The sequence below is a fragment of the Paraburkholderia fungorum genome (assembly GCF_902833645.1).
Lineage (GTDB): Bacteria > Pseudomonadota > Gammaproteobacteria > Burkholderiales > Burkholderiaceae > Paraburkholderia > Paraburkholderia fungorum.
The window spans coordinates 1,781-57,768 of record NZ_CADFGE010000019.1 but is presented as its reverse complement, the minus strand read 5'-3'; the positions used below and the strand labels follow the sequence as shown (position 1 = coordinate 57,768).

Below are 55,988 nucleotides of genomic sequence, written 5' to 3'. Positions count from 1 at the left end.
ATGTTCCTCGGCATCCTGAGCTTTTTCGCCTGGCGACTGAACGCCGCGTACTGGAAAGATATCAAATAATCACGCCGTTATCCGGCGTGGGGCCGGCGCCAGGAAAGACCTGTTGAACGGTTTTTCCGCGCGCTGGCCTTTCAGCTTTTTGAGGAAACGTAAATATGATGGTTCTGTATTCCGGCACAACTTGCCCGTTCTCCCAGCGCTGCCGGCTGGTGTTGTTCGAAAAGGGCATGGACTTCGAGATCCGCGACGTCGACCTGTTTAACAAGCCGGAAGACATCGCTGTGATGAATCCGTATGGTCAGGTGCCGATTCTCGTTGAACGGGACCTGATTCTGTACGAATCGAACATCATCAACGAGTACATCGACGAGCGTTTTCCGCATCCGCAACTGATGCCGGCCGATCCGGTTCAGCGCGCCCGCGCCCGTCTGTTCCTGCTCAATTTCGAGAAGGAACTGTTTGTTCACGTCGGCACCCTCGAAAACGAAAAGGGTAAGGCGGCTGAGAAGAATCACGAGAAGGCGCGTCTTGCCATCCGCGATCGTCTGACACAACTCGCACCGATCTTCCTGAAGAACAAGTACATGCTCGGCGAAGAGTTCTCGATGCTGGACGTCGCGATCGCGCCGTTGCTGTGGCGTCTGGACCACTATGGCATCGAGTTGTCGAAGAACGCTGCACCGCTGATGAAGTACGCTGAGCGCATTTTCAGCCGCCCGGCCTATATCGAAGCGCTGACGCCTTCGGAAAAGGTGATGCGTCGTTGAGTTTGGCTTTGGGGTGAGGGCGCCGCGTCTCGATCGTTTTCCGTGCGCGCCCAAACCCGGTAAGAGGACTGTTGATGCAAGAGATTTCCACCAAACCGTATCTGCTGCGCGCGCTGTACGAGTGGTGCACGGATAACGGCTATACGCCGCATATCGCGGTTCGGGTCGACAATCAGACGCGCGTGCCGCGTCAGTTTGTGCGTGACAACGAGATCGTACTGAACATCAGCTTCGAGGCGACCAGCCAGTTGCAGATGGGCAACGAATGGATCGAGTTCAGCGCGCGCTTCTCCGGCAAGTCGCACAAGATCGAAGTGCCGATCACCAATATTCTCGCGATCTACGCGCGCGAAAATGGCCAGGGCATGGCATTCCCGGTCGAATCGGCAGGTGGCGAAGCGCAGGATTCCGGCGCCGATGCGGAACTGGCGGACGAACCCGAATCGCCGGCTGCGCCTATCGGCGCGGGGCCTCGCGCGGCCGAAACGTCGTCTTCTGCTGCTGATACCACCTCCGCGAGGACGGATGGCGCGACCGGCGATCCGCAACCTGACGATGACGGTACGAAAGGTGGCGGAAGGGCTCGCCTCAAGATCGTGAAATGAAGTAGAATCACGGCCTCATGCCGGCTTAGCTCATCAGGTAGAGCGCTTGACTTGTAATCATGAGGTGGCGGGTTCGAGTCCTGCAGCCGGCACCAGTAGCATGGAAACGGGTTTCTGAAGAATTTCAGAAACCCGTTTTTTATTTGGGGCTGAATCGGACGCACGGAATCAGCTTGCGCCCGGCGGCCCTTGCCGCGCGGGGTAGGAGCGCGCAGGCTTGCCGATTGCCGGTGATGGGTGAGCACGGAAAAGGGCTCATTTTCACCATATCTCATTCACCTTGTCGATTGTGGACACTTCAGTCTACGATGGTGTCGTTATTTGCTCTTAGACCAGGCCGGACGGGCGTGGCATCAAGCTCTGCCGGGCGACCTCCTACAGATACCGTCCCGCGGACCCGGCTGAGAGAGTTACTATTCGGGCGTCAGTCGGCACGATCAGTCACTCCGGCGGGCGACGCCCCCCGAGACGCGAGATTTCCCCGCGTCACTTCCGCAACACAGACCCCACCTTCATCATGACCAGCCCCGCAACCATTTCCTGGCCCGAAGCCGACGGCCCCCGCTCCGCGCGTTGGCGCTCTGAAGCCGCGGTTCCGCCGCCCAGGCGCGTCGTCGTCGCGGACGATCGCACGACCGCCGACTCGGCCTATCGGCTCGCGTGCGAAGGCACGGCGTTGCTGTGGAACGGCGACTTTCAGAACGCCCGCCAACTGCTGCAGGCGGTCACGCGCCGGCTGGAACGCAAACCGCGCAAACAGGGTGAAACGCCGATCGACGCGTTCAATCTGCATCGTCAGGCACAGTCGCAACGTGCCCGCACGCTCGGCATGATTCTGATCCCGCTCGACGCCGCGTATGGCATCCCGCTGCGCCGCGCGCCTGAAGTGCAACAGGCCTGCATCGAAACCTACGGACCGTCGAACGACGAGCCCTCGGTCGTGTCGCTGCGCGAATTGCTCGGCCTGATCGGTGCGCATGAATGGCGCAAGAAGGGTGTCGAAATCCCGGCGCTCGGCGAGCGCATTCATCCGCACTACGGCGTGTTTTCGCCGGTGCGCGGCGAGTATGTGGATCTGGTTGCGCGCACACCGTTGCCGTCGCTGAACAAGGCGTTCGATATCGGCACCGGCACAGGTGTGCTGGCCGCGCTGCTCGCCAAACGCGGCGTGAAGAAAATCGTTGCGACCGATCAGGATCCGCGCGCGCTTGCGTGCGCGCGCGAGAACCTCACGCGGCTTGGCTACGATCAGCAAGTGGAGATCGTGCAGGCCGATCTGTTTCCGGAAGGCCGCGCACCGCTAGTGGTCTGCAATCCGCCGTGGGTGCCGGCGCGACCCGCGTCGCCGATCGAATACGCCATCTACGATGCGGAAAGCCGCATGTTGCTCGGCTTTCTGAACGGCTTGACGGAGCATTTGTCGCCGGGTGGCGAAGGCTGGCTGATCATGTCGGATTTTGCCGAGCATCTGGGTCTGCGTACTCGCGAGTGGCTGCTTGCCGCGATCGAAACCGCCGGGCTGACCGTGGTTGGCCGCGAGGATATTCGTCCGCGGCACCCGAAGTCGACCGACGAAACCGATGCGCTGCACACGGCGCGTGTGGCTGAAGTGACGTCGCTCTGGCGTCTGAAGGCGCGCTAAACGACGGTGCCCGACATGCTGAAGCGAGATCGAGCGCGGTCACGCACGCAGCAATAGGGCGCCGCTGACACGCGGCGTGGACATGTCAGAGCGGCACGCCGCGCGCCGCGAGATACGCCAATGCGCCGCGTCCGGCCACAAGTCCGCTGGCGAAGCAGGCGGTGAGTAGATAACCGCCGGTCGGCGCTTCCCAGTCGAGCATTTCGCCCGCGCAAAACGCGCCGGGCAGCCGCTCGATCATCAGATGCTCGTCCAGCGCTTCGAACGAAACCCCGCCGGCGGTGCTGATCGCTTCCGCGATAGGCCGGGCGCGAGTGAGCCGGACCGGAAGCGCCTTGATCGCATGCGCGAGTCCATGTGCATCGGCGAACGCTTCCTTCGACAGAATCTCGTGCAGCAAGGCCAGTTTTACGCCGCTTATACCGATTCTGCCGTGCAGGTGAGTGGACATGGAGCGCGAGCCTCGTGGTCGCGTGACTTCGCCGACGACACGCTCCAACGTCAAGCCTGGCGCCAGATCCAGTGAAATCGTCACATCGCCGTCGGCGAGAATTCGCTCCCGGATAGTGGCCGACAGCGCATAAATCAGGCTCCCTTCAAGGCCGGTTTCGGTCAGAAGTATTTCACCTTGTCGATTGTGGACTTTATTGTCTATATCGGTGAGTGTGATGGCCACGGATTTCACTGGCTGACCGGCGAAACGTTCGCGCAGATAGGGGCTCCAGTCCGCATCGAAGCCGCAGTTCGCCGGCTGCAATGGCGCCACCGCCACCTCGCGCGCGCTCAGTAGCGGTACCCAGGCGGCGTCCGAACCGAGCCTCGGCCAGCTTGCCCCGCCGAGCGCGAACACCACGGCGTCATAGCTCGCGTGTTGCTCACCGTCGGGTGTGGCGAAGCGAAGTGTGTGGGCGGCGATGTTGTCACCGCTATCGCCGTCCCAGCCGGTCCACTTGTGGCGCATGTGGAAGCGCACACCGGCTTCCCGCAAGCGATGCAACCACGCACGCAACATCGGCGCCGCTTTCATGTCGGTGGGGAAAACCCGTCCCGAACTGCCGACGAACGTCTCGATGCCAAGTCCCTGCAGCCATGCCCGCAAAGCGTCGGGACCGAACGCGTCGAGCAGCGGCGCGATCTGTTCACGGCGCGCGCCGTAGCGGCCGAGAAACGGCGCGAGTGGCTCGGAATGCGTGATATTCATGCCGCCTTTACCCGCCATCAGGAATTTGCGGCCGACTGACGGCATCGCGTCGTAGACGTCGACCTGCACGCCGTGCAGGGCAAGCGCCTCGGCGGCCATCAAGCCGGCGGGGCCGCCGCCGATCACGGCAACGCGGGCGGAATCGAGGGAGGATGACATGCGGTCCTGCGGATGAGCGGAAGGTCGGCGCGCCGATTGATCCGTTCCGGCGATCGGGCGGCGCGAAGGGCGCTATTTTCACACCGTGGGCAGCGCAGGGCAAACGGGAACCTCGGTGCCGGAGCAGGCGGCCGAAAAAACCTGGGTTCGGGCCGTTTCGACTTTGCCCGGTCTGCGCTCACTGCTTTTCAATCCCCGCACGCGAACTATACTTTTCAAACACCTTCCATCGGACGCGACCCGCGTCGTCTCCGCGTCAACCGATCCCGCCATTTCCATTGCGCCCGACGCCGCCCACGCTGCCGTGTTGCCACTGAGGACGTGGAGGCGGCCCGCGCCCCTGCTGCCCCTTGGGGGTGTTTCGTCTTTCGATCAAGGAGATTGCCATGACTCGCAAATACATCGACTGTCGCGAGTTTCCGAGCGAAATGAATTGCACCGTTGCCCTGTCCGCCGACAGCGAGAGCGAACTGCTGGACGCGGCCGTCCAACACGCCGTGACAGTGCACAAGCATGCGGACTCGCCGGAATTGCGCTCACAACTCAAGACGCTATTTCATGAAGGCACGCCACCCGTCGAAGCCCCGCGCGCGTAATGCACGGTCGCGCGCGCCGCGAACAGCATGCGCGTGATCAGTTCGAGCGGCGCCGAGCCGCTCGAACTGAGCGTGACTTTGTGCGGGCGTCCTAGCCGGGGTAAGCCTCGTCCACCTTCAGGCCGGCCAGTTTGAAAATGACCCGCAGCGTTTGCGGTTTGATGTCGCGACGCGAAGCGAGTGTCGTCATCACGAAGTCGAGCACTTTCGCGTACTTGAGCATCGTCAGGCACGTTTCCATGTCGACGCTGCCGTCGCGCATGATTTCGGCCAGTCGCAGCATTTCGGTGGAAATATCGCGTGCCATCTCCAGTTCGAGCTGCTGCTTTTCCGACCACGCCGGCGCGGCGGTGAGCTTAGCCAGCATTTCCTGAAATTTCTGTTCGACGTTTCCGTTGGGTACCGTGTCCATCGCTGCCTCTTCTAATTTCCAGGCGCGCGTCCGTTTGATATCGCGGCGCGCTGCTGGTTACGTAACGTTCGGCCCGTGTTCCGGGACCGTCCTCCCCACATGCATTCGGTTCGCGTGATCGACGCCACGGCCGGCAGCCTCTTGTTATGCGCGACACGGCTTACGCCATCGGGTGAGCCGGCCCGCAAGATGCTTTCTGGCCACGTTGGAAACGTCCCGCGCAGTGCGTTTTATGCAGGAAGTGTTCCAGGTTTGTGGCGTTTCTTGCGTTGTCGACACGGCTCTCCAGGTGGGCGGCGCGCGCTTTGGGTAAACTGGCAGTAACTTTTCCTTTTTTCCGTCATCTGTCGCACGTTCGCGCGCAATTGATGCCGGTCCCCCGAGATGTCCAGCAAAACTCACGAAATTCGTCCCAACCAATCCGTCGAACTGCTGAAGGAGCTTCATATCCTGACGCGCGACGGCAAGATGAACCAGGACAGCCGCCGTAAGCTGAAGCAGGTCTATCACCTGTTCCAGTTCATCGAGCCGCTACTGAAAGATCTCAAGGATCAGCAGGGCGCGGTGACGCTCGTCGACCACGGCGCGGGTAAGTCATATCTAGGTTTTATCCTGTATGACCTTTTCTTCAAGGAGTTTCAGGATGCCGCAGGTGGTGCGTCGCACATTTATGGCATTGAGACGCGCGAGGAACTCGTCAAGAAATCCGAGGAACTGGCCGCCCGGCTAGGCTTCAAGGGAATGTCGTTTCTGAATTTGTCGGTGGCGGAGTCGATTACGTCGGAGCGTTTGCCGGCGCAAATCGATATCGTCACGGCGCTGCATGCATGCAATACCGCGACAGACGACGCGCTCCGCTTTGCGCTGGAAAAGCGCGCGAAATACATTGTGGTGGTGCCGTGCTGCCAGGCCGAAGTGGCAGGTGTTTTACGGCAGAACAAGAGTAAATCGCTGGGCAATGCGTTGACCGAGATTTGGCGGCATCCGTTACATACCCGGGAATTCGGCAGCCAGATTACTAACGTATTGCGCTGCTTGCAGCTTGAAGCGCACGGTTATCAGGTGAGCGTGACGGAGTTGGTCGGATGGGAACATTCGATGAAGAATGAACTGATTATTGCCCATTTCAACGATCTGCCGAGGCGCCGGCCGGCCGAGCGACTCAATGAAGTAATGGAAACGCTCGGGATCGAAGAGTTGAAAGAAAGATTCTTTGTCGCCGGCTGATCTGTTTGCGCTGCGTGGCGGCTGCGTGGTAGGCAGGCGGCGGCCTTTTGCCGGCCGCCGCGCGAACTACATTTTCATCAGATCATTCCAGCCTTTAAGACCGATTCGCCGAAGCGTTTCCTGATTCCGTTCATAAATCGCTTCCGGATCGGGGAACGCCTGAACTGCGCGTTCAATGCTGTCCTCGCGAAGCAGGTGAAAAATCGGATAAGGCGCACGATTCGTGTAATTTTCAATGTCGTCGGGCTCGCTTCCTTCAAACTGATAATGAGGGTGAAAGCTCGCAATCTGGATAACGCCTTCCAGCCGAAGTTGCTTGATCATTCTTTCCGCGAAGAACAGACAATCGTTGTAATCGAGAAAATCGCCGAGCGCCCGCGGTAAAACCAGTAGCGTGGTATCCACCGTTTCAGGACTTGCCGCGACCAGAGCCTGAATCTCGGCTTCGAGATCGGTTAAAACGCCTTCCATATTCTCAGCGTTGCTCACGGCATAGCGAATCTGACCTTTCACATGCACGGCTTTGGCAAAAGGACAGAGATTGAGGCCAATCACGGCCTCTGTCAGCCAATGACGAACGGCGGCTATAACGGCATCGTGAGATTCGACAGGCGACGACATGGCAAGCAACGAAAGGGGAAACCGTCATTCTAATGGCGCGCAACGTTGCCTATCCGCGCGCTGCCGCAATAGAACGGCAAAAACCTTAACGCGCCGGCGACCCGCCGCACGCCGCGGCGATCAACTGCGCCGCCACCTTCGGGGCGGCAAGAATCGGCCCGCAGCCCGGGCCGTACGTCTGGCTGGCCGCGTACACGCCTTCGATCAGCAAACCCAGCCCGTTGGCTAACGCCACAGGATCGTCAGCGCCTGCTGCGGTGCTGAGCTCCAGAAGCCGCGCCATCAACCGCGCCTTGTTGCGAAACACGAATCGCCGCGCCGGATGCGCCGTGTCAGGAAACTCTACCGAGACATTCACAAACGGACAGCCACGATACTCGTCGATCGATGCACGCACCGCCAGGTCGTCGAAATATTGCTGAAGCTGCTTCGCCGGCTCACCGGGATGCTTCGCGAAACTCTTTTCCACGTAACCGAAAAACTGCTCGTCCTTGCGCTCAAGATACGCCAGCACCAGCTCGTCCTTCGACGAAAACTGGCGGTACAGACTCATCTTGTTCACGCCCGCGCGCTCGACCACCGCGTCGACGCCGACCGTGCGCACTCCCTCGCGATAAAACAACTCGTCCGCGGCGCGCAATAGATGCTGCTGCGCTTCCGGGCCGGCCGTCTGCGTGCCGCGTGCTCGCCTTGCACTGGCCGGCCTGGAGGTTTCACTGTCGGACATGGCATACCACCTGAATTGAATTGACGCCTTGACATGTTACCGACCAGTAACTAATATCGCAACACTCATTGTGACCGATCTGTCACAAGTCCTTCACCTAAGGCGTAACAATGCGAGCGGAGCGGCCTGCGGGCAAGCGCCGACTGGAGAACCGATGAACTGGGCAGCGAGACTGATTGGCGGACGTTTCCACTACGGCTGGTTGACCGTGGCGGTGGTGTTTCTGGTGTTGCTGGCGGCCGCGGGCACCCGCGCTACGCCCAGCGTGATGATGGTGCCGCTGGAGCATCAATTCGGCTGGAGCCGCGCGACGATTTCGCTCGCGATCTCCGTGAATATTGCGCTCTACGGCCTGATGGGGCCGTTCGCGGCTGCGGCGATGCAGCGCTTCGGTGTGCGTCCCACGTTGCTGATCGCGCTCGGCACGATGGCGGCGGGCGTGGCATTGTCGTCGCTGATGACGCATCCGTGGCAGATGGTCCTGATCTGGGGCGTGATGGTCGGCGGCTCGACCGGGGTGGCGGCGCTGTCGTTGTCGGCGACGGTGGTGACGCGCTGGTTCACGACGCATCGTGGCCTCGTCATGGGGATTCTCACCGCGAGTTCGGCGACCGGCCAACTGGTGTTCCTGCCGATGCTCGCGGCCATCGCCGAGCATTACGGGTGGCGTCAGGTGGTGTGGGTGGTGGCGGGCGCTGCCGCAGTCGTTTTGCCGCTGGTCGCGTTTCTGTTGCCGGAGCGGCCCGCTGATATGAAGCTGCGCCCATTCGGCGAGCCGGCCGACGCGCTGATCTCCGCCACGGTGACCAAGCAGAATCCGCTGGCCATCGCCTTCGGCACACTCGCGATGGCGAGCAAGACGCGCGATTTCTGGCTGCTGTTCTTCAGCTTCTTTATCTGCGGCGCGAGCACCAATGGTTATGTCGGCACTCACCTGATTGCGATGTGCGGCGACTACGGCATGAGCGAAGTGCAGGGCGCATCCTTGCTCGCTGCCATGGGTATCTTCGATCTGTTCGGCACGACACTGTCGGGCTGGCTGTCGGATCGCTTCAATAGTCGCGTTTTGCTGTTCTGGTACTACGGTTTGCGCGGTTTGTCGCTGATGTACCTGCCGCACGCGTTCGGTATCGATTTCTTCGGCTTGCCGCTGTTCGCGGTGTTCTACGGGCTCGACTGGATCGCGACCGTGCCGCCCACCGTGCGTCTTGCGACCGATGTCTTCGGCAAGGAATCGGCGCCGGTCGTATTCGGCTGGGTGGTCGCCGGTCACCAACTGGGCGCGGCCTTCGCGGCGCTCGGTGCGGGCATGCTGCGCGCGAGCCTCGGCACGTACACGGTCGCATCGATGATTTCTGGCGGATTGTGCCTGGTGGCCGCCGTGATCGTGCTGCGGATCAACCGGCCGGCCAAGGTGCCGGAGCCGCAAGCGGTATGAAACTGCGGCCGCCCGCCCCTCGTGCACTTTAAAAAACGCGAACCCGCGCAAACGGCCTTTCTCTTATATGAGGCCGTTTGCCATTGCAGCCGATCTGAAAAACTAACTGTGCACTTGTTGGAGCACGAGCGGCTCAGCCCGGTTATGCTATGAAACCCCGGGCAGCCGCCCGTCGATCATGAATTTCGACCGAGAGAAGCGCATGACCAACAAACCCGCCCCTACCGCAGTTGCCATTCACGAGTTGATTGCAGGTCGCTGGAGCCCGCGCGCGTATTCGAGCGAGCCGGTGAGCCGCGAGCACCTGCAGTCGGTGCTCGAAGCGGCACGCTGGGCGCCGTCTTCGTATAACGCACAACCGTGGCGTTTTCTCGTATTTGACCGCAGCGTCGATGAAGTCTCGTTCAAGCAGGCCTTTGCTACGCTCGTGCCGTTCAATCAGGGCTGGAATGCACCGGCGCCGGTGCTGATCGCGGTGACCACGCACACGCTCACCAGCAAGGGCGAAGCGAATCGCTGCGCAGCGTACGACGCGGGTGCCGCGGCAATGGCGCTGGTGTTGCAGGCACATGCGCTCGGCCTCGCCGCGCATCAGATGAGCGGCTTCGATCCGAACGCGTTCCGCGCGGCATTCAAGTTGCCGACCGACGTCGACGTGATCGCGATCATTTCGCTCGGCCACTACGGCGACGTGGACAAACTCGACCCGGTGCTGCGCGAGCGCGAAAAATCGGTGCGTCAGCGTTTGCCGCTTGCCGAGATCGCTTATGGCGGTGCCTGGAAGAAGGCGTTCTGAACGTCCGGCAGCTTTGATGGTAATAAAGACGCGCAGCACTGACTGCGCGTTTTTTCGTTCTGTGTTTGCTGCGATGCATTGAGGCGCATGGTGCGGTTGGTGGCCGCCGCGACGTGTCAGGGTGTGTGGTCCGGTCCGCGCCTTTGCGACGTCTTGGAGCGCATGCTTTATCCCGCGTCGTCCACGACGCTCGAAAGCGGCGCCGCCACACTCTCGAGCGATTTGCGCTCCGCATCCACGCCCCAGATCGCGGCGATCACCGCCGCGGCGAGCATCAGCGCCGAGCCGACCAGATAGCCCGAAAACACTTCGCTGCGCTGATGCGTGTCGATCAGCCGGCCGAAGAACGCTGGGCCGATGACGCCGCCCAACGCCGTGCCGAACGCGTAGAACACCGCGATCGCCAGCGCGCGGATTTCCAGCGGAAACGATTCGCTGACAGTCAGATACGCCGAGCTCGCCGCTGCCGAGGCGAAGAAGAAAACTACCATCCACGCGATGGTCTGGGTCGTGACGGTGAGCATCTGCTGTTCGAACAGATAGCCGCTTACCGTCAGCAGGATGCCGGACAGCGCGTAAGTCGCAGCAATCATCTTGCGTCGCCCGATTACGTCGAAGAGCCGGCCGAGCACCAGTGGCCCAAGGAAGTTGCCGAGCGCGAACGGCAGCAGATACCAACCGATATGGTCGCCCGGCACGCCGTAGAAATCGGTCAGCACCAGCGCGTAGGTAAAGAAGATCGCGTTGTAGAAGAAGGCCTGCGCAGTCATCAGCGAGAGGCCGACCAGCGCGCGTCGACGGTGCACGTTGAACAGCGTGTGAAACACCTCGCGCAGCGGCGTATGTCCGCGCGCTCTCAGCTTGAGGCGTGTGAGGCCATCGTCGGCAAGCGTGTGGCCTTCGTCGCGAAAACGCATTTCGATGCCCTCGACGATCGAGCGCGCATCGCCTTCATCGCCGTGCGTGAGTAACCAGCGCGGACTTTCAGGCACCCAGATGCGCATCGGCAAAATCGCCAGCGCCAGCACCGCGCCGATGAAGAAACACGCGCGCCAGCCCCAGTCGCCGGGCAGCAGATTTGGATCGAGCAGGATCAGCGAGCCCGCCGCGCCGAGTCCGGCGCCGACCCAGAAGGTGCCGTTGATGCCGAGATCCGTCCAGCCGCGCACCCGCGCCGGTGTGAACTCCTGAATGGTCGAATTGATCGCGGTGTATTCGCCGCCGATGCCGGCGCCGGTGAGAAAGCGAAACAGCAGGAAACTGGCGAGATTCCACGACAAAGCGGTTGCCGCGGTGGCCGCGAGGTAAAGCGCGAGCGTGATGAAAAACAGCTTGCGACGGCCGAGCCGGTCCGTCAGCCAGCCGAATCCGAGTGCACCGAGCACGGCGCCGGCAATGTAAGCGCTGCCGGCGAGGCCCACGTCGGCGTTGGTAAAGCGCAACGATGGACTGGACTTCAACGCGCTCGCTACCGCACCCGCCAGCGTGACTTCGAGACCGTCCAGCAGCCACGTTACGCCCAGCGCGACAACGATCAACGAATGAAAGCGTCCCCAGGGCAAGCGGTCGAGCCGCGAGGGCAAATTCGTTTCAATCACTGCGGCGTTTTTCTCATGCACAACGGCGGTAGGCGGCGCGCTCATTGCTGCAAGTCTCCTGATTACTGAAATTTGGCGGCGTATCCTGTCGAATTGAGCAATTTTTGTTCCGTCGGGCGGACTTTGCGGCTTGTTGCCGAGGTACCGGAAAGCGTCAGTTGATGCTGATTGGCCTTTCGTGTTACAAAGCCGCTCCCCTTTCTGTCCGCGCCAGCCGTGAGCGGCGATTCCTGCCATGAACTATTGCGCGATTGACTTCGGTACTTCCAATTCGGCCGTAGCCGTCCCTGACGGCGCTGCGCTTAAGCTTGCGCCGGTCGAGGGCGCCTATACGACGCTACCAACCGCCGTCTTTTTCAACACCGACGAAAACACCCGCGAGTTCGGGCGTGCGGCGTTGGCGCAGTACATAGACGGTTTTGACGGCCGTTTGATGCGCTCGATGAAAAGTATTCTCGGCTCGCCGCTTGCCGAGAATTCGACCGATCTCGGCGATGGTTCGGCGATCAAGTACACGGACATCATTGCGCTTTTCGTCGACCATCTGAAGCGCTCGGCCGAGAAGAGCGCGGGTGGCCCGATCAGCCGCGCCGTGCTGGGCCGCCCGGTGTTCTTCGTCGACGACGATCCGCGTGCCGACCAGATGGCGCAGCAGCAGCTCGAAGCGGCGGCGCGTTCGGTCGGTTTGCGGGAGATTCACTTTCAGTATGAGCCGATCGCAGCCGCGTTCGACTACGAATCGCATCTGACGGAAGAGGGGCTCGTGCTGGTGGCCGACATCGGCGGCGGTACGTCGGACTTTTCGCTGGTGCGGGTGGGGCCGGAGCGGATGAAGCGCGTGGAGCGTAAAGACGACGTGCTGGCTCACCACGGTGTGCACGTTGCGGGCACCGATTTCGACCGCCGTGTCGAACTGGTGACGATCCTGCGTGAACTCGGCTATCAGACGCTCGACCCCGAAGGTCGTGAGATTCCGAACCGCATCTATTTCGATCTGGCCACCTGGCACTTGATCAACACGGTCTACGCCCCGAAGCGCGTCAGCGAACTCGCGCTCATGCGGCACCTGTTCCTCCAGACCAAACATCACGATCGCCTGATGCGTGTCGTGGAGCGCCGTTTGGGCCATGCGCTGGCGGCGCATGCGGAAGAGGCGAAGATCGGCGTGGCGGCGGGCGGCGAGACGGTGATCGACCTCGACGAGGTGGAAGACGACCTGCGCCTCGCATTCGACGAAGCGCAACTCATCAAGGCCGGGCACGACGAGACGCAGCGCATCGTGCAGGCGGCGCGCGACACGGTGCAGGCGGCCGGCGTCGCTCCGCGCGACGTCAACGCTATTTACTTTACGGGTGGCTCGACCGGTTTGGCATTTCTATCGGGCGCATTGGCGGCGGCATTTCCCGATGCCAAAGCAGTATTCGGCGACCGTCTTGCCAGCGTTGCGACAGGTCTCGGTATTCATGCGCGGCGTGTGTTTGGATAAACAGACTTACCAATCGCATACTGCGAAGATAATCACCGTATGCAGTTACAGCGAATATAAAAAAACCCCGCCAAGGCGGGGTTTTTTGCGTCCAGAAGGAAGCGTGCCTGCTTACACCGGCTTGATGTTAGCAGCTTGCTTGCCCTTCGGGCCCGTCTTCACTTCAAACGTAACCTTTTGGTTTTCTTGCAGCGTCTTGAAGCCTTCCGTGCGGATTTCCGAGAAATGCGCGAACAGATCTTCGCCGCCGCCGTCCGGCGTGATGAAGCCAAAGCCCTTTGCGTCATTGAACCACTTGACGGTACCGGTTTCCATATTACTTGTTCCTAAAGATGGTAAATAAGGCCGAAGCCCAATGGGTGCGCATGAAAATCAAGGAAGGGGGTAATGGGACCAACCGGAGTACCGTTGATGGGCGAACTACGAAAGACCAATTCACTCGCCGCTTGAAATCCTGCCCGAACGTTATACGGCGATTTCGGGAGAAGGTCAACACTCTCGTCCCAATTTTGCAAGATTTTGACGGATTGGCGTAGAAATTGCTTACAAATCTTGCTGTCGGCTCGAAAATTTTGCCAGGGAGAACCCTTAGTTCCGCTGCAACGGCGGGGTGCAACCGTTAAACTACGCGCCGCGCGTCGGTTGCACCTGATTAGAATGAACCGGCGCGTATGCATGCGCGTTACCCGTTCACAGCGTCACAAGCGATGTCACGTGGTGCCGGCATGCGGCAAACTTGCATAGGGTCGGAGTAAGCGCTAAAGCATGAGCTCCGGCCGACACACGGTGTATGGGACCGGAGTAAGTGCTACAGCGCCAGCTCCGGTCGACACAGGAGAAGATGTGAAAAGTTCTATACAACGGAACATCGGCCCGGTCGCGCTGCTGCTGACCGGCTTGGGTTCGATCATCGGATCGGGCTGGCTGTTCGGCGCCTGGAAGGCTGCAAAAATTGCCGGGCCGGCTGCCATTTGTGCATGGGTAATCGGCGCGGTGGTGATTCTCGCGATTGCCTTGACCTATGCTGAACTCGGCGCGATGTTCCCGGAGTCGGGCGGCATGGTGCGTTACGCACGCTATTCGCACGGCGCGCTGGTCGGTTTCATCAGCGCATGGGCCAACTGGATCGCGATTGTCTCGGTGATTCCAATCGAGGCGGAAGCATCCATTCAATATATGAGCACGTGGCCGTATCCATGGGCGCACGCGCTATTCGTGAACGGGTCATTAACTACCAATGGGCTATTGCTATCCGCCGCATTGGTGATCGTTTACTTCCTGCTGAACTATTGGGGCGTCAAGCTGTTCGCGCGCGCCAATTCGGCAATCACGATCTTCAAGTTCCTGATTCCGGGCGCGACGATCGCGGGTCTCATGCTGACGGGCTTCCACAAGGAAAACTTCGGCGAAGTGAGCACCTTCGCGCCGTACGGCTGGTCGGCCGTGCTGACCGCCGTGGCGACGAGCGGCATCGTGTTCGCGTTCAACGGTTTCCAGAGCCCGATCAACCTTGCCGGTGAAGCGCGCAATCCGGCCAAGAGCGTGCCGTTTGCGGTGATCGGCTCGATCCTGCTGGCGCTGGTGATCTACGTGCTGCTGCAGATCGCGTATATCGGCGCGGTGAGCCCGAGCGACGTGATGAAGGGTTGGAGCCACTTCAACTTCGCGTCGCCGTTCGCCGAACTGGCGATTGCGCTGAACCTGAACTGGCTAGCCATCCTGCTGTACGTCGACGCGTTCGTCAGCCCGAGCGGCACTGGCACGACCTACATGGCGACCACCACCCGCATGATCTACGCGATGGAACGCAACAACACGATGCCGAAGATGTTCGGTAACGTGCACCCGTTCTACGGCGTGCCGCGTCAGGCGATGTGGTTCAACCTGCTGGTGTCGTTCATTTTCCTGTTCTTCTTCCGCGGCTGGAGCTCGTTGGCGGCGGTGATCTCGGTCGCGACCGTGATCTCGTACCTGACCGGCCCGATCAGCCTGATGGCACTGCGCCGCGCGGCGACGGACCTGGAGCGCCCGCTGCACATTCCCGGCATGAAGATCATTGCGCCGTTCGCTTTCGTGTGCGCGTCGCTGATCCTGTATTGGGCGAAGTGGCCGCTGACCGGCGAAATCATTCTGCTGATGATCGTTGCGTTGCCGGTGTACTTCTACTTTCAGGCGAAGTCGGGTTTCAGCGGCTGGGGGCGTGATCTGAAGGCCGCCTGGTGGCTGGTGGCCTACCTGCCGGTGATGGCGCTCCTGTCGCTGATCGGCAGCAAGGAGTTCGGTGGCCGTGGCGTTCTGCCGTATGGCTGGGACATGCTGGTGGTGATCGCGTTTTCGCTGGTGTTCTACTACTGGGGCGTGCATAGCGGCTATCGTTCGGAATACCTCGAAGAGCGTCAGACGCACGACGAAGTGCTCGAAGGCATGGGCGCGCATTAAATTGCCACGTTGAGTTTTGCGCCGGACCGCGCTGGTCCGGCACAGTATGAAAAAAGCCCGCCTGAGTTGTCAGGCGGGCTTTTCTGTTTGTGGCGCTTTATTGCGTCTGGCGTGTTTCAGGCGGTGCCGAACACGTAATTCGTCATGGCGAGCGAGCGCTGATAAGTCCCAAGCGACTGAATTGCCAGCGAATAGTCGTCGTCCGCCGCGCCTAGCGCCGCGAATACCGGCAGCAGGTGTTCGTCGGTCGGATGCATCAGCACCGCGTGCGGCGCCTGGCGACGATAGTCGAGCAACGCGTCGATGTCATGCGCGGCGAGCCGGGCCTCGAACCAGTCGGTGAATTCGGCCACGCGTGGATCGGCGTCCTCCGGGCGCGCGGAAAAATCCGCTGCGCGCAGGTTGTGCGTGATCTGGCCCGAGCCGATCACCATCACGCCATCGTCTTTCAGCGAGCGCAGCGCGCGGCCCACACGGAAGTGATGGGCTGCGTCCATGTGAGGCTGGATCGACAACTGCGCGACCGGCACGTCCGCTTCCGGGAACATCAGCAGCATCGGCACCCACGCGCCGTGGTCGAGCCCATGCGGCTGGGCGGCGGTGAGAATGCCGTGTTCGCCGAGCAGCGCGGCGGCTCGGCGTGCCACATCGGGTGCACCTGGAGCCGGATATTGAATCTCGTACAACTGACGCGGGAAGCCGTAGAAATCGTGAATGGTTTCCGGTGTCGTGGACGTGCTCGCCACCGGCTGCGCCGTGCCCCAGTGAGCCGACAGCATCAGCACGGCGTCAGGACGTGGCAGTTGCGCCGACAGTTCACCGAATTCAACGGACGGCAGGGACGGATCGATCGGCAGCGTAGGGGCGCCGTGAGAAAGGAAAAGCGACGGTAAGCGATTCATGGCAGCAACGTCGCCGCGGGAGCGCGGCGCGGAAGTGGGGTTGCTATCAATATAGATTCGCACCGATGTTTTATAAACGGGCGGAAATGGAATTGATTGTGTCGCAGGTGTTGTTAATTCGTCTCGCGCAGGCCCTGCCAGGCCAAGGACATGGCGGGTCTCAGCGCGAACAGATCCAGCACGCGCGCCACCGTGTGATCGACCATTTCGTCGATCGTTGCGGGCTGGTTATAGAAAGCGGGCAACGGGGGAAAGATCACGCCGCCCATTTCGGTGACCGCCGTCATGTTGCGCAGATGCGCAAGATTGAACGGCGTTTCGCGCACCAGAAGGACGAGCCGGCGGCGCTCTTTGAGCGTGACGTCGGCGGCGCGGGTGATCAGATTGTCGGAAAAGCCGTGTGCGACGCTTGCCAGCGTCTTCATCGAGCAGGGGGCGACCACCATGCCGTCGGTGGCGAACGAGCCGGATGCAATGCTCGCGCCGACGTCACGTACCGAATGGACGACATCCGCGAGCGGATGCACGTCTTCTTTGCTCAACTGGAGTTCGTGCTGGATATTGAGCCAGCCCGCGCTCGAAATCAGCAGATGGCTCTCGACGCCGCCAAGCTTGCGCAACGTCTCGAGCAACCGGACGCCGTAGATGGCGCCGGTCGCGCCGGTGATCGCGACGATCAGCCGGCGTGGCGCCGCAGCGCGTGTTTCCATGGCTCGCGGCGCCTTATCGATGGACAACGAACGGTCGGGCAGCGGCCGTTCAGGCCGCAGCGAACAATTGTTGCAATTCGCCCGATTCGTACATTTCCATCATGATGTCCGAGCCGCCGACGAACTCGCCCTTCACATAGAGTTGCGGGATGGTCGGCCAGTTCGAGAACTGCTTGATGCCCTGGCGGACTTCGTCGTCTTCCAGCACGTTGACGGTCTTGATTTCGCCGACGCCACATGCCTTCAGAATCTGGATGGCGCGGCCAGAAAAGCCGCACATCGGGAACTGGGCGGTGCCCTTCATGAAGAGCACGACGTTATTTTCGTCGACGATTTGCTTGATGCGTTGTTGCGTATCCATGACTGACCTTGCGGTTCCGTTATGTGTAGGGAATAGGCTGAAATGATAGCGGATTTCGGTGAGACCGGCCGGGGGACGCTTGGCCGCCTTGGGAATTAAGGCGGACAAGCGGACTTAATTAGGCCATTGGCCGCCGCTGATTCGCTCGATGCCGGCAAGATCCTGCTCCGAGCGAACCTGCGCAAAACCTTGCGCGCTCAACAAACCGCGTACGGCTTGCGCCTGATCGTAGCCGTGTTCGATCCACAATACGCCGTTGGCGGCCAACCGTGTGGGCGCGCCGGCGATGATCTTGCGGATCGCGCTGAGCCCATCGGCTTCATCGGTGAGCGCGCCGCGCGGCTCGAACCGTAGATCGCCTTGCGACAGATGTGGGTCGCCGCTCGCGATATACGGCGGATTGCTGACGATCACGTCGAAGTGCAATGATGTATCGAGCGAACCGTACCAGTCGCTCTGCAACAGGGTCACGGCGCCGCCAGGGCGTCCGCCATCCAGCAGACGCGTGGCATTGCGGGTGGCCACCGCTAGCGCTTCGGCGGAACGATCCAGCGCCCAGACTCGCGCGTCGGGACGCAACGACGCAATGGCTACGGCAATCGCGCCTGTGCCGGTGCCCAGATCGAGTACGCGTGGCCGCGAGACGTTTTCCAGCGCCGCCAACGCCGTTTCCACCAGCAACTCGGTTTCGGGACGCGGAATCAGGACGTCCGGCGTCACGTCGAAATCAAGCCCAAAGAATTCGCGCGCGCCGACCAGTTGCGCCACCGGTTCGCCAGCCACGCGCCGCGCTTCCAGTGCCCGATATCGTTCAACGACCGGGCTGTCGAGCGCTTCTTCGCTGCGCGTGATTAATTGCGTGTGCCGCCAGCCGAGCACGTGCGTGAGCAAAATCCGCGCTTCGAGCGGCGGCAGCGGCGAGGCGCGCAACAGCGCAGTGGGCGTGACCGGATCCATCCGCTTTAGTCCGCGTCGCCTAGCGATGCCAGCAACTCGGCCTGATGCTCGCTGACCAGAGCCGCGATCAGTTCGTCGAGATCGCCGTCCATGATCGCGTCGAGGCGATACAGCGTCAGATTGATCCGGTGATCCGTCAGACGCCCTTGCGGGAAATTGTAGGTGCGAATCCGCTCCGAGCGGTCGCCCGAGCCGATCAGGCTCTTGCGGGTTGCGGCTTCCTTCGCCTGCTGCTCGTGCGACTGCTTGTCCTTGATGCGCGCGGCCAGTACCTTCAGCGCACGATCTTTGTTCTTATGCTGCGACCGGTCGTCCTGGCATTCGACGACGATGCCCGTGGGCAAGTGCGTGACACGCACCGCCGAATCGGTCTTGTTGATGTGCTGACCGCCCGCGCCAGACGCGCGGAATGTATCGATGCGCAGATCGGCCGGATTGATCTCGACCTCGCCAATTTCGTCCGCTTCCGGCATGACCGCGACCGTACAGGCCGACGTGTGAATGCGGCCCTGCGTTTCGGTGGCCGGCACGCGCTGCACGCGATGGCCGCCCGACTCGAACTTGAGCTTGGAATACGCCGCTTCGCCGGCGATTCGCACGATCACTTCCTTATAGCCACCGAGGTCCGATTCGCTCGCCGACATCATCTCCACTTGCCAGCGATTGCGCTCTGCAAAGCGCAAGTACATGCGCAGCAAGTCGCCGGCGAACAGCGCGGATTCGTCGCCGCCCGTGCCGGCCCGGATTTCGAGGAAGATGTTGCGATCGTCGTTCGGGTCTTTCGGCAGCAGCATTTTCTGCAATTCCGCGCCGAGTTTTTCCATCCGTTCGCGCGAGGTGCGAATTTCGTCTTCCGCGAAGTCGCGCATCGACGCGTCCGCCAGCAGTTCCTGCGCGGTGGCCGCGTCGGTCATGGCCTGGCGCCACAGCGCGTAATGTTCGACGACCGGTCCAAGCTCGGCGTGTTCACGCGTGAGCTTGCGGTATTGGTCGAGATTCGAGGTAATGTCCTCGCGGCTCAACAGGTCGTTCAGTTCGGCCAGCCGGGTAGTGAGCTGGTCGAGCTTGCGTTGCATGCTCGTTTTCATCGGACGGGTATCGGAGCGGGCTCCGGCAAGGACGACGACTAGGGGAGTGGGCGGATGCCCTGGTCAGAAGCACATCGCGGGCCACTCGGGGCGGCGCGGATGGTGCGGCGGTGGCTGCGCCGCTAACGCTCCGTAGAACCGGAGTGTTTGTAGAAACCGCTCATCAATTCGATGAGCGTGTCACGGTTCTCGCTGCTCGCGCGATTGAGCGCGTGCGTCGGGCCGTGGATGAGTTTGTTGGTGAGGGATTGCGAAAGCGCTTCGAGCACCGCTGCGGGATCCTCGCCGCGGGCGAGCATTTTCTGCGCGCGTTCGACCTCGGCGCGACGCAACACATCGGCTTGCGTATGCATGTGGCGGATCACCGGCACGATGCTGCGCGCGTCGAGCCACTGCATGAAATTCTGCACCCGCGTCTCGATGATCGCCTCGGCCTGCGCCACGGCGGCTTGCCGCGACGCATTGCCTTCCCGCACGATCGAGCCGAGGTCGTCCACCGTGTACAGGAACACGTCTTCGAGCTGGCCGACCTCGGGTTCGATGTCGCGCGGCACGGCCAGATCGACCATGAAAATCGGCCGGTGGCGGCGCGCTTTCACGGCTCGCTCGACCGCCCCCAGACCGATGATCGGCAGGGTGGAAGCGGTACACGACACGATGATGTCGAACTCGTGCATGCGCGCCGGCAGTTCCGACAGCGGAATGGCCCGGCCGTTGAAGCGTTCGGCGAGGCGGCTGCCACGTTCGGCGGTGCGATTGGCGACGACCAGCTCGCGCGGCTGCTGCGCGGCGAAGTGCGTGGCGCACAACTCGATCATTTCGCCCGCGCCGATGAACAGCACGCGCTGGTTCGAGACCTTGTCGAAAATCCGCTGCGCGAGCCGCACGGCTGCTGCTGCCATGGAAACCGACTGCGCGCCGATTTCGGTCGTGCTGCGCACTTCCTTCGCGACGGCGAAGGTGCGCTGGAACAACTGGTTCAGGTAGGTGCCGAGCGCGCCGGCTTCAGACGCCGTGCGCACAGCATCTTTCATTTGTCCGACGATTTGCGTCTCGCCCAGCACCATCGAATCCAGCCCCGAGGCGACACGGAAAGCGTGGCGCACGGCTTCCGACTGCGGCAACGCGTAGACATGCGGCGCGAGTTCGTCGATGGGCAGGTTGTGGTATTTCGAGAACCACTGGATCGCGGCTTCACGCGCGGCCAGGTCGTCGGTCGCACAGTAGAGCTCGGTGCGGTTGCAGGTGGACAGAATCGCCGCTTCCGGCGCCGTGCGGGCGGTGCGGCCGAGCCAGACGCTCTTGAAGGTATCCAGTGCAGGCTTGATCTGTTCGAGCGGAAACGCCACGCGTTCGCGCAAGGCGACAGGCGCAGTGTGGTGATTGATTCCGATCGTTAGAAGCTGCATATGGGGCGCTATGGTTTAGCCCAATATTATAGCGTTTTCATGATTCTTTCATTCTGCGCGCGTCATCCGGCCTCCACAACCGATTCCGGCGGGATAGCGTCGAGCTGATAGCCATAGCCGTAAAGCGGTGTCAGGCAATAACCGTGCTCCGGACGCAGCTGCAATTTGGTCCGCACGCGCGATGCATGGGTATCGACGGTGCGCGACCTTACGTCGCGGCGGCGTGTCCAGACAGTTTCAAGAATATGCGCGCGCGATACCGGCCGCGACAGGTTGCTAAAAAGCAGCAATGCAAAGCGGAATTCTTTCGGCGTTAGGGCAACGGTTTGATTGCGAAACGTGACGGCAAACTGCGCGGCGTCGAATGCATAGCCGCCGATCGTGTCGCGCCGCCGGTTGGGCGGCCGCCGCAAGCTGGCGCGCCGCAGCAGCGCATCTACCCGGGCCAGCATTTCAGGGCCGCGCACCGGCTTGGCCAGGCAGTCGTCGGCGCCCGCGTGCAGCGCGGCGACGATCTGGCTCTCGCGTGGGTCCGATAACAGTACGATCACCGGCAAGCCGGGCAGGATGGAGCGGGCGCGGGGGATCGCGTCTTCGGCGGAACGGTCACCGGCCCAGGCTTCCGTGATGAGCAGGTCGAAGAATTCGTCGGCAGCCTGATCCAGGAACGGTGCGCTGGCGGTGAAGTGCTGACACATATGGCCGCCCGCAAAAATCAGCCGGCCGACCAGGGTGGCGTGCCGTAGATCCGGCTCGATAAGGGCGATTCGCATGGCGCGCTGTCAGCGTGGCAATGACAGGAGGCTAGGTTTCTCCGTAAGGCTTACAGCTTGCCTAACATCACCCCGACCCCCTAAACTCAACCGCTATGCGGAAAGCGCCGTGCTGAACCTCTATAGTTAATGAGAAGAAAATGCTAGCTGTCTTGACCCCGGGCGCCCATGAGACAAGTCTGAATCTATTTGAGGTCCCCTGCTGATGGGGTGGCCCGGAATCCTGGTGCTGGGTGTGGTGATCGGTCTGGCGGGCTGGTGGCTGCATCCGCTGCGCCGTTCGAGCCGCGCTCCGTGGTGGGCGGCGTTACTTGCCGGCGTGCTGGGCGCGGCGCTCGCGCGCATGGCCGGCAATGTGGTTGGTCTCTTTCATGATGGCGATACGCTCGAATGGCCGGTATGCACCGGTGTCGCGTTGATCGCCGTTGCCGTGACGGTCGGCTTGCTTTCCCGTCGATGAATACTTGCAGGTGACTCCGATGAATGCCCGACTTCCCGAAACCTCCTCCATCCCCGAACGGCTCGCGACATTGCGCAATGCAATGGCGCGCGAAGGTGTGGCCGCTTATCTGGTGCCGTCGTCCGATCCGCACCTGTCCGAATATCTACCTGGGCGCTGGCAAGGCCGGCAGTGGCTGTCGGGTTTCACCGGCTCGGCCGGCACGCTGGTCGTGACCGCCGATTTCGCCGGCGTATGGACCGATAGCCGCTATTGGGAGCAAGCCAACGCGCAACTGGCCGGCACCGGCGTCCAATTGATGAAGATGACCGGCGGCCAGCAGACCGCGCCGCATTGCGAGTGGCTCGCACAGAACGTCGCGGCTGGCGGCACGGTCGGTGTGGACGGCGCGGTGCTCGGCGTGGCGGCGGCGCGTGCCTTGGGCCAGGCGCTCAGCGCGCGCGGCGTGAAGTTGCGCACCGATGTCGATCTGTTCGACGCGATCTGGCCGCAGCGCCCGTCGCTGCCTGCCGCCGCCGTGTTTGAGCATGCCGCGCCGCACGCAAGCGTCGCCCGTTCGGAAAAGCTCGCGCAGATTCGCCGCGCGATGGCGGAGAAGGACGCGCAGTGGCACTTCATTTCCACGCTGGACGACCTGGCGTGGCTGTTGAATCTGCGCGGCGCCGATGTCAGCTACAACCCGGTGTTCGTGGCGCACGCGCTGATCGGTCCGCAAAGCGCGTCGCTTTTCGTCGCCGACGGCAAGGTGCCTCGAGAGCTGGCCGAGGCGCTCGCGCGTGACGGCATCAGCGTCGAGCCGTATGCGAAGGCTGCCGACGCGCTAGCCGCGCTGCCGGCCGGCAGCACGCTGCTGATCGACCCGCGCCGCATTACCTATGGCTCGCTGCAGTTGGTGCCGGCCACGGTGAAGGTGGTGGAAGCGGTCAATCCGTCCACCTTCTTCAAGTCGCGCAAGACCGAGGCGGAAGCGGAGCACGTGCGCGAGACGATGGAGCAGGACGGCGCGGCGCTCGCCGAATTCTTCGCGTGGTTCGAAGGCGCATTGGGCCGCGAAACGATCACCGAACTGACGATCGACCAGCGTCTGACGGCAGCCCGCGCGCGCCGTCCGGGCTTTGTATCGCTGAGCTTCGCGACGATCGCGGGCTTCAACGCGAACGGCGCGATGCCGCACTACCGCGCAACCGAAGAATCGCATGCGGTGATCGAGGGCAATGGTCTGTTGCTGATCGATTCGGGCGCGCAATATCTGAGCGGCACGACCGACATCACGCGGGTCGTGCCGATCGGCACCATCAGCGACGCGCAGCGGCGCGATTTCACGATCGTGCTGAAAGGCACCATGGCGCTGTCGCGCGCGAAATTCCCGCGCGGCATTCGTTCGCCGATGCTCGACGCGATTGCCCGCGCGCCGATCTGGGAGGCCGGCGCCGATTACGGTCATGGCACCGGTCACGGCGTGGGCTATTTCCTGAACGTGCACGAAGGTCCGCAGGTGATTTCGCACTACGCGCCGGCCGAACCATGGACGGCGATGGAAGAGGGCATGATCACCTCGGTCGAGCCGGGTATTTACCGGCCGGGCAAGTGGGGCGTGCGGATCGAGAATCTGGTGCTGAACGTGCCGGCGGAGAAAACCGAGTTCGGCGATTTCCTCAAGTTTGAAACGCTGACGCTGTGCCCGATCGACACGCGCTGCCTTGATCTGTCGCTGTTGCGTGAGGACGAGCGTGCATGGCTCAACGGGTATCACGAAATGGTGCGCGCGCGCCTGTCGCCGCATGTGTCGGGCGAAGCGAAGGCGTGGCTCGAACTGCGTACCCAGGCCATCTGAGTTTGTCGCCACGACCCCAGGGAGAGTGCGTGCATGGCCATCAAGGCAGTGGTGTTCGATTTCGGCGGTGTGCTGATCGACTGGAGTCCCGAGTATCTCTATCGTCAGTTGATTCCTGACGACACAGAACGCCGCTGGTTTCTGACCCATGTCTGTTCGATGGATTGGGTGATCCGTCAGGACGGCGGTCAGCCAATCGTCGAGGCAACCGAGGAACTTGTCGCCCGGTTTCCCGATCACGCGCCGCTGATCCGCTCGTTCTACGAGCGCTGGCACGAGATGGTGGCCGGCGTGCTGGAAGAGGGTGTGGCGATCATGGAAAAGCTCGAGGCGGCTGACGTGCCGCTCTTCGGGCTGACCAACTGGTCGGCGGAGACGTTTCCGTATGCATGGGAGCATTACCCCGTGCTGCGGCGGTTCCGCGACATCGTCGTGTCAGGCAGGGTGAAGCTGGTGAAGCCCGATCCGGCGATTTTCGCGCTCATGCATCAGCGGATCGAGGCGCAACTGCCTGGCGTTCAGCCAGGCGAACTCGTCTTCATCGACGACAATCTGAAAAACGCCGAAGCCGCGACGGCCTTGGGCTGGCACGGCGTGCATCATACGAGCGCGGCGCAAACCGAGGCGCGCCTGCGTGGCTTGGGCTTGCGGGTTTAAGCCTACTGCCCGAGCAGATTCTTCAACGCGTTACCCAAGCCTTTCACCGTTTCGCCGGTGCCCTTAGCCACGCCTTCGACGCTCACGCCCAGCGATTTCGCAAACCCGGCGCCGAGGCGCTTCATCAGACTCTCCCGGACCGAAAACTTCGGGTCGCGCAGGTTGCCATCGAGCTCGAAATGCAGCGTGATATCGCCGTTGCGCGTCTTGAGCGCCGCAATCGCCGCCTTGGTCGGAATCGACATGAAGGTGTCCAGCGGATTGTCACTGTCGGCGAGTTGCAGATGGTGGATCGTCACCGTGCCGGGCGCGTGCAACTGATAGTTGCGCACCGTCGACTCCACAGTCAGGTCGACCGTGCCGCCGCTCACCTGCGCCTTCCCGCCGGCCTTCTTCAGCAAATACGGATCGAGCATCACGACGTCGATGCCGCTTAGCTTGCTGGTGGTCTGCGAATCCTTGCTGGCGATCTTGATCCAGCCGTTAAACGAGACCGTGCCGGTATGCGCCGGGCCTTTGATCGAGCCAGTGAGATCGACGGCGGTCGGTTCGCTGAGCGCGGGCAGATGCAGATGATCGACCGTCGCATTGGCGTTGCTGACCGTCACCTTGAATGCCGGTGGCCCAACGGTCATATCGTAGAAATGGAAGTTGCCCTGCTCGAAGGCGATGTGGTCGATCAGCTTTTCGCGCGGGGTGGAGGGGGCGCCGCCGGCTTCTTGATCGGACTGGTTCACCGATTCCCGCAGATTCGGCATCAGGCGGATTGCTCCGTCTTTGGTGCGCAATACGGCGATATCGAAGCCGCGCACCACCACACTGCGGATATGGACGCGCCGCGCGAGCAGATCGCGGATGTCGGGCGTGAGCGTGATTTCGTCGGCGCGTAAAGGATCGCCAGCGGGCCAGCCGGGTGGCGGCTTGAGCAGAACGTTGGTCAGATGGACCGAGGTGAGGCCGACGTGGATACTCCCGGCGCTCCCTAACGGCCCGAGCGCTGCAATGACGCGTTCTTTGACTTCGCGCTGCGCGAACTGCAACGCAGCGACTGCGACGACGATCAGCACCAGCAGCACGCCACCGATGGCGATGGCCCAGCGCTTGCCCTTCGACATCGCCATGCTTGCCTCCTCGTCGCCGCGCCGGGCGCGGTAGCTGTGATCGGCCTGATTGCGCGCCGGTTCGGCGCACGGTTATTCGATGCGTCTGATCCGGCGGAGTTGACGCATCCGGTCGGACGACTTGTATCACCGCGTGATCAGCAATGCGTGTGCCGTGCGCGGCTTGTCTGGCAAACGCAAGGCGTTGCCGGTGCCTCGATGGGCAATTGACCGGCAGGTGAGGCAAAACGGCCCGCTCACCCACCCGCGAGCGGGCCGCCAGGTTCGCGATTTATCGCGCGATCGGCTTGTAACGCAAGCGCTTCGGACGTGCAGCTTCTTCACCGAGGCGTGCGCGCTTGTCCGCTTCGTATTCCTGGTAATTGCCGTCGAAGAACGTGATTTGCGAATCGCCTTCGAATGCCAGGATATGCGTCGCGATCCGGTCGAGGAACCAGCGATCGTGCGAGATCACCATCACCGAGCCGGCGAACTCGAGCAACGCGTCTTCCAGCGCGCGCAGCGTTTCGACGTCCAGGTCGTTCGACGGTTCGTCCAGCAGCAGGACGTTGCCGCCCGCGATCAGTGTTTTCGCCAGGTGCAGCCGGCCGCGCTCGCCGCCCGACAGATTGCCGACGGTCTTCTGCTGATCGCCGCCCTTGAAGTTGAAGCGGCCGATGTACGCACGCGAAGGCGTCTCATACTTGCCGACCGTCAGCACGTCCGCGCCGCCGGAGATTTCTTCGAACACGGTCTTGGAGCCGTCCAATGCATCGCGGCTTTGGTCCACGTATGCGAGCTTGACCGTTGGGCCTTGCACGATCTCGCCCGAATCCGGCTGTTCGCGGCCGGTGAGCATGCGGAACAATGTCGACTTACCGGCGCCGTTCGGGCCGATGATGCCGACAATCGCGCCCGGCGGAACCTTGAAGCTGACGTTGTCGAGCAGCAGACGGTCGCCGTACGACTTGCTGACGTTCTTGAACTCGATCACTTCGTTACCCAGGCGGTCGCCGACCGGAATGAAAATTTCCTGGGTTTCGTTGCGTTTCTGGTAGTCCTGGCTGTTCAGTTCCTCGAAGCGGGCAATCCGCGCCTTCGACTTCGCCTGACGGCCCTTCGGGTTCTGGCGCACCCACTCCAGTTCCTTCTTGATCGCCTTCTGACGCGCCGATTCCGACGACTCTTCCTGCTTCAGGCGCTCTTCCTTCTGATCGAGCCAGCTGCTGTAGTTGCCCTTCCACGGAATGCCGTGGCCGCGGTCGAGTTCGAGAATCCACTCAGCGGCGTTATCGAGGAAGTAGCGATCGTGGGTGACGGCGACGACCGTGCCCGGGAAGCGTGTCAGGAACTGTTCGAGCCAGTCGACCGATTCCGCGTCCAGGTGGTTGGTCGGTTCGTCGAGCAGCAGCATGTCCGGTTTTTCGAGCAGCAGCTTGCACAGCGCGACGCGGCGCTTTTCGCCGCCCGACAGGTGTTCTATCTTCGCGTCCCATGGCGGCAGGCGCAGCGCGTCGGCGGCGATTTCGATCTGTTGTTCCGCGCTGCCGTCGGTGGTGGCGAGAATCGCTTCGTACTTGGCTTGCTCGGCGGCGAGCGCGTCGAAGTCGGCGTCCGGCTCCGCATAAGCCGCGTAGATTTCGTCGAGCTTCTTTTGCGCGCCGAAGACGTCGCCGAGACCTTCCTCGACCGCTTCACGCACGGTTTTGTTCGGATCGAGTTGCGGTTCCTGCGGCAGATAGCCGATGTTCAGGTTCGGCATCGGCGTGGCTTCGCCTTCAATGTCCTTGTCCACACCCGCCATGATGCGGATCAGCGTCGACTTGCCCGAGCCGTTCAGGCCGAGCAGACCGATTTTCGCGCCGGGGAAAAACGACAGCGAGATGTCTTTCAGGATTTGACGCTTGGGCGGCACGATTTTGCCGACCCGGTTCATGGTGAAGACGTATTGGGCCATTTGCTTGCAATAGACGTTGACGCCGCCGGCCGCGTAAGGGCGGGCGGTCGTGGGTGGATGGGTAATCGGTGTTGTAGCCGGGCAGTGTGCCCGGCGCCGGCCAGCGGGGCGTCGAACTTCGGGTCTAACTTCGCGACGCCGCGCGGGCGGGTGGTTCAGGTGGCATTGTACTTCGGGGTGAGGGTGCGGCGGCAGAGGGCGGCTCGCAGCGGCCTCAGTTTACGCGCCGCCCTGTCGACGGATCGAAGAAGTGCAGATGCCGTGCGGGCAGCGCCACTTGCAGCGCTTCGCCGGCGGCGGGCCGGTGCGTGTGCGGCAAGCGCACCGTCACGTCGTGCTTGCCCCAACGGCCGTGCGCGAGGTTGTCCGCGCCGAGCAGCTCGCAGGAGTCGACGGTGAGCGTAGCGTGCGCGGCGTCGGCTTGTCCCGGCGTCATGTGTTCGGGACGGATTCCCAGCCTCCATTCGCGGCCCCTGGCGACTTCCTGCCCGATCGATGCAACCCCTTGAAGCGGCAGCTTCGGGCCGTTGCCCGCGACTTCAAACGTCGAGCCGTCGTCCGACACGCGGCCTTCCAGCAGATTCATCCCGGGCGAGCCGATGAAATTCGCGACGAACACCGTCGCCGGCCGTTCGTAGACTTCGGTCGGCGCGCCGATCTGCTCGGCATGACCCTTGTTCATCACGATCACGCGTTGCGCCAGCGTCATCGCTTCGATCTGATCGTGGGTGACGTAGAGACTCGTGGTGGCAAGCCGCGCGTGCAGGCGCTGGATTTCGAGGCGCATCTGCACACGCAGCCGTGCGTCGAGATTCGACAGCGGTTCATCGAACAGAAACACCGCGGGTTCGCGCACGATCGCGCGACCCATGGCGACGCGTTGCCGTTGGCCGCCCGACAATTCGCGCGGTTTGCGCGTAAGTAACGCCTCGAGTTCCAGAATCTGCGCGGCAGCGCCCACGCGCTTCGCAATCTGCGCACGATCGACACCCGCGATCTTCAGCGCATAGCCCATGTTCTCGGCCACGCTCATATGCGGATACAGCGCGTAGTTCTGGAACACCATCGCGATGTTGCGATCCTTCGGTTCCAGTTGATTGACCACTTTGCCGGCGATCGAGATGGTGCCTTCGGAAATGCCTTCGAGGCCGGCCACCATCCGTAGCAAGGTCGATTTGCCGCAGCCCGACGGGCCGACCATCACCACGAACTCACCGTCCGCGACGTCCACGTCGATACCGTGCAGCACGAACTGTTTGCTGTCGTAGGTTTTTTTAACGCCTTGCAGAGTCAGTGCAGCCATGCTGTTTTAACCTTTTCGTTGCTTGCCGTGCATTTGTGATGTCCCGCGCGGTGTTCGTGATTCCCCGTCCCGCGCCAAAGCTCGCCTCGTTGCGCGAGCGCGTTACTTCTCCGCGTCCACCAGCCCGCGCACGAACCAGCGCTGCATCGTCAGTACGACCGCGAGCGGCGGCAGCATGGCGAGCAGGGTCGCGGTCATCACGAGGTGCCATTCGGTCGCGGTGTCGCCTGAAGCGATCATGCTTTTGATGCCGACCACTGCGGTGGTCAGCGATTGCTGGCTCGTAATCAGGATCGGCCACAGGTACTGATTCCACCCGTAAATGAAGGTGATGACGAACAGCGCCGCCATGTTGGTTTTCGACAGCGGCAGCACCACGTCCCAGAAGAAACGCAGCGCACCCGCACCGTCGATGCGCGCCGCTTCCATCAGTTCGTCGGGCAGCGTCATGAAGAACTGGCGGAACAGGAAGGTCGCGGTGGCCGATGCGATCAGCGGCAGGGTCAGGCCGCTGTATGTATTGCTCAGATGCATCGACGACACGACCTGTACGGTCGGAAAAATACGCACTTCGACTGGCAGCATCAGCGTGATGAAGATCAGCCAGAACGACAGATTGCGAAACGGAAAGCGGAAAAATACGATCGCGTACGCGGAGATCATCGAGATCGCGATCTTGCCGATCGAAATCACCAGCGCCATCACGAGGCTGTTGAACAGCATGCGGCCGAACGGCGCCGCCGCATTGCCGCTGCCATGCGACCAGACCGTCGCGATGTTCTCGAACAGATGCGTGCTCGGCACCAGCGACAGCGGCACGCTGAACACCTCATGCGCGCTCATCGTCGCCGCGCAAAACGCGACATACACGGGAAACACCACCAGCACGACGCCGAGAATCAGCACCGCATGGCAGAAGAGGTCGAAACCGCGTCGGTTCTCGATCATGAGTATTGAACCCTGCGTTCAATAAAGCGGAATTGCACGACCGTCAACGCGACGACGATCACCATCAGGATCACCGACTGCGCGCCCGAGCTGCCGATGTCGAGACCCTGGAAGCCTTCGGCGAAAATCTTGTAGATCAGCGTGCGGGTGGACTGCGCCGGGCCACCGCCGGTGGCGGCGTCGATCACCGGGAAAGTGTCGAAAAATGCGTAGGTGATGTTGATCACCAGCAGAAAAAAGCTGGTCGGCGAAAGCAGTGGCAGCGCGATGCCGAAGAACCGCCGCACCGGACCGGCGCCGTCGATGGCCGCCGCTTCGATCAGCGAACGCGGGATAGCCTGCAAGCCGGCATAGAAGAACAGAAAGTTATAGCTGACCTGTTTCCACACGGATGCCAGCACCACCAGAAACATCGCCTGGCCCGCGTTCAATGCGTGATTCCACACAATGCCGTACTTCGCGAGTGCGTAGGTCACGAGGCCGATGCTCGGGTTGAACAGGAACGACCACAACACGGCCGCGATCGCGGGTGCGACCGCATACGGCCAGATCAGCAGCGTTTGATAAGCCTTGGCGCCACGCGTCACGCGATCTGCGCACACGGCGAGCAGCAGCGAGATGACCAGCCCCGAAACCGTGACGAGCGCGCAGAAAATCAGCGTCGTATAGAACGACGACAGATAAAGCGGATCGGCGAATAACTGCTTGAAATTGGCGAGGCCGACAAATTCGGTCGAGGTGCCGAACGCGTCCTGGCTCTGGGTGGATTGCCACAGCGCTTCGCCCGCCGGCCACAGAAAGAACAGCAGCGTGATCAGAAGTTGCGGTGCAACCAGCAGGTAGGGCAGGACGCTGGTGCCGAAGCGTGAGCGCTTTTCCATCGAGGGTTTCCTGAGTTCTACTATCGCGAGGGTTTCGGTGCGAGTGCACCGAAACCCCGCCGGCTAGTACAGCAAATCTTAGTTGCCGGCTTTCTCGAAGCGGCGCAGCAACTCGTCACCACGCGCTACCGACGAATCGAGCGCCTGTTGCGGCGTCTTCTTCCCCGCCCATACCTGTTCGAGTTCTTCATCGATCACGGTGCGGATCTGCGGCATGTTGCCCAGACGCAAGCCCTTCGTGTACGGCAGCGGCGGCTTGTTGAGCATCTGCTTGATCGCGGTGTCGCTGCCCGGATTCTTCTCGTAGAAGCCTTGTTGCTGCGTCAACTGGTACGCGGCGGTCGTGACCGGCAGATAGCCCGTGTCCTGATGCCACTTTGCGGCAACCGGCGCCGATGAAAGATACGCGAGGAATTTCGCCACGCCCTTGTAGACGGCCGGATCTTTACCCGACAGCACCCACAGGCTCGCTCCGCCGATGATCGCGTTCTGCGGCGCACCCTTCACGTTGGCGTCGTACGGCATCATGCCGGTGCCGAAGTTGAACTTCGCGTACTTCTTGATCGTGGCCAGCGAACCCGACGAGTTCGTGATGATCCCGCAGTCGCCGCTATAGAACTTCGACACCGGTTCGTCCTTGCGGCCGACGTACGTGAAGGTGCCTTCCTTCTGCATGTTCTGCAGGAACTGGATGTGCGCGACCTGCAACGGCTTGTTGAATTCCAGTTGCGCGTCGGCGCCGTCGAAACCGTTGTTCTTCGATGCGAACGGCACGCCATGCCAGGCGCTGTAGTTTTCGAGTTGAATCCAGCTCTGCCAGCCCGACGAATAGCCGCACGACATGCCGGACGCCTTCAGCTTCTGCGCGTCCACCTGCAATTCGGCCCAGGTTTTCGGCGGCTGATTCGGATCGAGCCCGGCCTTCTTGAAGGCGTCCTTGTTGTAGTACAGCACCGGCGTCGAGCTATTGAACGGCATTGAGATCAGTTCGCCGGTTTTAGCGTCGCTGTAGTAGCTGGCAATGGTCGGCACGAAGGCCTTTTCGTCGAGCGGCACGCCGGCTTGCTTGAACACTTCCGAGACCGGGATGACGGCTTTTTTCGCCTGCATCATGGTCGCCGTGCCGACTTCGTAGACCTGCAGGATGGCCGGCGCGTTGCCGCTGCGATAAGCGGCGATGCCGGCGGCGAGGGTCTGGTCATAAGTACCCTTGAACACCGGCACGATCTTGTAGTCGCTTTGCGACGCATTGAACGCGTTGGCAATGTCGTTCAGACGTTCTCCGAGGGCGGCTTCCATGCCGTGCCAGAACTGGATTTCAGTCGCGGCGTGGGCTGCCTGGCTGATGCCGAGGCTCAGAACGGCGGCAACGGAAAGCGAACGGAATAGCGGCTTGCAACTCATCGATTTGTCTCCAGGTCGGAACGGGCGCGAATGCGAATCGCGCGATTCTATTTGTGTTCGATGACAGTCTGGCGTCGATTGCCGGACGACGGTCCGCTTTTGACAGGGGCCGGTTGCCGCAATTTACACCGGCTGTCACGAAACTGAAATAGTGGGCGTTTGACGTGGCGCCTGTGTGCGCTGCAACTGACGCAACTGACACAGCGGTCGCGCAGTAAAACAAAAAGCCCGCTTTTGAGCGGGCTTTCCGATGGAGGTAACAGACTGCGGTGCGTGATGTTCGTCTGGCGCTCTGCCGATTAACGGCACACGCCGACGAGCCGGAACCTCAAACGTTGAACAGGAAGTTCATCACGTCGCCGTCGTGCACGACGTATTCCTTGCCTTCCGCGCGCATTTTGCCGGCTTCCTTCGCACCTTGCTCACCCTTGTAGGTGATGAAGTCGTTGAAGGCAATCGTCTGCGCGCGAATGAAGCCGCGCTCGAAGTCGGTATGGATCGCGCCCGCGGCCTGCGGTGCGGTGTCGCCGATATGAATCGTCCACGCGCGCACTTCCTTCACGCCGGCCGTGAAGTAGGTTTGCAGGCCCAGCAGCTTGAAACCTGCACGAATCACGCGGTTCAGGCCCGGCTCTTCCATGCCCATGTCGGCGAGGAACACTTCCATGTCCGCTTCCTCGAGGTCGGCAATTTCCGCTTCGATCGCCGCGCACACGGCAACCACCGGTGCGCCTTCGGCGGCCGCGAACTTCGTGACTGCGTCGAGATGCGGGTTGTTCTCGAAACCGTCGTCCTTCACGTTGGCGACGTACATGGTCGGCTTGGCGGTGATCAGGCAGAACGGCTTGAGCGTGGCCTTTTCTTCATCCGACAGGTCGAGGGCGCGGACCGGCTTGGCCTGGTCGAGTTGCGCGCGCACCTTTTCCAGCACCGCGGCGTTCTTGGCGGCTTCCTTGTCGTTACCCGACTTGGCGGCCTTCGAGTAGCGCGTCAATGCCTTCTCGACGGTGGCGAGGTCGGCGAGCGCCAGTTCGGTGTTGATCACTTCGATATCCGACAGCGGATCGACCTTGTTCGCGACGTGGATCACGTTTTCGTCTTCGAAGCAGCGCACAACGTGCGTGATCGCGTCGGTTTCGCGGATGTTCGCGAGGAACTGGTTGCCCAGACCTTCGCCCTTGCTTGCACCGGCCACGAGGCCGGCGATGTCGACGAATTCCACGACCGCCGGGAGGATGCGCTCCGGCTTGACGATTTCGGCGAGGGCCTTCAGACGCGCGTCCGGCACTTCGACGATGCCGACGTTCGGCTCGATCGTGCAGAACGGGTAGTTTTCGGCGGCAATGCCCGCCTTGGTCAGCGCGTTGAACAGGGTGGACTTGCCGACGTTAGGCAGGCCGACGATGCCGCATTTGAGGCTCATGGAAATCCTTCAGTGAATCAGTAAGTTGCGTGATGCGCTCGACGCTGTGTGCAGGATTCGAAAAGCCTTCGCGTTTGGCGTGGCGGAGGAAAGCGCAGCGGAGCGGGACAAGACACCAGATCGGGGCGTAGCCTCGACGATTCTGGGCGAGTTTTGTCACGGAAAGCGCAATTGTAACCCGTTCGGATCGGGTTCTTGATCTGCCTGCGGTAAAGCCGCGGGCTCGATCCGTCCCTCGCAACCCCCGCAGCTATAATGCGCGGATGAACGCACACCACCAGACCTTTGATGCCGCCGTGATCGGCGGCGGGCTCGTCGGCAAGACCGCCGCATTGGCGCTGACGCAAGGCGGACTGCGCGTGGCGCTGCTCGCGCAACCCTGCGCCGCGCTGCCGCCGGGCGCGACCTTCGACTCGCGGGTGTACGCGCTGTCCTCGAGTTCGCAGGCTCTGCTGGAGCGGCTGCGGGTCTGGCAGGCGCTCGATCTGACCAAGCTCGGCCCCGTCTATGACATGCGCGTCTACGGGGACGCGCATGCCGAACTTCATTTCTCCGCGTTCCAGGCCTCTGTGCCGCAACTGGCGTGGATCGTCGAGTCGTCGGTGATCGAACGCGCGCTCGATGCCGCGTTGCGGTTCCAGCCGAATCTCAGCTGGATCGACACGCGCGCCCAGGCGCTCGACTTCACCGCCGACAGTGCGAGCGTCGGTCTTGCCAATGGCAACGTGCTCGAGGCCGATCTCGTGGTCGGCGCAGACGGCGCGCATTCATGGGTGCGCGCGCAGATCGGCTCGAAGATGAACCGGCGCGACTATAAGCAAACCGGCGTGGTCGCGAATTTCAAGGCTGAAAAACCGCACGGCGAGACCGCTTACCAGTGGTTCAAGGACGGCGAGATCATCGCGCTGCTGCCGATGCCGGAAGGCCACGTGTCGCTGGTCTGGTCGGCGCGCACCGAGCACGCCGAACAACTGCTCGCGCTTGATCCGGCGCAACTCGCGGCCGAAGTCGAGCGCGTGACCGGGGGGCAGTTTGGCGCCCTGGAATGCGTGACGCCAGCGCAGGGCTTCCCGCTCGCACTGCAAACCGTTGACAAACTCGTGGCGCCGCGCGTCGCGCTGGTCGGCGATGCCGCGCATCTGATTCACCCGTTGGCGGGGCAGGGCATGAACCTTGGTTTGCGCGATGTCGCGGCGCTCGCCGAGACGGTCGCCGGCAAGGAAGCCTTCCGGGATCTCGGCGACATGGTGCTGCTGCGCCGCTACGAGCGCGCCCGCCGCGAAGATATTCGCGCGCTGATGATCGCCACCGACGGCCTGCAAAAGCTCTTCTCGGCGCCCGGCCCGTTTGCCAAGGTATTGCGTAATACCGGCATGGCGTTTGTCGGCGCGCAGCCGTTCATCAAGCGCTGGCTGGTGTCGGCCGCGCTCGGATAAAACGCCCGGGCCGGCATGCCCGACCGGCGGGACGGGTATCATGAACGCATGGGCGCCATTCCGGTCAGACGGGATACGTCCCCAAAACGCGCATCGCGCGATTGAACTCCAGGAATTCAGCATGAAAAAATCCTTCCGCATCGCGGCCGCCGCGCTCGTGATCGCCGCCGTCACAATGGGCTGCTCCGCGCAGGCCGATCAAGCCACCGACAAGCTCAAGGCCACGCTGCAAACGCGTCTGGCCGACGTGACGATCAAGAGCGTGACGAAGTCGCCGATTGCCGGGCTGTATGAAGTGAATCTCGGCACGCAGATCATCTATAGCGATGCGAATGGCGACTACCTCATGCTCGGCGATATGGTCGACGCGAAAACGCGCAAGAATCTGACCGAAGCGCGTCTGGCGGAAACCAACCGCATCGATTTCGCGAGCCTGCCGTTCGGCAACGCGGTGAAGGTCGTGAAGGGCAACGGCGCACGCAAGATCGCGGTGTTCTCGGATCCGAACTGCCCGTACTGCAAGCAGCTCGAGACCTCGCTCAAGTCGCTCGACAACGTCACGGTCTACACCTTCCTGTACCCGGTGCTGTCGCCGGATTCGACCGCCAAGTCGAAGTCGATCTGGTGCTCGACCGACCGCGCGAAGGCGTGGGAGTCGTGGATGCAGGATCATCAGGCGCCTACCGCTGCCGGCACCTGTGACACGGCTGCACTCGACAAGAACCTGGCGCTCGGCCACGCGATGGGCGTCGACGGCACGCCGACCGTGTTTCTCGCCGACGGCCGCCGCCTGCCAGGCGCCGTCTCGGCAGACCGGCTGGACAAGGAAATGTCCGCCGTGCACTGAGCACGCATCACAAGTCGAAGAAAGGAGGCGCGCAGTGCGCCTCCTTTCACATCGAGCTCCGAACCTTCCTGCCAGAACAATCTCCTAATCGCCGCCGATGAAGCCGATCCGCTACACCATCGTTCCCCGCCAACCCGCCGCCCATCTGTTCGAAGTCACCGTGACCGTCGCCGATCCCGATCCGGCCGGTCAGCGTTTCATGCTGCCGGTTTGGATTCCGGGCAGCTACATGGTGCGCGAATTTGCCCGCAACATCGTCACGCTGCGCGGCACCAATGAGGCCGGGCGGAAGGTGCGCGTCGAGAAAACGGACAAGCACACGTGGCAGGCCGCACCGGTGAAAGGCGCGCTGACGCTGCGCTACGAGGTGTATGCATGGGATATGTCGGTGCGCGCCGCGCATCTCGACGACACGACCGGCTTTTTCAATGGCACAAGCGTGTTCCTCGCGCCGCTCGGTCATGAAGAGGCGCAGTGCGTGGTCGATATCCAGAGGCCGGACGGCGCCGTGTATCGCAACTGGCGGGTCGCGACCGCGTTGCCGGAAGCGCGCGGCACGAAACGCTACGGCTTCGGCGAATATCGCGCGCAGAACTACGATGAACTGATCGATCACCCGGTCACGTTGGGCGAGTTCGCGCTGGAGACCTTCAAGGCGCACGGCGTACCGCACGATATCGTGATCGCGGGGCGCGTGGTCGGGCTCGATATGGCGCGTTTGTCAGCCGACCTGAAACGTATTTGCGAAGCGCAAATCGCGTTGTTCGAGCCGAAGTCGAAGAAGGCGCCGGTGGATCGCTACGTGTTCATGACCCAGGCGGTCACCGACGGTTATGGCGGACTGGAGCATCGTGCTTCGACCGCATTGATCTGCAATCGCAGCGATCTGCCCGTGCAAGGCCGCGAGGCGCCGACTGAGGGCTACCGGACCTATCTCGGCCTGTGCAGCCACGAATACTTCCACACCTGGAATGTGAAGCGCATCAAGCCGGCTGTGTTCGCGCCGTACGACCTGAGCGTCGAAAACTACACGCCGCTGCTGTGGCTGTTCGAAGGCTTCACCTCTTACTACGACGACCTGATCCTCGTGCGCAGCGGCCTGATCTCGCAAGACGACTATTTCGGCCTGCTCGGCAAGGTGATTGGCGGCGTGCTGCGCGGCAGTGGCCGTCTGAAGCAGTCGGTAGCCGAAAGCTCGTTCGACGCCTGGGTCAAATACTACCGGCAGGACGAAAATGCAGCGAATGCGATCGTCAGCTATTACACGAAGGGCTCGCTTGTCGCGCTCGCCTTCGATTTGACGATTCGCGCGCAGACCAATAACCGCAAGTCGCTCGACGACGTGATGCGTCTGCTGTGGCAGCGGTTCGGGCGCGACTTCTATCGCGGCAAGCCCGTTGGCGTGGAGGAAAGTGAGGTCGAGGCGATTTTCGCCGAAGCGACCGGCGTGCAATTGGGTGAATTGTTCGCCGATGCCGTGTACGGCACGCGCGATCTGCCGCTCGACACGCTGCTCGAACCGTTTGGCGTCACGCTTGCGCCGGATCTGGAAAAGAACGGCAAGCCGTCGCTCGGCGCACGCGTGCGCGGTGGCGCGGATTGCACATTGGCAGTGGTTCACGAAGGTAGCGCGGCGCAAAAAGCCGGTCTGTCCGCAGGCGACGTGCTGATCGCGCTCGACGGTCTGCGCGTAACCGGCTCGAATCTTGATTCACTGCTGTCGCGCTATCTGCCGGGCGCAAAAGTCGAAGTCCACGCCTTCCGCCGGGACGAGTTGCGTACCGCGCAAGTCAAGCTGGACGGCCCTGAGGTGTCGCGCTACAAGCTGACGGCGAGCGACAAGCGGCCTGCCGCGCGCAAGGCGCGGGAGCGCTGGCTAGCAAGCTGATCGTAATCCGTAGCAGCGTTAATCGCTGTTTCAAAGCGGGGGATTGTTCTACCAGTGCAACAATCCTTCGCTGCCACACGGCTTTTTCCCGGGTCGGTAAAAAAACACAATGGCTCCACTCGCGCAACATTGCGCGCCCCTACTGGAGTCAACCATGACCACGATCCTGCAAATCAACTCGGCAGCACGCTCGCAAGGCGCGAACTCAACCCTGCTCGTGAACGAGCTGACCGCAAAGCTGCAACAATCGAATCCGGGCGCGCAAGTCGTCGTCCGTAACCTGCAAGCTGAACCGCTGCCCCATCTGGACGACGCCGTGCTCGGCGCGTTCTTCACGCCGGCCGACCAGCGCACGCCGGAACAAGTCGCGATCGCTGCACGCAGCGAAGCGCTGATCGCCGAACTGCAAGCCGCCGACATCGTCGTGATCGGCGCACCGATGTACAACTTCGGCATCTCGTCGCAACTGAAGACGTATTTCGACTTCATCGCCCGCGCCGGCATTACGTTCCAGTACACGGCGAACGGTCCCGAAGGCCTCGTGAAGGGCAAGAAGGTCTACGTGGTCTCGGCTCGCGGCGGCAAGTATCTGGGCACCCCGAACGATAGCCAAACGCCTTACCTGAAGGCTTTCCTCGGCTTCCTCGGCATGACCGACGTGAACTTCATCTACGCCGAAGGCCTGAACATGGGCCCGGACGCCGCAAGCGCAGCGCTGGCTGGCGCGCGCGAAGCGATTGCCGCTGCATAAGGTTTGAGGTTTGAGCCGCGCGGCGTGATCGCGGTGCGGTGGAATTGAAAAACGCCACGGAATGTGAATTCCGTGGCGTTTTTGTTTCTTGCCGATGCGATATTGAACCTATGCCAGCATCTGCGCTTCTTCGGGCAAGCGCCAATCGATTGGCGCGCGGCCTTGCTTCACGAGATAGTCGTTCGCTGCCGCAAAGTGCCCGCAACCGAGAAAGCCACGATGTGCCGACAGCGGCGACGGGTGCGGCGCCTCCAGCACGTAATGCGACTTGCCGCCCAGCAACGCGCGTTTGGCTTGCGCATGCGCGCCCCACAGCATGAATACGAGGCCGTCATGACGCATGGCCAATTCGTGGATCAGCGTGTCCGTGCATTTCTCCCAGCCGCGTTTTGCATGACTCGCAGCCGAATCGCGCTCGACGGTCAGCACCGTGTTCAACAGCAGCACGCCCTGTTTGGCCCAGGTGTCGAGGCAGCCATGACGTGGCGGCTCATGGCCGAGGCTGGCGGCGATTTCCTTGAAGATATTGCGCAGCGACGGCGGCGTGCGCACGTTCGGCGCTACCGAAAATGCGAGTCCGTGCGCTTGCGGCGTGCCGCGGTCTTCACCGTGATACGGGTCCTGGCCGAGAATCACGACTTTGATTTCGTCGGGACTGGTGAGCCGCAGAGCCCGGAATACATCGGCGGGGTAGACGGTTTTGCCGGCTGCGCGCTCGCCGTCGACGAAACGGCACAGTGACGGATAGGCGTCGCTTTCGATGAACGGTTTCAGGTGCGCGCGCCACGCCGGGGGCAGGGCGTCGAATTGGGCTTCGAGCGTTGGCGGCGGCGAGCCGTCGGCGCCCGGCGTTTGCTGCGGCTGCGCGGTCGCACCGGCCGGTGTGGAAGGGTCATCGCCAAACAGCGAGGCTTGCGACGAACTGGGGCGGGTACGGGAAGCGGAGGTCATGGCGGGGAAGTGTCGCAGCAAACGGGGCGTTGCTCAACCCGCCCGCAACTGATAACCGCGCTGCGCCTTGCTGATATTGTCCGGCGCGAGGCCGGCTATCTGCTTGCCGAGTTCTGCCGCAAGCGTGTGCAGTGCCGCTTCGTCGCCGGATTTCAGCTCGAGTTCGACTTCCGAAATCGGTGCGCGACGCGTCTCGCGATCGACCTCGGCGAACACGTCACCTTGATCGATCGCCGCTTCGATTTCCGAGCCGTCCAGCTCGATGTTCCACAGCGTGCGGGTGAAATTCGTGCGAAACAGTTCGATGAGTTCCGGCGCGGCCTGACGCAAAGCGTCGGCGGCGGAGGGTTCGTCGCATTCGCGCAGCAACGCGTCGATCTCCAGTTTTTCGCCGGCCACCGGCATTTCCCACTCGTGGCGGCTGTGCAACCCATTGCTGGCCTTGCCCACCGTCTTGAAGGTTTGTAGCCAGCCGTCCGGCGTCTGGCGCAAACGCAATGCGCTTTTCGAGCCTGCCAGCGTCAACTGCGGCGTGTCGAAGTAAATATTCACCAACTTGACCGGCCGGCCCGCCGCACCGGCGCGCGCGACGAACCACTGCGTCGCCGCGTGCACCTGCGTGGGCGGCAGCGTCAGCTTGATTTCACGTTCCATGCCCATGACCTGCTCCGCTACGTAGCCTGCGTGTTGAAGCCGCGCTTAGAAAAACATCCGCGCAAGTTCCACGCCCGGCTCTTCCGCGCGCATGAACGCCTCGCCGACGAGGAACGTATGCACATCCATTGCCCGCAGACGGTCGACGTCGACGCGCGACAGAATGCCCGACTCCGTGACCACGATGCGGTCGTCCGGAATCGATTCGAGCATGCCGATGGTCGTTTCGATCGACGTCTCGAAGGTGCGCAGATTGCGGTTGTTGATGCCGATCAGCGGCGTCTTCAACTTAAGCGATTCCATCAGTTCATTGTGGTCATGCACTTCGACCAGCACTGCGAGGCCCAGCGAATGCGCGAGCGCCTCGAGATCCTGCATCTCCGAGGTTTCAAGCGCCGCGGCAATCAGCAGAATCGCGTCCGCACCCATCGCGCGGGCTTCGACGATCTGGTACGGATCGACGATGAAGTCTTTGCGCAGCACCGGCAGATTGCAGGCGGCGCGGGCTTCTTCCAGGTATGCCACGCTGCCTTGGAAGAACTGCACGTCGGTGAGCACGGACAGGCAGGCCGCACCGTGCTTTTCATACGAACGGGCGATCTCGGCCGGCACGAAGTGTTCGCGCAGCACGCCTTTGGACGGGCTCGCTTTCTTCACTTCGGAAATGACCGCGGCGAGGCCTGCCGCATGCTTCGCGCGCAATGCGCCGACGAAATCGCGGCTGTCGCGCGACGACGCTTCGAGGCGTAGTTCTTCGAGCGGCGCGCTCTGTTCAGCCGCGCGGACTTCTTCGCGTTTGACCGCGATGATGCGGTCGAGGATGTCGCTCATGAGTGTCTCGCTTCGTAGTTACTGCTTGAATTGCTGGGTAAAGCGGATCAGTTCGTCGACCTTGGCCCGTGCCTTGCCGCTCGCGATCGCTTCGCGCGCCAACTGGATGCCGTCCGCAATCGACGCCGCTACGTTCGCCGAATACAGCGCCGTGCCCGCGTTCAGCGTGACGATTTCACGCGCGACGCCCGGCTTGTTGTCGAGTGCTTCGAGCAGCATCAGTTTGGATTCGGCGGCGTCGGCCACTTTCAGCGTGCGGTTCGACACCATCTGCATGCCGAAGTCTTCCGGATGGATTTCATACTCGTGGACCTGGCCGTCGCGCAACTCGCCGACTTGCGTGGCCGCACCGAGCGAGACTTCGTCCATGCCGTCCATCCCGTACACCACCAGCACGTGCTTCGCGCCGAGTCGCTGCATCACGCGCACCTGAATCCCGACGAGGTCGGCATGGAACACGCCCATCAGCTGATTCGGCGCGCCGGCCGGATTGGTCAGCGGTCCGAGAATATTGAAGATGGTCCGCACGCCGAGTTCGCGGCGCACCGGCGCGATGTTCTTCATTGCCGGATGATGGTTCGGCGCGAACATGAAACCCATGCCGGTTTCCGCAATCGATGCCGCCACCTGCTCCGGTTGCAGATCGATGTTCACGCCGAGCGCTTCGAGCACGTCCGCGCTACCCGATTTGCTCGATACGCCGCGGCCACCGTGCTTCGCGACCTTGGCGCCCGCCGCAGCCGAAACGAACATGGTTGCGGTGGAAATATTGAAGGTTTGCGAGCCGTCGCCGCCGGTACCGACGATATCGACGAAGTTCGAGTTGTCCTGCACCTCGACGTGCCGGGCAAATTCACGCATCACCGTGGCGGCTGCGGTGATTTCGCCGATGGTCTCTTTTTTGACGCGCAAGCCGGTGATGATTGCCGCCGACATCACGGGCGACAGTTCGCCGCGCATGATGAGCCGCATCAGGTGCAGCATTTCGTCGTGGAAAATCTCGCGGTGCTCGATGGTCCGTTGCAGCGCTTCCTGGGGCGTAATCGACATGATTTCGTCTCTCTTCATCAAGCGGTGCGGTGGGCGGACTTCGATTGCTTCACGAAGTTTTCGAGCAATGCGTGGCCGTGTTCGGACAGGATCGATTCCGGATGGAACTGCACGCCTTCAACGGCCAGTTCCTTGTGACGCACGCCCATGATTTCGCCGTCTTCGGTCCATGCGGACACTTCAAGACAATCCGGAAGCGATTCGCGTTCGATCGCGAGCGAGTGGTAGCGCGTCACGACGAAATGCTTCGGCAAATCGGCGAACACGCCTTTGCAGTCGGTTTCGATCGTGCTCACCTTGCCGTGCATGATGGTTTGCGCGCGCACTACGCGGCCGCCGAAGGCTTCGCCGATCGCTTGATGGCCGAGGCAGACGCCCAGAATCGGCGTCTTGCCGGCGAATTCGCGCAGCACGTCGAGCGTGATGCCGGCGTGTTGCGGATTGCTCGGGCCGGGCGACAGGCAAATGCGCTCCGGGTTGAGCTTCGCAATTTCGTCCAGCGTGATTTCGTCGTTCCGATAGGTGCGCACGTCTTCGCCGAGTTCGCCGAAGTACTGCACCAGGTTGTAGGTGAACGAGTCGTAGTTGTCGATCATAAGCAGCATGGTGTGTCTCCGGTCAGAAGTCGCTATCGAGGCCGTCTTGAACCTGCTCGGCGGCGCGCAGCACGGCGCGCGCCTTGTTCTCGGTCTCTTGCCATTCGGATTCCGGCACCGAATCCGCGACTACACCCGCTGCCGCCTGCACATACAGATTGCCGTTTGCGATCACGCCGGTACGGATCGTGATGGCCAGATCCATTTCGCCGGTGAATGACAGATAGCCGACCGCACCGCCGTACAGGCCGCGTTTCACCGGTTCGAGCTCGTCGATCAATTCCATCGCGCGGACCTTCGGCGCGCCGGACAGCGTGCCGGCCGGGAAGGTGGCGCGCAGCACGTCGAAATTGGTGGTGCCGGGTTTCAGCTTGCCTTCGACGGAACTCACGATGTGCTGCACGTGCGAGTACTTTTCGATCACCATCTGGTCAGTGACGACCACCGAGCCGATCTGCGCGATGCGGCCCACGTCGTTGCGTGCGAGGTCGATCAGCATGACGTGTTCGGCGATTTCTTTCGGATCGTTCAGCAGTTCGGTGGCGAGCTCCGCGTCGCGTTCCGGCGTGTTACCGCGTGGACGGGTGCCGGCGAGCGGGCGGATCGTCACGATGCGATCTTCGCCGCGCTTTTCCTGGCGCACCAGAATTTCCGGCGACGCGCCGACCACATGAAAGTCACCGAAATTGTAGTAGTACATGTACGGCGACGGATTCAGCGAACGCAGCGCGCGATACAGCGACAGCGGATTGTCCCGGTACGGCTTGATCAGACGCTGGCCGACCTGCACTTGCATCAGCTCGCCGGCGGCGACGTATTCCTTGGCCTTGCGCACGGCGGCCAGATAATCGTCTTTCGCGAACTCGCGGTAGGTCTCGGTGCGCACGCTGGCCGAGGTGACCGGCGGCTGCACGGTCGTGCGCAAACGCTGGCGCAATTCACGCAGACGCTGTTTGGCTTTCGTGTATGCCTCGGGCTGCGTCGGGTCCGCGTACACCACCAGGTAGAGCTTGCCGGCCAGGTTGTCGATCACCGCGACTTCTTCGGTGAGCAGCAACTGGATGTCCGGCAGATTCAGATCGTCGGGCGGCGCGGAGTGGGCGAGTTTTTTCTCGATGTAGCGCACCGCGTCATAGCCGAAGTAGCCTGCCAAGCCGCCCGCGAAACGCGGCAGACCGGGGCGCTGCGCTACTTTGAAGCGTCCCTGGAATTGCTGGATGAACTCGAGCGGATCGCCCTCGTGCGTCTCGACGACTTTGCCGTCCCGCACCACTTCCGACACGCCGTTGCGGGTGCGCAGCAGCGTGCGTGCCGGCAGGCCGATGAACGAATAGCGGCCAAACCGTTCGCCGCCCACCACCGATTCCAGCAGGAACGAGTTCGCGCCGTTGCGTTCGCTCTGTGCGAGCTTCAGGTACAGCGAGAGCGGCGTTTCGAGGTCGGAGAGCGCTTCGGCGATCAGCGGAATGCGGTTGAAACCCTCGTTGGCGAGGGACTGGAATTCGAGTTCGGTCATGTTCCGATCCTGTACGTACGTCAGACGGCACTATGCGTCAGACAAAGCGGGGCGTTGCGCAGCCGGTCAGGCGTCGGTGGGGTGTATTGACACGATGATACCGACCGGCGCGAGTTTCCCATCGACGCATGCAGGGGTTTCAGCGCCACAGATGTACTTTGCGGGTACACGGGAGCCAAATCAACCGATGCAGCGAAACTGAGTGATGGAAAAAACGCGTAAGCGCAGCGAAGTAAAAAACGGTTGCCGAAGACGTGCTTCAGCGTACCTCAGGCGAGGTTAGCGCGACCAGCGACGCCAGGGCCAGGCTCCCCGGTCGATGCTAATCAGACTCCGTTTTTTATTCAGAAACATGAGGATGAAGGACTTTTCAAGTCGTGGAATGGTGCGCTGCGATCGCCTTGGCGGCATCGAGCAGCGAGGCAACTATACCATCGGATTTTATTTCTTGTATAGCTCGGCCGTGGTTGTAGCCATACGGCAGCGTGAGCGTGGCCATGCCCGCCGCGCGGCCTGCCAGCGCATCGTTTTCCGAATCGCCGATCGCGACCGTGGCTTGCGGCGCGACGCCTAGCTGCGCCGCGGCGGTGAGCATCGGCAGCGGATGCGGCTTCTTTTCCGGCAGACTGTCGCCGCCGAGCACGACGCTGAAATACTGGCTGAGCCCGTATTGCTCCAGCAATTCGACCGCGAAACGGTGCGGCTTGTTGGTGACGCACGCGAGTTTGAGGCCGGCGTCGCGCATCGCGCTGAGGCCGGCTTCGACCTCGGGGTACAGTCGCGTGTGCACGCCGTTGATCTTGGCGTACTCCTCCTGATAGATCGCGAGCGCCTCGTCGAAACGGTCCTGTGCATGCTCCGTTTCGAAGCGCTCGGCCAGCACGCGGCGAATCAGATTCTCCGAACCCTTGCCGATGTAGCCAACCACTTCCTCGCGCGAGGTTTCCTCCGCGTCAAGTTGCGCAAGCATGCCGTTCAGGCCGGCGGTGAAATCGTCGGCGGTATCGATCATCGTGCCGTCCAGGTCGATGATCGCGGCTTCTAGGCGCGGGCCGGTGAAAGTCGGGGCAGGGTACGAAGTCGTCATGTGCTTGCTGTGTGCGCGATTCTGGTGACCGTTCTGGGTTCGATCAGTGCTCGATGTTGGCGAGGGCGGCGCGCATCTTGTCGATCACGGCCTTGTGATCCGGTGCGCCGAAGATAGCGGAGCCTGCCACGAACGTGTCTGCGCCGGCTGCCGCGATTTCGGCGATGTTGTCGACCTTTACGCCGCCGTCCACTTCGAGATGAATCTCGCGGCCGGTTTTCTCCTTGTAGGCGTCGATCCGCTTGCGCGCTTCGCGCAATTTGACGAGCGCCTCAGGAATGAACGATTGCCCACCGAAACCGGGATTCACCGACATGATCAGCACCAGGTCGACCTTGTCCATCACATAGTCCAGATGATTCAGCGACGTCGCCGGGTTGAAGACGAGGCCTGCCTTGCAGCCGTGGTCGCGAATCAGCGACAGCGTGCGGTCGATATGGTCCGAGCCTTCCGGGTGGAAGCTGATCAGATTCGCGCCGGCCTTGGCGAAGTCCGGCACGATCCGGTCGACCGGGCGCACCATCAGGTGCACGTCGATCGGCACGTCTACGTGCGGACGGATTGCTTCGCAGACGAGCGGGCCGATCGTCAGGTTCGGCACGTAATGATTGTCCATCACGTCGAAGTGAATCCAGTCGGCGCCGGCGGCGACAACGTTGCGGACTTCTTCGCCCAGACGGGCGAAATCGGCGGACAGAATGCTGGGGGCGATGCGAAATTGCGTCATGGCGGGGGCGGATGCAAGCGGGAAAACGTCATTTTACCGTTTTGCGCGTTGCTGAACCGGTTCGGGAGCGGTTTGAGCAGACGGCACTGGCGAGGCGCGACAAAGCTGACAAAACGTCCTAATCGCCCCTGGCCAGAGGGATTTGTCCGGTTGCGGGCGTGCCGCGCATCAAGCAGAATGCCAAACCATCAGCGCCGCTTCTCCAATGCGCCCGCAAACCATTGGCGTTCGGGGCTTCCCGCGATTTTTTTGCCCGTTTCACCAGACCGGAATCAGGATGAGCCAGTACGAATTCAGCGTCTCGGCGCAGGTGCAGTATCTGCCCGAAGAGTCGGACCCGGAGCGCCGCCAGTATGCGTTTGCATACACGCTGACTATCCGTAACAGCGGCCAGGTGCCCGCGCAATTGATTGCGCGGCATTGGGTGATCACCGACAGCGATAACAGCGTTCAGGAAGTAAAAGGCTTGGGCGTAGTCGGGCATCAGCCACTGCTCAAACCGGGCGAGCACTTCGAATATACGAGTTGGGCGGTGATCGCCACGCCCGTCGGCACCATGCGCGGCGAGTATTTCTGCGTGGCGGAAGACGGCGAGCGCTTTGACGCTCCCGTGCCCGAATTCATTTTGCGGATGCCGCGTACGTTGCATTGAACCGCCAGCGCGGCTCGCGGTCTTTAAGAGGCTTTACGGCGCGGCTTTACTGGGATTTTTGCTGCTTTTGCTGGTCATTGGTGGTGGTGCGCGCGGCCTTTTTCTTGCCGGACGACGTCCATACAACGATAAAGACGAGCAGGAAGAGCGCTAGGAGCGATTCCAGCGCGAAGATGAGCATCGGGTATTCGTCGAACAGATCAGACATGGCGGTTTCCATCAAGAACGAACATTGTATGCGTTTTGTCCGCGCTGCCGGAGCATGGCTCGGCGCGCTTTCAGTTGCGGTGATGCTGGCTTCCTGCGGTGGCGGCGGTGCAATCCGGCCTTCGGTTTCGCCGCCCACGGGTGCCGCGATCATACCCGGGCAGATCGCCGCGACGCGGCTTACGGCAGTAGCCTGGCAACAGGTGCCGGGGTGGCAGGACGATTCGCTGATCGGCGCAACGGCTGCGTTGCGGCAAAACTGCCTGAGGCTCGCACGTCAATCGAACTGGGCCCGCGCATGCGCGGCGGCCTCGCAGATCGACGATCTGGACGTGACCAGTGCGCGGGCGTTCTTCGAGGCGTATTTCACGCCGTTCCAGTTAGCCAATAACGACGGCACGCTCGATGGCCTCGTCACCGGCTACTACGAGCCGTTGCTGCGCGGTTCGCGCACGCGGCACGGCGTGTATCAGACGGCGTTGTACCGTTGGCCATCCGGCTATCGCGCGGGTGCTCCATTGCCTTCGCGTGCGCAACTCGAGCGCTCGGGCGTGCTCAACGGCAATGAACTCGTGTGGGTCGACGATCCGATCGAAGCTTTCTTCCTGCAGGTGCAGGGCTCCGGGCGCATCGTGATGGAAGACGGTAGCGTAATGCGAGTCGGCTTTGGAGGCACCAACAACCAGCCATACAAATCGATCGGGCGGTGGTTGCTCGATCGCGGCGAACTGACGCCGGCGCAAGCGACCATGCAGGGCATCAAGGCATGGGCGCGCGCGAATCCCACGCGGGTTGACGCCTTGCTCGATACGAATCCGCGCTTCGTGTTCTTCCGCGAAATGCCGTCCGGCGAAGGTGCGCCGAGCGGCGGGGCGGATGGCCCGATTGGTGCGCTGGGCGTGCCGTTGACGCCGGAGCGGTCGATCGCGGTGGATCCGTCTTCGATTCCGCTGGGTACGCCGGTGTTCTTGCAGACCACGCGTCCGTTGACGAACTCACCGATGAATCGCCTCGTCTTTGCACAGGACACCGGCTCCGCGATCAAGGGCGGCGTCCGCGCGGACTACTTCTGGGGTCTCGGCGACGATGCCGGCGACCTGGCTGGCAAGATGAAGCAGGGCGGACGGATGTGGCTACTGTTGCCGAATTCGTGAAGGTTAGGTGCGCGCGGCGGCGGGTTCGCTGCCGGCACATTTGCTAACGGGACTGATGCCGGTCAGTACCGTTAGCAACCATCAACCCTTGGCGTGCCGGTTTATGGCCTAAAGCCCCGATTTCCGCTTATCCACTACCCTGCGGGCTTTGCCCACCGAACGCTCGATCCCGTTTACCCCCAGCACGTTCACAACCGCGCTTACGCCGATCAGCGCCTTGATATCGTAGGCCAGCGCCTGCTTCGCGTTGGTCAGCGCGGCAGTGTCCGGGGCCGATTCCGGACACGGTTCGACGTTCAACGTCAGTACGTCGAGCGGGCCTTCCTTGGTCAGCACGATCTGATAGTGAGGTGCGAGGGCGCGCTGCTTGAGCAGCAATTCTTCGATCTGCGTCGGGAATACGTTCACGCCCCGCACGATCATCATGTCGTCGGAACGGCCCGTGATTTTTTCCATGCGGCGCATGGTGCGCGCGCTGCCGGGCAAGAGACGCGTCAGATCGCGCGTCCGGTAACGGATGATCGGCAGCGCTTCCTTGCTCAACGAAGTAAATACCAGTTCGCCGAGTTCGCCGTCCGGCAACACCTCACCGGTTTCGGGGTCGATGATTTCGGGGTAGAAATGATCTTCCCAGATGGTCGGGCCGTCTTTCGTTTCGACGCATTCCGACGCGACGCCCGGTCCCATCACTTCAGACAGACCGTAGATATCGACGGCATCGATGCCCATGCGCTTTTCGATTGCCTGGCGCATATCGTTGGTCCACGGTTCCGCACCGAAGATGCCGAGGCGCAGCGAGCAACTCGCCGGATCGATGCCTTGCCGTTCGAGTTCGTCGGCGATCGACAGCATATAGCTCGGCGTCACCATGATGATGTCGGGCCGGAAGTCCTGAATCAGTTGCACCTGCTTTTCAGTCTGGCCACCGCCGAACGGAATCACGGTCAGCCCTGCGCGCTCGGCGCCATAGTGTGCGCCGAGGCCGCCGGTGAACAATCCGTAGCCGTAGCTCACGTGAACCTTGTCACCGCGTTTTGCGCCTGCGGCACGGATCGAACGGGCGACGAGATTTGCCCACGTATCGATATCGCGCGCCGTGTAGCCGACCACCGTCGGTTTCCCCGTTGTCCCCGACGACGCGTGGATTCGCGAAATCTGTTCCTGCGGCACCGCGAACATGCCGAACGGGTAGCTATCGCGCAGATCTTTCTTGGTGGTGAAGGGGAAGCGCGCGAGGTCCGCGAGGGTCTTCACTTCGCTCGGATGGACGCCGGCCTCGTCGAATTTTTTCCGATATACGGGCGAATTTTCGTAAGCGTGGTTCAGCGACCATTTGAGCCGTTCGAGTTGGAGCGCGGCGAGTTCGTCGCGGCTGGCTGTCTCGATGGGATCGAGCGGAAGGGCGGTGGTCATCGAATGTCTCCTTGCTGCCTCAATGCTTGGGTCTGGGGTTACGGTACGCTTGCGCGCGAAAACCGGGGACTCGTTGCTATTTATGGATGCGCTGCCAACGGGTCGCGGGCGCGCTGCGACTTTGCTGCGAATTTGGTGCGGCTCTGCTAATCAATCGCCCGTAGGGATCAGGTTGCCTTTGATCTGCGCAGATTTGCCGCGAAACATCGCTACGGTTTCCTCGGCGCGGTTCGTGACCCGGATGTCGTAAATGCCGGTGCGGCCGCTCAGCGTTTGTTCGACCGCTTCGGCGGTCAACACGTCGCCACCTTTCACGGGTCGCAAGAATTCGATCGAGCACCCGGCCGCGACTGTGTTGATGTTGTACGTATTGCAGGCGAAAGCGAACGTCGAATCTGCGAGCGTGAAAATCAGGCCACCGTGGCAAATCTGATGGCCGTTCAGGAAGTCGTCGCGCACGGCCATGCGCAAGCGTGCATACCCCGGACGGACTTCTACGATCTCGAATCCAAGCGCTTTGCTGCAAGCGTCGTTTTCGTACATTGCTGCCGCGGTGGCGCGAGCAAGTTCGTCTGGGGTCATGTGGGCCGGGTGGTTGGGCTGTGCGGACATATCAGCGACCCTCGAAGCGCGGTGCGCGTTTTTCCACGAACGCTTGCACACCTTCCGCGTAATCGTGCGAAGCACCGAGTTCGCGTTGCAGATCGCGTTCTAGATCAAGCTGTTGATCCAGGGTTTGCGTCACGCCCGCGCGCATTGCCTGTTTGATCGCGGCGATGGCGCGCGTGGGTTGCTGCGCCAGTTGTGCTGCGAGTTTGCCTGCCGTCGCGGCGAGTTCGGTGTCGTCGACCGTTTGCCAGATCAGCCCCCAGCTTTCGGCTTTCTCCGCGCCCAGTTTGTCACCGGTGATGGCGAGGCCCAACGCGCGTGCCATGCCGACTCGTTGCGGCAGGAACCAGGTGCCACCCGAGTCCGGGACGAGGCCAATCTTTACGAATGCTTGGATGAAACTGGCCGAACGAGCGGCAAGCACGAGGTCGCAAGCCAGCGCGAGATTGGCGCCGGCGCCGGCGGCCGTGCCATTGACCGCGGCAATCACCGGCAACGGCAGCGCTTGCAGGCGGCGAATCAGCGGATTGAAATGCTCGTCGATCAGCTCGCCGAGGTCGGTCATCGCGCCTGGCGTGAAGTCGAGATCCGCGAGATCCTGTCCCGCGCAGAAGCCGCGGCCCGCACCGGTCAGCACGAGCGCACGGGCGCCGGATGCCTCGACCTGGTCGAGTGCGGCGCTCAATTCCTGGTGCATCGCACGCGTAAAGCTGTTGAGCTTGTCGGGGCGGTTCAGTGTGATGGTCGCCACGCGACTCGATGCGTCGATGTCGAGGCGAATCGCTTCAAATGACATTGGGTGTCTCCTCAAAGTCTCATTTACCGGCAGGGCAGCGGCGATTTCAGACCCGTTCGATTACGAGGGCGATGCCTTGACCCACACCGATACACATCGTGCAAAGCGCAAAGCGACCATTGATCCGCTCCAGTTGGTAAAGCGCAGTGGTGATCAGGCGCGCGCCGGATGCTCCGAGCGGGTGACCGAGTGCAATCGCTCCGCCGTTCGGATTGACGCGCGGATCGTCGTCGCGCAGACCGAGTGTGCGCAGGACGGCAAGCCCTTGTGAAGCGAACGCCTCGTTCAACTCGATGACGTCGAACTGCTCGAGTGTCATGTTCAGTTGCTTCAACAGCTTTTGTGTGGCCGGCGCCGGGCCGATGCCCATGATGCGCGGTTCCACGCCCGCCGTCGCCATACCCACTACACGTGCGCGGCGACGCAGTCCGTATTGATCGGCGGCTTCCTGGCTCGCGAGCAGTAGTGCACACGCGCCGTCGTTTACGCCCGAGGCATTGCCAGCGGTCACGCTGCCATCGGGGCGAACCACGCCCTTGAGCTTGCCCAGGCTTTCGAGGGATGTTTCGCGCGGATGCTCGTCGAGCGTCACGTGCACGGGGTCGCCTTTCTTCTGCGCGATTTCAACGCCCACGATTTCCTGAGCCAAGGTGCCATCACGCTGCGCGCGGGCGGCCTTTTTCTGGCTCGACATCGCAAACGCGTCCTGATCCGCACGGTTGATACCGAATTCAACGGCGACGTTTTCTGCGGTCTCCGGCATCGAATCGACACCATATTGGCGCTTCATTAGCGGATTGATGAAACGCCAGCCGATCGTCGTATCGTAAATGTCGGCTTGCCGCGAGAATGCGCCGGTGGCCTTGCCCACCACGAACGGCGCGCGCGTCATGCTTTCGACGCCGCCGGCGATCATGAGTCGCGCTTCGCCGGCCTTGATGGCGCGAGCAGCGGTGCCGACCGCATCCATGCCCGAACCGCACAGGCGGTTGATGGTCGCGCCGGGTGCATTTGTGGGCAAGCCGGCTAGCAACGCGGCCATGCGTGCGACGTTGCGGTTGTCCTCGCCGGCCTGATTGGCGCAGCCATAGATTACGTCGTCGACGGCCTGCCAATCGACGCCAGGATTGCGCTCGATCAGCGCCTTGATCGGTACCGCGCCGAGGTCGTCGGCACGGACATCCTTTAAGGCGCCGCCGTAGCGGCCGATTGGGGTGCGAATCGCATCGCAGATGAAGGCGTCGTTCATGTGGATTTCTACCGGAGCGGATCGGCGAGATGTGCCGATCCGATGTCTCATGTTAATTGGGGCGCACGGCCCGGTCTATTCGGCCAAACGGCATAGGACGAAAGCCGTGCTTTTGTCTTATGCCATTCAGCCAGCTACCGCCGGTGCCGCTTTCGGTTCAACATGAACGCGACTTTGAACGACGCGGAAGCGGTTCGCGACAAAGGCTGCGTCAGCTAGCGCGGCGTTTGCTGCGGGATTGGCGCCCGTGCCGTGGAAATCGGAGAAGGCTGCGGATTGATTGACGAAAACGCCGCCCGTCAAATTGATCGAGAGTGCGACGCCACCGCGGATCGATGCTTCGTGTGCCTCTTCGAGCACGGCTTCATCCGTGCTGTAGACCGACAGCGTCAACGCGCCGTGCTCGGCGGCAATTGCGCCGGCGAGGTCGAGCGACTGCGCGGTCGAATCCGTCGCGATCACGAACGAGATCGGGCCGAACCATTCCTTGGTGAACTGCGCTTTGTCGGTTGTGGCATCGAGCTGAAGCACGAGCGGCGTGCGTACGCGGGCGCCGCCAAAAGCGGGGTGCTCGAGCGACTGGCTTTCCACCAGAACGCGGCCGAGCTTGGCGGCTTCGCTGATGCGTTGGGTTACGCCTTCGTTCTGGATCGCGCCGAGCAGTTCGACGGCGCGCGCCGGGTCTGCAACCAGTTTTTGTACCGCGGTGGCGATAGCTTGAGCGACTTCGTCGAAACCGAGCGTGCCCTCAGCGGTGCGGATGCCGGCGCGCGGCACATAGATGTTTTGCGGCGCGGTGCACATCTGCCCCGAGTACAGCGCGAGTGAGAAGGCGATATTGCGAGCGGCGGCTTTGATGTCGTCCACAGAGTCGATCACGATCTGATTGACGCCCGCTTTTTCGGTAAAGACCTGAGCCTGATGCGCATTGCGCTCAAGCCAGTTGCCGTTTTGTGTGCTGCCCGTGAAGTCAATCAATTTGATTTCCGGGCGCAGTGCGAGATCCTGGACGAGCGGGCCGTCGTTCGGTTCGGTCGCCAGCAGCGTAACGATGTTCGGATCGAAACCGGCTTCGCGCAGTACGTCGCGTGCGATTCGTACGGTCAGCGCGAGCGGCAGAATCGCGCCGGGATGCGGCTTGACGATAACCGTGTTGCCTGTTGCCAGATCGGCGAACAGACCCGGATAGCCGTTCCATGTCGGGAAGGTGCAGCAGCCGAGCACGAGACCGGTGCCACGCGGCACGACGGTGTAGCGTTTGTGCATCGCGAGCGGCGGATTCTTGCCCTGCGGTTTTTCCCAGTGGGCATCGGCGGGGATGCGGCGCAGTTGGTCCCATGCGTACACGACTGCTTCGAGCGCACGGTCTTGCGCATGCGGGCCGCCGGCCTGGAAGGCCATCATGAATGCCTGGCCGGTTGTGTGCATCACGCTGTAGCCGATTTCGAAGCTGGCGCGATTCACGCGCGCGAGGATTTCGAGGCATACGCCGATCCACGCCTGCGGGCCGGCCAGGCGCCAGTCGCGCTGTGCGGCGGCCGCTGCGGAGATCAGCGCGTCCGGATCGGCTTTCGGATAGCGCACGTTGAGCGGGAACCCGAACGGCGAGACTTCGGCGCCGACTGTTTCTCCGGTCGACGGCTGGTCGATTTCGAACGTCTTGTTCAGAAGCGCTTTGAATGCGGCTTCGCCGTCTGCGCTCGCTGTTTCCCCGTACACTTTCGGACTGGGCATCTCGACGAACGGACTCCAGTAGCCGCGCGTCTCAATCGCGGCGAGTGCCTTTTGCAGCGTGTCTTCGTGCTTGGTGAATAGCGGATGTGTCATGGCAGAGGGGCTTGACTGTACGTTGGGAAAAGCCTGTCGAATAATTGACCGACCGGTTGGTTGGTGAATGGTAGCATTATTAAGACGGCCGCGCGAAGCGTTTTCGCGCAGCATTAACCATTAGGAGGCGGCATGGCTTACGAGAACATTCTGGTTGAGACGCGAGGGCGGGTCGGTTTGGTCACATTGAATCGTCCGAAGGCGTTGAACGCGCTGAACGACGCCTTGATGGACGAACTGGGCACGGCGCTGCGCGAGTTCGACGCCGACGACGCGATTGGTGCGATCGTGGTGACGGGCAGCGAGAAAGCGTTTGCCGCCGGTGCCGACATCGGCATGATGGCGACCTACACCTATATGGATGTCTACAAAGGCGACTACATCACTCGCAACTGGGAAACTGTGCGCTCGATCCGCAAGCCGATCATTGCAGCGGTGGCGGGCTTTGCGCTTGGCGGTGGTTGTGAGTTGGCGATGATGTGCGACATTATTTTTGCCGCCGACACGGCGAAGTTCGGCCAGCCGGAAATCAAGCTCGGCATCATGCCGGGTGCCGGCGGTACGCAGCGACTGCCGCGCGCCGTCTCAAAGGCGAAAGCAATGGATCTCTGTCTGACTGCCCGTCTCATGGATGCTGCCGAGGCAGAGCGCGCTGGATTGGTTTCCCGGGTGATTCCCGCAGTTTCGCTGCTTGACGAGGCGGTGGCTGCTGCAGCGACCATCGCTGAGTTTCCGCTGCCCGCGGTGATGATGGTCAAGGAATCGGTTAACCGTGCGTACGAAACGACGCTTGCAGAAGGGGTGCATTTCGAGCGCCGCCTCTTCCATTCGCTGTTCGCGACGGAGGATCAGAAGGAGGGAATGGCCGCGTTTGTCGAGAAGCGCAAGCCGGTTTTTAAGCATCGCTAATACGCTTGTCAAAATAACGCTTGCAAGGCGATGGCCGGCTCGCTAGAATCTCGCTCTTTCGTGCTCCGGACGCCGGGGCACGGGGAAGCGGGAGAGCCAGTCGTGGCAAGGGTTTGAGCGACGTGAGCGGGTTGAGAAAGTGATAAAAACCTGTTGACGATGTAGCGAAAGTTCTTCATAATCTCGTTTCTCTGCTGCTGATGCAGCGACGCAGAACGAAGCAGTGCCGGTGGTTGAGCAGGTGGGCGACACGGTGCGGATTCGGTAGTGAATGCGGACTCGATCTTTAAAAATTAACAGCCGATAAGTGTGGGCGCTTGATGCGCGACGCGGCGGTGGACTCTTCGGAGTCTGCCGGAAGCGAAAGTATCAAGTCTCACACGAGTATTAAAGGAAGGTTTTCCTGTCGGGGTGGATTCACGCCGGCAGGTTAATCATTCGTCAGTACGTTGAGTGAGCGACCGGTTTCGAAAGAGACCGAAAAACAGTAACAGGTTTGAACTGAAGAGTTTGATCCTGGCTCAGATTGAACGCTGGCGGCATGCCTTACACATGCAAGTCGAACGGCAGCACGGGGGCAACCCTGGTGGCGAGTGGCGAACGGGTGAGTAATACATCGGAACGTGTCCTGTAGTGGGGGATAGCCCGGCGAAAGCCGGATTAATACCGCATACGCTCTACGGAGGAAAGGGGGGGATCTTAGGACCTCCCGCTACAGGGGCGGCCGATGGCAGATTAGCTAGTTGGTGGGGTAAAGGCCTACCAAGGCGACGATCTGTAGCTGGTCTGAGAGGACGACCAGCCACACTGGGACTGAGACACGGCCCAGACTCCTACGGGAGGCAGCAGTGGGGAATTTTGGACAATGGGGGCAACCCTGATCCAGCAATGCCGCGTGTGTGAAGAAGGCCTTCGGGTTGTAAAGCACTTTTGTCCGGAAAGAAAACG

54 protein-coding genes, 1 tRNA gene and 1 rRNA gene (2 of these 56 running past the window's edge) are annotated in these 55,988 nt (G+C 61.9%); 22 read left to right on the top strand and 34 right to left on the bottom strand.

Annotated features, from left to right (window positions below; all coding sequences use genetic code 11):
• The 5 genes from HWX91_RS38230 to HWX91_RS38210 form a co-directional block, all read left to right on the top strand.
• Positions 1–69, top strand: the 3' end of a protein-coding gene (locus HWX91_RS38230) for a cytochrome c1 (protein ID WP_028199657.1). Its footprint begins 687 nt before the window's first position; only the last 69 of its 756 coding nucleotides appear in the window; the start codon falls outside the window, past its left edge; the stop codon is at positions 67–69.
• Positions 70–164: 95 nt separating this feature from the next.
• Positions 165–776, top strand: coding sequence for a glutathione S-transferase N-terminal domain-containing protein (locus HWX91_RS38225; RefSeq protein ID WP_006052302.1), 612 nt, complete (start codon positions 165–167; stop codon positions 774–776).
• A 74-nt stretch (positions 777–850) separates the two neighbouring features.
• Positions 851–1,381, top strand: coding sequence for a ClpXP protease specificity-enhancing factor (locus tag HWX91_RS38220; RefSeq protein ID WP_028199658.1), 531 nt, complete (start codon positions 851–853; stop codon positions 1,379–1,381).
• A 19-nt stretch (positions 1,382–1,400) separates the two neighbouring features.
• A tRNA-Thr gene (locus HWX91_RS38215) sits at positions 1,401–1,476 on the top strand.
• Positions 1,477–1,898: 422 nt separating this feature from the next.
• On the top strand, positions 1,899–3,023 hold the full coding sequence (locus HWX91_RS38210; protein ID WP_028199659.1) for a methyltransferase: 1,125 nt from the start codon (positions 1,899–1,901) through the stop codon (positions 3,021–3,023).
• A gap of 85 nt (positions 3,024–3,108) precedes the next feature.
• On the opposite strand, the gene HWX91_RS38205 is transcribed toward HWX91_RS38210, so the two are convergent.
• Positions 3,109–4,383 (bottom strand): TIGR03862 family flavoprotein, encoded by a 1,275-nt coding sequence (locus HWX91_RS38205; protein WP_028199660.1) that lies wholly within the window; start codon positions 4,381–4,383, stop codon positions 3,109–3,111.
• Positions 4,384–4,769: 386 nt separating this feature from the next.
• Between HWX91_RS38205 and HWX91_RS38200 the strand changes: the two genes are divergently transcribed.
• Positions 4,770–4,979, top strand: a complete 210-nt coding sequence (locus HWX91_RS38200) for a DUF1059 domain-containing protein (RefSeq protein WP_028199661.1) — start codon at positions 4,770–4,772, stop codon at positions 4,977–4,979.
• Positions 4,980–5,070: 91 nt separating this feature from the next.
• On the opposite strand, the gene HWX91_RS38195 is transcribed toward HWX91_RS38200, so the two are convergent.
• Complete coding sequence (locus HWX91_RS38195; RefSeq protein WP_028199662.1) at positions 5,071–5,391, bottom strand: type II toxin-antitoxin system HicA family toxin; 321 nt, start codon at positions 5,389–5,391, stop codon at positions 5,071–5,073.
• Positions 5,392–5,775: 384 nt separating this feature from the next.
• On the opposite strand from HWX91_RS38195, the gene HWX91_RS38190 reads away from it, so the two are divergent.
• Complete coding sequence (locus tag HWX91_RS38190; RefSeq protein ID WP_028199663.1) at positions 5,776–6,618, top strand: class I SAM-dependent methyltransferase; 843 nt, start codon at positions 5,776–5,778, stop codon at positions 6,616–6,618.
• 66 nt (positions 6,619–6,684) lie between these two features.
• Here HWX91_RS38190 and HWX91_RS38185 read toward each other — a convergent pair whose 3' ends face one another.
• Both HWX91_RS38185 and HWX91_RS38180 read right to left on the bottom strand, forming a co-directional pair.
• A complete protein-coding gene (locus HWX91_RS38185; protein WP_028199664.1) occupies positions 6,685–7,239 on the bottom strand; it encodes a DUF1415 domain-containing protein in 555 nt (184 codons plus the stop codon).
• An 85-nt stretch (positions 7,240–7,324) separates the two neighbouring features.
• A complete protein-coding gene (locus tag HWX91_RS38180) occupies positions 7,325–7,966 on the bottom strand; it encodes a TetR/AcrR family transcriptional regulator (RefSeq protein ID WP_028199665.1) in 642 nt (213 codons plus the stop codon).
• Positions 7,967–8,120: 154 nt separating this feature from the next.
• Here HWX91_RS38180 and HWX91_RS38175 point away from each other — a divergent pair, with 154 nt between their 5' ends.
• Together HWX91_RS38175 and HWX91_RS38170 are read left to right on the top strand one after the other, a co-directional pair.
• Positions 8,121–9,404, top strand: coding sequence for an MFS transporter (locus tag HWX91_RS38175; protein WP_028199666.1), 1,284 nt, complete (start codon positions 8,121–8,123; stop codon positions 9,402–9,404).
• 202 nt (positions 9,405–9,606) lie between these two features.
• A complete protein-coding gene (locus HWX91_RS38170) occupies positions 9,607–10,200 on the top strand; it encodes a nitroreductase family protein (protein WP_028199667.1) in 594 nt (197 codons plus the stop codon).
• A gap of 167 nt (positions 10,201–10,367) precedes the next feature.
• On the opposite strand, the gene HWX91_RS38165 is transcribed toward HWX91_RS38170, so the two are convergent.
• The gene (locus HWX91_RS38165; RefSeq protein WP_028199668.1) at positions 10,368–11,843 is read right to left on the bottom strand and encodes an MFS transporter; all 1,476 of its coding nucleotides are present in this window, start codon (positions 11,841–11,843) and stop codon (positions 10,368–10,370) included.
• Positions 11,844–12,033: 190 nt separating this feature from the next.
• On the opposite strand from HWX91_RS38165, the gene HWX91_RS38160 reads away from it, so the two are divergent.
• Positions 12,034–13,284, top strand: a complete 1,251-nt coding sequence (locus HWX91_RS38160; RefSeq protein ID WP_028199669.1) for an Hsp70 family protein — start codon at positions 12,034–12,036, stop codon at positions 13,282–13,284.
• A 111-nt stretch (positions 13,285–13,395) separates the two neighbouring features.
• On the opposite strand, the gene HWX91_RS38155 is transcribed toward HWX91_RS38160, so the two are convergent.
• On the bottom strand, positions 13,396–13,599 hold the full coding sequence (locus tag HWX91_RS38155; RefSeq protein ID WP_007180251.1) for a cold-shock protein: 204 nt from the start codon (positions 13,597–13,599) through the stop codon (positions 13,396–13,398).
• A gap of 528 nt (positions 13,600–14,127) precedes the next feature.
• Between HWX91_RS38155 and HWX91_RS38150 the strand changes: the two genes are divergently transcribed.
• Entirely contained in the window at positions 14,128–15,723 is a 1,596-nt protein-coding gene (locus HWX91_RS38150; RefSeq protein ID WP_028199670.1) for an APC family permease, read from the top strand.
• Between the two features lie 116 nt (positions 15,724–15,839).
• Here HWX91_RS38150 and HWX91_RS38145 read toward each other — a convergent pair whose 3' ends face one another.
• The 7 genes from HWX91_RS38145 to HWX91_RS38115 form a co-directional block, all read right to left on the bottom strand.
• Positions 15,840–16,625: a DODA-type extradiol aromatic ring-opening family dioxygenase gene (locus HWX91_RS38145; protein WP_028199671.1), complete on the bottom strand. Its 786-nt coding sequence runs from the start codon at positions 16,623–16,625 to the stop codon at positions 15,840–15,842.
• A 113-nt stretch (positions 16,626–16,738) separates the two neighbouring features.
• On the bottom strand, positions 16,739–17,335 hold the full coding sequence (locus HWX91_RS38140; protein WP_028199672.1) for a UbiX family flavin prenyltransferase: 597 nt from the start codon (positions 17,333–17,335) through the stop codon (positions 16,739–16,741).
• Between the two features lie 49 nt (positions 17,336–17,384).
• The gene (gene grxD, locus HWX91_RS38135; RefSeq protein ID WP_012434475.1) at positions 17,385–17,696 is read right to left on the bottom strand and encodes a Grx4 family monothiol glutaredoxin; all 312 of its coding nucleotides are present in this window, start codon (positions 17,694–17,696) and stop codon (positions 17,385–17,387) included.
• 114 nt (positions 17,697–17,810) lie between these two features.
• The gene (prmC, locus tag HWX91_RS38130; protein ID WP_042276702.1) at positions 17,811–18,653 is read right to left on the bottom strand and encodes a peptide chain release factor N(5)-glutamine methyltransferase; all 843 of its coding nucleotides are present in this window, start codon (positions 18,651–18,653) and stop codon (positions 17,811–17,813) included.
• Between the two features lie 5 nt (positions 18,654–18,658).
• Entirely contained in the window at positions 18,659–19,741 is a 1,083-nt protein-coding gene (gene prfA, locus HWX91_RS38125; RefSeq protein ID WP_028199674.1) for a peptide chain release factor 1, read from the bottom strand.
• A 122-nt stretch (positions 19,742–19,863) separates the two neighbouring features.
• Positions 19,864–21,150, bottom strand: a complete 1,287-nt coding sequence (hemA, locus tag HWX91_RS38120) for a glutamyl-tRNA reductase (RefSeq protein ID WP_028199675.1) — start codon at positions 21,148–21,150, stop codon at positions 19,864–19,866.
• 62 nt (positions 21,151–21,212) lie between these two features.
• Positions 21,213–21,923, bottom strand: a complete 711-nt coding sequence (locus tag HWX91_RS38115) for a response regulator transcription factor (protein WP_028199676.1) — start codon at positions 21,921–21,923, stop codon at positions 21,213–21,215.
• A 205-nt stretch (positions 21,924–22,128) separates the two neighbouring features.
• On the opposite strand from HWX91_RS38115, the gene HWX91_RS38110 reads away from it, so the two are divergent.
• The 3 genes from HWX91_RS38110 to HWX91_RS38100 are packed head-to-tail and all read left to right on the top strand — an operon-like array spanning position 22,129 to position 24,874.
• The gene (locus HWX91_RS38110) at positions 22,129–22,383 is read left to right on the top strand and encodes a hypothetical protein (protein WP_028199677.1); all 255 of its coding nucleotides are present in this window, start codon (positions 22,129–22,131) and stop codon (positions 22,381–22,383) included.
• Positions 22,384–22,402: 19 nt separating this feature from the next.
• Positions 22,403–24,217, top strand: coding sequence for an aminopeptidase P family protein (locus tag HWX91_RS38105; protein ID WP_028199678.1), 1,815 nt, complete (start codon positions 22,403–22,405; stop codon positions 24,215–24,217).
• Positions 24,218–24,250: 33 nt separating this feature from the next.
• The gene (locus HWX91_RS38100) at positions 24,251–24,874 is read left to right on the top strand and encodes an HAD family hydrolase (protein WP_028199679.1); all 624 of its coding nucleotides are present in this window, start codon (positions 24,251–24,253) and stop codon (positions 24,872–24,874) included.
• Between the two features lie 2 nt (positions 24,875–24,876).
• Here the strand turns inward: HWX91_RS38100 and HWX91_RS38095 are convergent, their stop codons facing one another.
• The 7 genes from HWX91_RS38095 to ychF all read right to left on the bottom strand — a co-directional run bounded on the left by HWX91_RS38095 (position 24,877) and on the right by ychF (position 33,890).
• Positions 24,877–25,995 (bottom strand): DUF748 domain-containing protein, encoded by a 1,119-nt coding sequence (locus tag HWX91_RS38095; RefSeq protein ID WP_028199680.1) that lies wholly within the window; start codon positions 25,993–25,995, stop codon positions 24,877–24,879.
• Between the two features lie 271 nt (positions 25,996–26,266).
• Complete coding sequence (gene ettA / locus HWX91_RS38090) at positions 26,267–27,931, bottom strand: energy-dependent translational throttle protein EttA (RefSeq protein ID WP_028199681.1); 1,665 nt, start codon at positions 27,929–27,931, stop codon at positions 26,267–26,269.
• 214 nt (positions 27,932–28,145) lie between these two features.
• Positions 28,146–29,234, bottom strand: a complete 1,089-nt coding sequence (locus tag HWX91_RS38085) for a sn-glycerol-3-phosphate import ATP-binding protein UgpC (RefSeq protein WP_028199682.1) — start codon at positions 29,232–29,234, stop codon at positions 28,146–28,148.
• A gap of 102 nt (positions 29,235–29,336) precedes the next feature.
• Positions 29,337–30,182, bottom strand: coding sequence for a sn-glycerol-3-phosphate ABC transporter permease UgpE (ugpE, locus tag HWX91_RS38080; protein WP_028199683.1), 846 nt, complete (start codon positions 30,180–30,182; stop codon positions 29,337–29,339).
• A complete protein-coding gene (gene ugpA, locus HWX91_RS38075; RefSeq protein WP_028199684.1) occupies positions 30,179–31,063 on the bottom strand; it encodes a sn-glycerol-3-phosphate ABC transporter permease UgpA in 885 nt (294 codons plus the stop codon). Before ugpA ends, ugpE begins: the two co-directional genes overlap by 4 nt.
• A 78-nt stretch (positions 31,064–31,141) precedes the next feature.
• Positions 31,142–32,467, bottom strand: a complete 1,326-nt coding sequence (gene ugpB, locus HWX91_RS38070; protein WP_028199685.1) for a sn-glycerol-3-phosphate ABC transporter substrate-binding protein UgpB — start codon at positions 32,465–32,467, stop codon at positions 31,142–31,144.
• Positions 32,468–32,795: 328 nt separating this feature from the next.
• The gene (ychF, locus tag HWX91_RS38065) at positions 32,796–33,890 is read right to left on the bottom strand and encodes a redox-regulated ATPase YchF (RefSeq protein WP_028199686.1); all 1,095 of its coding nucleotides are present in this window, start codon (positions 33,888–33,890) and stop codon (positions 32,796–32,798) included.
• Positions 33,891–34,153: 263 nt separating this feature from the next.
• On the opposite strand from ychF, the gene HWX91_RS38060 reads away from it, so the two are divergent.
• The 4 genes from HWX91_RS38060 to HWX91_RS38045 all read left to right on the top strand — a co-directional run bounded on the left by HWX91_RS38060 (position 34,154) and on the right by HWX91_RS38045 (position 38,812).
• A complete protein-coding gene (locus HWX91_RS38060) occupies positions 34,154–35,326 on the top strand; it encodes a UbiH/UbiF family hydroxylase (RefSeq protein WP_028199687.1) in 1,173 nt (390 codons plus the stop codon).
• A gap of 121 nt (positions 35,327–35,447) precedes the next feature.
• On the top strand, positions 35,448–36,173 hold the full coding sequence (locus HWX91_RS38055; protein ID WP_028199688.1) for a DsbC family protein: 726 nt from the start codon (positions 35,448–35,450) through the stop codon (positions 36,171–36,173).
• Positions 36,174–36,270: 97 nt separating this feature from the next.
• Positions 36,271–38,061, top strand: coding sequence for a M61 family metallopeptidase (locus tag HWX91_RS38050; protein ID WP_028199689.1), 1,791 nt, complete (start codon positions 36,271–36,273; stop codon positions 38,059–38,061).
• Between the two features lie 154 nt (positions 38,062–38,215).
• Positions 38,216–38,812 carry an FMN-dependent NADH-azoreductase gene (locus HWX91_RS38045; RefSeq protein ID WP_028199690.1) on the top strand — a complete coding sequence of 199 codons (597 nt, stop codon included), beginning with the start codon at positions 38,216–38,218 and terminating at the stop codon, positions 38,810–38,812.
• A 108-nt stretch (positions 38,813–38,920) separates the two neighbouring features.
• On the opposite strand, the gene HWX91_RS38040 is transcribed toward HWX91_RS38045, so the two are convergent.
• The 8 genes from HWX91_RS38040 to rpe all read right to left on the bottom strand — a co-directional run bounded on the left by HWX91_RS38040 (position 38,921) and on the right by rpe (position 46,224).
• Positions 38,921–39,763, bottom strand: a complete 843-nt coding sequence (locus tag HWX91_RS38040) for a uracil-DNA glycosylase (protein WP_028199691.1) — start codon at positions 39,761–39,763, stop codon at positions 38,921–38,923.
• Positions 39,764–39,796: 33 nt separating this feature from the next.
• Positions 39,797–40,423: a CYTH domain-containing protein gene (locus HWX91_RS38035; protein WP_028199692.1), complete on the bottom strand. Its 627-nt coding sequence runs from the start codon at positions 40,421–40,423 to the stop codon at positions 39,797–39,799.
• A gap of 39 nt (positions 40,424–40,462) precedes the next feature.
• Entirely contained in the window at positions 40,463–41,248 is a 786-nt protein-coding gene (trpC, locus tag HWX91_RS38030) for an indole-3-glycerol phosphate synthase TrpC (RefSeq protein WP_028199693.1), read from the bottom strand.
• A gap of 18 nt (positions 41,249–41,266) precedes the next feature.
• On the bottom strand, positions 41,267–42,298 hold the full coding sequence (gene trpD / locus HWX91_RS38025) for an anthranilate phosphoribosyltransferase (protein ID WP_028199694.1): 1,032 nt from the start codon (positions 42,296–42,298) through the stop codon (positions 41,267–41,269).
• Positions 42,299–42,315: 17 nt separating this feature from the next.
• Positions 42,316–42,903: an aminodeoxychorismate/anthranilate synthase component II gene (locus tag HWX91_RS38020; RefSeq protein ID WP_028199695.1), complete on the bottom strand. Its 588-nt coding sequence runs from the start codon at positions 42,901–42,903 to the stop codon at positions 42,316–42,318.
• A 13-nt stretch (positions 42,904–42,916) separates the two neighbouring features.
• Positions 42,917–44,410, bottom strand: a complete 1,494-nt coding sequence (trpE, locus tag HWX91_RS38015) for an anthranilate synthase component I (protein ID WP_028199696.1) — start codon at positions 44,408–44,410, stop codon at positions 42,917–42,919.
• A 370-nt stretch (positions 44,411–44,780) separates the two neighbouring features.
• Complete coding sequence (locus tag HWX91_RS38010; RefSeq protein ID WP_028199697.1) at positions 44,781–45,497, bottom strand: phosphoglycolate phosphatase; 717 nt, start codon at positions 45,495–45,497, stop codon at positions 44,781–44,783.
• Positions 45,498–45,540: 43 nt separating this feature from the next.
• The gene (rpe, locus tag HWX91_RS38005) at positions 45,541–46,224 is read right to left on the bottom strand and encodes a ribulose-phosphate 3-epimerase (RefSeq protein WP_028199698.1); all 684 of its coding nucleotides are present in this window, start codon (positions 46,222–46,224) and stop codon (positions 45,541–45,543) included.
• Positions 46,225–46,501: 277 nt separating this feature from the next.
• Here rpe and apaG point away from each other — a divergent pair, with 277 nt between their 5' ends.
• Positions 46,502–46,876, top strand: a complete 375-nt coding sequence (gene apaG, locus HWX91_RS38000) for a Co2+/Mg2+ efflux protein ApaG (RefSeq protein ID WP_028199699.1) — start codon at positions 46,502–46,504, stop codon at positions 46,874–46,876.
• Positions 46,877–46,922: 46 nt separating this feature from the next.
• On the opposite strand, the gene HWX91_RS37995 is transcribed toward apaG, so the two are convergent.
• A complete protein-coding gene (locus HWX91_RS37995; protein ID WP_028199700.1) occupies positions 46,923–47,084 on the bottom strand; it encodes a hypothetical protein in 162 nt (53 codons plus the stop codon).
• A gap of 28 nt (positions 47,085–47,112) precedes the next feature.
• On the opposite strand from HWX91_RS37995, the gene mltA reads away from it, so the two are divergent.
• Positions 47,113–48,237, top strand: a complete 1,125-nt coding sequence (gene mltA / locus HWX91_RS37990) for a murein transglycosylase A (RefSeq protein WP_028199701.1) — start codon at positions 47,113–47,115, stop codon at positions 48,235–48,237.
• 108 nt (positions 48,238–48,345) lie between these two features.
• Here mltA and paaK read toward each other — a convergent pair whose 3' ends face one another.
• From paaK to paaN, 5 genes are all read right to left on the bottom strand, one after another.
• Positions 48,346–49,650, bottom strand: a complete 1,305-nt coding sequence (gene paaK, locus HWX91_RS37985) for a phenylacetate--CoA ligase PaaK (protein WP_028199702.1) — start codon at positions 49,648–49,650, stop codon at positions 48,346–48,348.
• 150 nt (positions 49,651–49,800) lie between these two features.
• A complete protein-coding gene (gene paaI, locus HWX91_RS37980; RefSeq protein WP_025647758.1) occupies positions 49,801–50,262 on the bottom strand; it encodes a hydroxyphenylacetyl-CoA thioesterase PaaI in 462 nt (153 codons plus the stop codon).
• 1 nt (position 50,263) lies between these two features.
• The gene (gene paaG / locus HWX91_RS37975; RefSeq protein ID WP_028199703.1) at positions 50,264–51,055 is read right to left on the bottom strand and encodes a 2-(1,2-epoxy-1,2-dihydrophenyl)acetyl-CoA isomerase PaaG; all 792 of its coding nucleotides are present in this window, start codon (positions 51,053–51,055) and stop codon (positions 50,264–50,266) included.
• A 46-nt stretch (positions 51,056–51,101) separates the two neighbouring features.
• Positions 51,102–52,304: a 3-oxoadipyl-CoA thiolase gene (gene pcaF, locus HWX91_RS37970; RefSeq protein ID WP_028199704.1), complete on the bottom strand. Its 1,203-nt coding sequence runs from the start codon at positions 52,302–52,304 to the stop codon at positions 51,102–51,104.
• A gap of 126 nt (positions 52,305–52,430) precedes the next feature.
• Complete coding sequence (paaN, locus tag HWX91_RS37965) at positions 52,431–54,131, bottom strand: phenylacetic acid degradation protein PaaN (RefSeq protein WP_028199705.1); 1,701 nt, start codon at positions 54,129–54,131, stop codon at positions 52,431–52,433.
• Between the two features lie 132 nt (positions 54,132–54,263).
• Here paaN and HWX91_RS37960 point away from each other — a divergent pair, with 132 nt between their 5' ends.
• Positions 54,264–55,040 (top strand): enoyl-CoA hydratase, encoded by a 777-nt coding sequence (locus HWX91_RS37960; RefSeq protein ID WP_028199706.1) that lies wholly within the window; start codon positions 54,264–54,266, stop codon positions 55,038–55,040.
• Positions 55,041–55,538: 498 nt separating this feature from the next.
• Positions 55,539–55,988 (top strand): 16S ribosomal RNA (locus tag HWX91_RS37955) (it continues 1,208 nt past the right edge of the window).

Bases quoted from the DNA above. Each gene is read 5' to 3' on its own strand.
- HWX91_RS38225 (WP_006052302.1), top strand. From the start codon at position 165: ATGATGGTTCTGTATTCCGGCACAACTTGCCCGTTCTCCCAGCGCTGC.
- HWX91_RS38220 (WP_028199658.1), top strand. From the start codon at position 851: ATGCAAGAGATTTCCACCAAACCGTATCTGCTGCGCGCGCTGTACGAG.
- HWX91_RS38210 (WP_028199659.1), top strand. From the start codon at position 1,899: ATGACCAGCCCCGCAACCATTTCCTGGCCCGAAGCCGACGGCCCCCGC.
- HWX91_RS38205 (WP_028199660.1), bottom strand. From the start codon at position 4,383: ATGTCATCCTCCCTCGATTCCGCCCGCGTTGCCGTGATCGGCGGCGGC.
- HWX91_RS38200 (WP_028199661.1), top strand. From the start codon at position 4,770: ATGACTCGCAAATACATCGACTGTCGCGAGTTTCCGAGCGAAATGAAT.
- HWX91_RS38195 (WP_028199662.1), bottom strand. From the start codon at position 5,391: ATGGACACGGTACCCAACGGAAACGTCGAACAGAAATTTCAGGAAATG.
- HWX91_RS38190 (WP_028199663.1), top strand. From the start codon at position 5,776: ATGTCCAGCAAAACTCACGAAATTCGTCCCAACCAATCCGTCGAACTG.
- HWX91_RS38185 (WP_028199664.1), bottom strand. From the start codon at position 7,239: ATGTCGTCGCCTGTCGAATCTCACGATGCCGTTATAGCCGCCGTTCGT.
- HWX91_RS38180 (WP_028199665.1), bottom strand. From the start codon at position 7,966: ATGTCCGACAGTGAAACCTCCAGGCCGGCCAGTGCAAGGCGAGCACGC.
- HWX91_RS38175 (WP_028199666.1), top strand. From the start codon at position 8,121: ATGAACTGGGCAGCGAGACTGATTGGCGGACGTTTCCACTACGGCTGG.
- HWX91_RS38170 (WP_028199667.1), top strand. From the start codon at position 9,607: ATGACCAACAAACCCGCCCCTACCGCAGTTGCCATTCACGAGTTGATT.
- HWX91_RS38165 (WP_028199668.1), bottom strand. From the start codon at position 11,843: ATGAGCGCGCCGCCTACCGCCGTTGTGCATGAGAAAAACGCCGCAGTG.
- HWX91_RS38160 (WP_028199669.1), top strand. From the start codon at position 12,034: ATGAACTATTGCGCGATTGACTTCGGTACTTCCAATTCGGCCGTAGCC.
- HWX91_RS38155 (WP_007180251.1), bottom strand. From the start codon at position 13,599: ATGGAAACCGGTACCGTCAAGTGGTTCAATGACGCAAAGGGCTTTGGC.
- HWX91_RS38145 (WP_028199671.1), bottom strand. From the start codon at position 16,625: ATGAATCGCTTACCGTCGCTTTTCCTTTCTCACGGCGCCCCTACGCTG.
- HWX91_RS38140 (WP_028199672.1), bottom strand. From the start codon at position 17,335: ATGGAAACACGCGCTGCGGCGCCACGCCGGCTGATCGTCGCGATCACC.
- grxD (WP_012434475.1), bottom strand. From the start codon at position 17,696: ATGGATACGCAACAACGCATCAAGCAAATCGTCGACGAAAATAACGTC.
- prmC (WP_042276702.1), bottom strand. From the start codon at position 18,653: ATGGATCCGGTCACGCCCACTGCGCTGTTGCGCGCCTCGCCGCTGCCG.
- prfA (WP_028199674.1), bottom strand. From the start codon at position 19,741: ATGAAAACGAGCATGCAACGCAAGCTCGACCAGCTCACTACCCGGCTG.
- hemA (WP_028199675.1), bottom strand. From the start codon at position 21,150: ATGCAGCTTCTAACGATCGGAATCAATCACCACACTGCGCCTGTCGCC.
- HWX91_RS38115 (WP_028199676.1), bottom strand. From the start codon at position 21,923: ATGCGAATCGCCCTTATCGAGCCGGATCTACGGCACGCCACCCTGGTC.
- HWX91_RS38110 (WP_028199677.1), top strand. From the start codon at position 22,129: ATGGGGTGGCCCGGAATCCTGGTGCTGGGTGTGGTGATCGGTCTGGCG.
- HWX91_RS38105 (WP_028199678.1), top strand. From the start codon at position 22,403: ATGAATGCCCGACTTCCCGAAACCTCCTCCATCCCCGAACGGCTCGCG.
- HWX91_RS38100 (WP_028199679.1), top strand. From the start codon at position 24,251: ATGGCCATCAAGGCAGTGGTGTTCGATTTCGGCGGTGTGCTGATCGAC.
- HWX91_RS38095 (WP_028199680.1), bottom strand. From the start codon at position 25,995: ATGGCGATGTCGAAGGGCAAGCGCTGGGCCATCGCCATCGGTGGCGTG.
- ettA (WP_028199681.1), bottom strand. From the start codon at position 27,931: ATGGCCCAATACGTCTTCACCATGAACCGGGTCGGCAAAATCGTGCCG.
- HWX91_RS38085 (WP_028199682.1), bottom strand. From the start codon at position 29,234: ATGGCTGCACTGACTCTGCAAGGCGTTAAAAAAACCTACGACAGCAAA.
- ugpE (WP_028199683.1), bottom strand. From the start codon at position 30,182: ATGATCGAGAACCGACGCGGTTTCGACCTCTTCTGCCATGCGGTGCTG.
- ugpA (WP_028199684.1), bottom strand. From the start codon at position 31,063: ATGGAAAAGCGCTCACGCTTCGGCACCAGCGTCCTGCCCTACCTGCTG.
- ugpB (WP_028199685.1), bottom strand. From the start codon at position 32,467: ATGAGTTGCAAGCCGCTATTCCGTTCGCTTTCCGTTGCCGCCGTTCTG.
- ychF (WP_028199686.1), bottom strand. From the start codon at position 33,890: ATGAGCCTCAAATGCGGCATCGTCGGCCTGCCTAACGTCGGCAAGTCC.
- HWX91_RS38060 (WP_028199687.1), top strand. From the start codon at position 34,154: ATGAACGCACACCACCAGACCTTTGATGCCGCCGTGATCGGCGGCGGG.
- HWX91_RS38055 (WP_028199688.1), top strand. From the start codon at position 35,448: ATGAAAAAATCCTTCCGCATCGCGGCCGCCGCGCTCGTGATCGCCGCC.
- HWX91_RS38050 (WP_028199689.1), top strand. From the start codon at position 36,271: ATGAAGCCGATCCGCTACACCATCGTTCCCCGCCAACCCGCCGCCCAT.
- HWX91_RS38045 (WP_028199690.1), top strand. From the start codon at position 38,216: ATGACCACGATCCTGCAAATCAACTCGGCAGCACGCTCGCAAGGCGCG.
- HWX91_RS38040 (WP_028199691.1), bottom strand. From the start codon at position 39,763: ATGACCTCCGCTTCCCGTACCCGCCCCAGTTCGTCGCAAGCCTCGCTG.
- HWX91_RS38035 (WP_028199692.1), bottom strand. From the start codon at position 40,423: ATGGGCATGGAACGTGAAATCAAGCTGACGCTGCCGCCCACGCAGGTG.
- trpC (WP_028199693.1), bottom strand. From the start codon at position 41,248: ATGAGCGACATCCTCGACCGCATCATCGCGGTCAAACGCGAAGAAGTC.
- trpD (WP_028199694.1), bottom strand. From the start codon at position 42,298: ATGTCGATTACGCCCCAGGAAGCGCTGCAACGGACCATCGAGCACCGC.
- HWX91_RS38020 (WP_028199695.1), bottom strand. From the start codon at position 42,903: ATGCTGCTTATGATCGACAACTACGACTCGTTCACCTACAACCTGGTG.
- trpE (WP_028199696.1), bottom strand. From the start codon at position 44,410: ATGACCGAACTCGAATTCCAGTCCCTCGCCAACGAGGGTTTCAACCGC.
- HWX91_RS38010 (WP_028199697.1), bottom strand. From the start codon at position 45,497: ATGACGACTTCGTACCCTGCCCCGACTTTCACCGGCCCGCGCCTAGAA.
- rpe (WP_028199698.1), bottom strand. From the start codon at position 46,224: ATGACGCAATTTCGCATCGCCCCCAGCATTCTGTCCGCCGATTTCGCC.
- apaG (WP_028199699.1), top strand. From the start codon at position 46,502: ATGAGCCAGTACGAATTCAGCGTCTCGGCGCAGGTGCAGTATCTGCCC.
- HWX91_RS37995 (WP_028199700.1), bottom strand. From the start codon at position 47,084: ATGTCTGATCTGTTCGACGAATACCCGATGCTCATCTTCGCGCTGGAA.
- mltA (WP_028199701.1), top strand. From the start codon at position 47,113: ATGCGTTTTGTCCGCGCTGCCGGAGCATGGCTCGGCGCGCTTTCAGTT.
- paaK (WP_028199702.1), bottom strand. From the start codon at position 49,650: ATGACCACCGCCCTTCCGCTCGATCCCATCGAGACAGCCAGCCGCGAC.
- paaI (WP_025647758.1), bottom strand. From the start codon at position 50,262: ATGTCCGCACAGCCCAACCACCCGGCCCACATGACCCCAGACGAACTT.
- paaG (WP_028199703.1), bottom strand. From the start codon at position 51,055: ATGTCATTTGAAGCGATTCGCCTCGACATCGACGCATCGAGTCGCGTG.
- pcaF (WP_028199704.1), bottom strand. From the start codon at position 52,304: ATGAACGACGCCTTCATCTGCGATGCGATTCGCACCCCAATCGGCCGC.
- paaN (WP_028199705.1), bottom strand. From the start codon at position 54,131: ATGACACATCCGCTATTCACCAAGCACGAAGACACGCTGCAAAAGGCA.
- HWX91_RS37960 (WP_028199706.1), top strand. From the start codon at position 54,264: ATGGCTTACGAGAACATTCTGGTTGAGACGCGAGGGCGGGTCGGTTTG.